This window comes from Urinicoccus timonensis (assembly GCF_900232945.1).
Taxonomy (GTDB): domain Bacteria; phylum Bacillota; class Clostridia; order Tissierellales; family Peptoniphilaceae; genus Urinicoccus; species Urinicoccus timonensis.
The window spans coordinates 1-56847 of sequence record NZ_OCTU01000004.1 but is presented as its reverse complement, the minus strand read 5'-3'; the positions used below and the strand labels follow the sequence as shown (position 1 = coordinate 56847).

General features: G+C 34.1%; 72 protein-coding genes and 2 pseudogenes (1 of these 74 only partly in view). 70 read left to right on the top strand and 4 right to left on the bottom strand.

What is annotated here, in order from left to right:
* The 23 genes from nth to CS898_RS06880 all read left to right on the top strand — a co-directional run.
* Positions 1–462, top strand: the 3' portion of a protein-coding gene (gene nth, locus CS898_RS06985; protein WP_099208634.1) for an endonuclease III. It extends 195 nt beyond the left edge of the window; only the last 462 of its 657 coding nucleotides appear in the window; its start codon lies beyond the left edge, outside the window; the stop codon is at positions 460–462.
* Positions 459–1829 carry a VanW family protein gene (locus CS898_RS06980; RefSeq protein WP_099208633.1) on the top strand — a complete coding sequence of 457 codons (1371 nt, stop codon included), beginning with the start codon at positions 459–461 and terminating at the stop codon, positions 1827–1829. Before nth ends, CS898_RS06980 begins: the two co-directional genes overlap by 4 nt.
* A 10-nt stretch (positions 1830–1839) precedes the next feature.
* Positions 1840–2454 carry a hypothetical protein gene (locus CS898_RS06975; protein WP_099208632.1) on the top strand — a complete coding sequence of 205 codons (615 nt, stop codon included), beginning with the start codon at positions 1840–1842 and terminating at the stop codon, positions 2452–2454.
* Positions 2451–3263, top strand: coding sequence for a S1-like domain-containing RNA-binding protein (locus CS898_RS06970; RefSeq protein ID WP_009431722.1), 813 nt, complete (start codon positions 2451–2453; stop codon positions 3261–3263). The genes CS898_RS06975 and CS898_RS06970 overlap by 4 nt, the downstream gene beginning before the upstream one ends.
* Positions 3264–3270: 7 nt before the next feature.
* Positions 3271–4611: a 23S rRNA (uracil(1939)-C(5))-methyltransferase RlmD gene (rlmD, locus tag CS898_RS06965; protein WP_099208631.1), complete on the top strand. Its 1341-nt coding sequence runs from the start codon at positions 3271–3273 to the stop codon at positions 4609–4611.
* A 250-nt stretch (positions 4612–4861) separates the two neighbouring features.
* Positions 4862–5233 carry a helix-turn-helix domain-containing protein gene (locus CS898_RS06960; protein WP_002834913.1) on the top strand — a complete coding sequence of 124 codons (372 nt, stop codon included), beginning with the start codon at positions 4862–4864 and terminating at the stop codon, positions 5231–5233.
* Positions 5234–5235: 2 nt separating this feature from the next.
* A complete protein-coding gene (locus CS898_RS06955) occupies positions 5236–6021 on the top strand; it encodes an ImmA/IrrE family metallo-endopeptidase (protein ID WP_099208630.1) in 786 nt (261 codons plus the stop codon).
* A 72-nt stretch (positions 6022–6093) separates the two neighbouring features.
* Positions 6094–6258: a hypothetical protein gene (locus CS898_RS09905; RefSeq protein ID WP_019131844.1), complete on the top strand. Its 165-nt coding sequence runs from the start codon at positions 6094–6096 to the stop codon at positions 6256–6258.
* A 334-nt stretch (positions 6259–6592) separates the two neighbouring features.
* Positions 6593–7111, top strand: coding sequence for a sigma-70 family RNA polymerase sigma factor (locus tag CS898_RS06950; RefSeq protein WP_099208629.1), 519 nt, complete (start codon positions 6593–6595; stop codon positions 7109–7111).
* Entirely contained in the window at positions 7099–7470 is a 372-nt protein-coding gene (locus CS898_RS06945; RefSeq protein WP_099208628.1) for a hypothetical protein, read from the top strand. Before CS898_RS06950 ends, CS898_RS06945 begins: the two co-directional genes overlap by 13 nt.
* Positions 7433–7708 carry a hypothetical protein gene (locus CS898_RS06940; protein ID WP_019131842.1) on the top strand — a complete coding sequence of 92 codons (276 nt, stop codon included), beginning with the start codon at positions 7433–7435 and terminating at the stop codon, positions 7706–7708. The genes CS898_RS06945 and CS898_RS06940 overlap by 38 nt, the downstream gene beginning before the upstream one ends.
* On the top strand, positions 7708–8826 hold the full coding sequence (locus CS898_RS06935) for a DUF2800 domain-containing protein (RefSeq protein WP_099208625.1): 1119 nt from the start codon (positions 7708–7710) through the stop codon (positions 8824–8826). Before CS898_RS06940 ends, CS898_RS06935 begins: the two co-directional genes overlap by 1 nt.
* On the top strand, positions 8823–9320 hold the full coding sequence (locus CS898_RS06930) for an HNH endonuclease (RefSeq protein WP_099208623.1): 498 nt from the start codon (positions 8823–8825) through the stop codon (positions 9318–9320). The genes CS898_RS06935 and CS898_RS06930 overlap by 4 nt, the downstream gene beginning before the upstream one ends.
* The gene (locus tag CS898_RS06925; protein WP_044565544.1) at positions 9310–9855 is read left to right on the top strand and encodes a DUF2815 family protein; all 546 of its coding nucleotides are present in this window, start codon (positions 9310–9312) and stop codon (positions 9853–9855) included. Before CS898_RS06930 ends, CS898_RS06925 begins: the two co-directional genes overlap by 11 nt.
* 9 nt (positions 9856–9864) lie before the next feature.
* Positions 9865–10065: a hypothetical protein gene (locus CS898_RS06920; protein ID WP_002834902.1), complete on the top strand. Its 201-nt coding sequence runs from the start codon at positions 9865–9867 to the stop codon at positions 10063–10065.
* Positions 10040–11971, top strand: a complete 1932-nt coding sequence (locus tag CS898_RS06915) for a DNA polymerase (RefSeq protein ID WP_099208622.1) — start codon at positions 10040–10042, stop codon at positions 11969–11971. Before CS898_RS06920 ends, CS898_RS06915 begins: the two co-directional genes overlap by 26 nt.
* Positions 11972–11984: 13 nt before the next feature.
* On the top strand, positions 11985–12185 hold the full coding sequence (locus tag CS898_RS06910) for a hypothetical protein (RefSeq protein ID WP_099208620.1): 201 nt from the start codon (positions 11985–11987) through the stop codon (positions 12183–12185).
* Positions 12178–12564, top strand: a complete 387-nt coding sequence (locus tag CS898_RS06905; RefSeq protein WP_099208618.1) for a DUF7768 domain-containing protein — start codon at positions 12178–12180, stop codon at positions 12562–12564. Before CS898_RS06910 ends, CS898_RS06905 begins: the two co-directional genes overlap by 8 nt.
* Positions 12565–14766, top strand: coding sequence for a phage/plasmid primase, P4 family (locus tag CS898_RS06900; RefSeq protein ID WP_099208616.1), 2202 nt, complete (start codon positions 12565–12567; stop codon positions 14764–14766).
* A 263-nt stretch (positions 14767–15029) separates the two neighbouring features.
* Positions 15030–15287 (top strand): sterile alpha motif-like domain-containing protein, encoded by a 258-nt coding sequence (locus CS898_RS06895; protein WP_099208614.1) that lies wholly within the window; start codon positions 15030–15032, stop codon positions 15285–15287.
* Positions 15245–15526 carry a VRR-NUC domain-containing protein gene (locus CS898_RS06890; RefSeq protein ID WP_099208612.1) on the top strand — a complete coding sequence of 94 codons (282 nt, stop codon included), beginning with the start codon at positions 15245–15247 and terminating at the stop codon, positions 15524–15526. Before CS898_RS06895 ends, CS898_RS06890 begins: the two co-directional genes overlap by 43 nt.
* The gene (locus CS898_RS06885) at positions 15527–16870 is read left to right on the top strand and encodes a DEAD/DEAH box helicase (RefSeq protein WP_099208611.1); all 1344 of its coding nucleotides are present in this window, start codon (positions 15527–15529) and stop codon (positions 16868–16870) included.
* 48 nt (positions 16871–16918) lie between these two features.
* Entirely contained in the window at positions 16919–17320 is a 402-nt protein-coding gene (locus tag CS898_RS06880; RefSeq protein WP_099208609.1) for a DUF1492 domain-containing protein, read from the top strand.
* A gap of 76 nt (positions 17321–17396) precedes the next feature.
* Here CS898_RS06880 and CS898_RS06875 read toward each other — a convergent pair whose 3' ends face one another.
* Positions 17397–17663 carry a type II toxin-antitoxin system RelE/ParE family toxin gene (locus CS898_RS06875; protein WP_002834890.1) on the bottom strand — a complete coding sequence of 89 codons (267 nt, stop codon included), beginning with the start codon at positions 17661–17663 and terminating at the stop codon, positions 17397–17399.
* Positions 17663–17920 (bottom strand): AbrB/MazE/SpoVT family DNA-binding domain-containing protein, encoded by a 258-nt coding sequence (locus CS898_RS06870; protein ID WP_002834889.1) that lies wholly within the window; start codon positions 17918–17920, stop codon positions 17663–17665. The genes CS898_RS06875 and CS898_RS06870 overlap by 1 nt, the downstream gene beginning before the upstream one ends.
* Before the next feature lie 188 nt (positions 17921–18108).
* On the opposite strand from CS898_RS06870, the gene CS898_RS10255 reads away from it, so the two are divergent.
* The 47 genes and pseudogenes from CS898_RS10255 to CS898_RS06640 all read left to right on the top strand — a co-directional run bounded on the left by CS898_RS10255 (position 18109) and on the right by CS898_RS06640 (position 54904).
* On the top strand, positions 18109–18465 hold the full coding sequence (locus tag CS898_RS10255) for an HNH endonuclease (RefSeq protein WP_035109043.1): 357 nt from the start codon (positions 18109–18111) through the stop codon (positions 18463–18465).
* A 234-nt stretch (positions 18466–18699) separates the two neighbouring features.
* Positions 18700–19167 carry a P27 family phage terminase small subunit gene (locus tag CS898_RS06860; protein ID WP_442478227.1) on the top strand — a complete coding sequence of 156 codons (468 nt, stop codon included), beginning with the start codon at positions 18700–18702 and terminating at the stop codon, positions 19165–19167.
* A gap of 104 nt (positions 19168–19271) precedes the next feature.
* Positions 19272–20054 (top strand): S-adenosylmethionine synthetase N-terminal domain-containing protein, encoded by a 783-nt coding sequence (locus CS898_RS06855; protein ID WP_099208605.1) that lies wholly within the window; start codon positions 19272–19274, stop codon positions 20052–20054.
* The gene (locus tag CS898_RS06850) at positions 20051–21286 is read left to right on the top strand and encodes a site-specific DNA-methyltransferase (RefSeq protein ID WP_099208604.1); all 1236 of its coding nucleotides are present in this window, start codon (positions 20051–20053) and stop codon (positions 21284–21286) included. Before CS898_RS06855 ends, CS898_RS06850 begins: the two co-directional genes overlap by 4 nt.
* Complete coding sequence (locus tag CS898_RS06845; protein ID WP_099208602.1) at positions 21279–22616, top strand: DNA cytosine methyltransferase; 1338 nt, start codon at positions 21279–21281, stop codon at positions 22614–22616. Before CS898_RS06850 ends, CS898_RS06845 begins: the two co-directional genes overlap by 8 nt.
* 45 nt (positions 22617–22661) lie before the next feature.
* The gene (locus tag CS898_RS06840) at positions 22662–22886 is read left to right on the top strand and encodes a DUF4314 domain-containing protein (RefSeq protein ID WP_099208600.1); all 225 of its coding nucleotides are present in this window, start codon (positions 22662–22664) and stop codon (positions 22884–22886) included.
* 92 nt (positions 22887–22978) lie between these two features.
* A complete protein-coding gene (locus tag CS898_RS06835; protein WP_099208599.1) occupies positions 22979–23353 on the top strand; it encodes a DUF7698 family protein in 375 nt (124 codons plus the stop codon).
* A 12-nt stretch (positions 23354–23365) separates the two neighbouring features.
* Positions 23366–23653: a transcriptional regulator gene (locus CS898_RS06830; RefSeq protein WP_099208598.1), complete on the top strand. Its 288-nt coding sequence runs from the start codon at positions 23366–23368 to the stop codon at positions 23651–23653.
* 91 nt (positions 23654–23744) lie between these two features.
* Positions 23745–25334 carry a terminase large subunit gene (locus tag CS898_RS06825; RefSeq protein ID WP_099208596.1) on the top strand — a complete coding sequence of 530 codons (1590 nt, stop codon included), beginning with the start codon at positions 23745–23747 and terminating at the stop codon, positions 25332–25334.
* Between the two features lie 29 nt (positions 25335–25363).
* Positions 25364–25876: a hypothetical protein gene (locus tag CS898_RS06820; RefSeq protein ID WP_099208594.1), complete on the top strand. Its 513-nt coding sequence runs from the start codon at positions 25364–25366 to the stop codon at positions 25874–25876.
* A gap of 182 nt (positions 25877–26058) precedes the next feature.
* Complete coding sequence (locus CS898_RS06815) at positions 26059–27177, top strand: phage portal protein (protein ID WP_200807620.1); 1119 nt, start codon at positions 26059–26061, stop codon at positions 27175–27177.
* Entirely contained in the window at positions 27164–27850 is a 687-nt protein-coding gene (locus tag CS898_RS06810) for a head maturation protease, ClpP-related (protein WP_099208591.1), read from the top strand. Before CS898_RS06815 ends, CS898_RS06810 begins: the two co-directional genes overlap by 14 nt.
* 4 nt (positions 27851–27854) lie before the next feature.
* On the top strand, positions 27855–29045 hold the full coding sequence (locus CS898_RS06805) for a phage major capsid protein (protein WP_099208590.1): 1191 nt from the start codon (positions 27855–27857) through the stop codon (positions 29043–29045).
* 10 nt (positions 29046–29055) lie between these two features.
* Positions 29056–29328 (top strand): head-tail connector protein, encoded by a 273-nt coding sequence (locus CS898_RS06800; protein ID WP_099208588.1) that lies wholly within the window; start codon positions 29056–29058, stop codon positions 29326–29328.
* Positions 29328–29660 carry a phage head closure protein gene (locus CS898_RS06795; protein ID WP_099208587.1) on the top strand — a complete coding sequence of 111 codons (333 nt, stop codon included), beginning with the start codon at positions 29328–29330 and terminating at the stop codon, positions 29658–29660. The genes CS898_RS06800 and CS898_RS06795 overlap by 1 nt, the downstream gene beginning before the upstream one ends.
* Entirely contained in the window at positions 29657–30034 is a 378-nt protein-coding gene (locus CS898_RS06790) for an HK97 gp10 family phage protein (RefSeq protein ID WP_099208585.1), read from the top strand. Before CS898_RS06795 ends, CS898_RS06790 begins: the two co-directional genes overlap by 4 nt.
* Positions 30031–30372, top strand: a complete 342-nt coding sequence (locus CS898_RS06785) for a hypothetical protein (protein ID WP_099208584.1) — start codon at positions 30031–30033, stop codon at positions 30370–30372. Before CS898_RS06790 ends, CS898_RS06785 begins: the two co-directional genes overlap by 4 nt.
* Positions 30365–30961, top strand: a complete 597-nt coding sequence (locus CS898_RS06780) for a major tail protein (RefSeq protein ID WP_099208582.1) — start codon at positions 30365–30367, stop codon at positions 30959–30961. The genes CS898_RS06785 and CS898_RS06780 overlap by 8 nt, the downstream gene beginning before the upstream one ends.
* Complete coding sequence (locus CS898_RS06775; protein ID WP_099208581.1) at positions 30961–31317, top strand: hypothetical protein; 357 nt, start codon at positions 30961–30963, stop codon at positions 31315–31317. Before CS898_RS06780 ends, CS898_RS06775 begins: the two co-directional genes overlap by 1 nt.
* 17 nt (positions 31318–31334) lie before the next feature.
* Entirely contained in the window at positions 31335–31499 is a 165-nt protein-coding gene (locus CS898_RS09900) for a hypothetical protein (RefSeq protein ID WP_002834868.1), read from the top strand.
* A gap of 78 nt (positions 31500–31577) precedes the next feature.
* Positions 31578–31955 carry a hypothetical protein gene (locus CS898_RS06770; protein WP_060802124.1) on the top strand — a complete coding sequence of 126 codons (378 nt, stop codon included), beginning with the start codon at positions 31578–31580 and terminating at the stop codon, positions 31953–31955.
* Positions 31955–32308 (top strand): hypothetical protein, encoded by a 354-nt coding sequence (locus CS898_RS06765; protein WP_060802125.1) that lies wholly within the window; start codon positions 31955–31957, stop codon positions 32306–32308. The genes CS898_RS06770 and CS898_RS06765 overlap by 1 nt, the downstream gene beginning before the upstream one ends.
* An 82-nt stretch (positions 32309–32390) precedes the next feature.
* On the top strand, positions 32391–35456 hold the full coding sequence (locus tag CS898_RS06760; protein WP_099208579.1) for a phage tail tape measure protein: 3066 nt from the start codon (positions 32391–32393) through the stop codon (positions 35454–35456).
* The gene (locus CS898_RS06755) at positions 35456–35818 is read left to right on the top strand and encodes a hypothetical protein (RefSeq protein WP_099208578.1); all 363 of its coding nucleotides are present in this window, start codon (positions 35456–35458) and stop codon (positions 35816–35818) included. The genes CS898_RS06760 and CS898_RS06755 overlap by 1 nt, the downstream gene beginning before the upstream one ends.
* On the top strand, positions 35818–37689 hold the full coding sequence (locus CS898_RS06750) for a hypothetical protein (protein WP_099208576.1): 1872 nt from the start codon (positions 35818–35820) through the stop codon (positions 37687–37689). Before CS898_RS06755 ends, CS898_RS06750 begins: the two co-directional genes overlap by 1 nt.
* Positions 37676–39055 carry a hypothetical protein gene (locus CS898_RS06745; RefSeq protein ID WP_099208574.1) on the top strand — a complete coding sequence of 460 codons (1380 nt, stop codon included), beginning with the start codon at positions 37676–37678 and terminating at the stop codon, positions 39053–39055. Before CS898_RS06750 ends, CS898_RS06745 begins: the two co-directional genes overlap by 14 nt.
* Before the next feature lies 1 nt (position 39056).
* Entirely contained in the window at positions 39057–39458 is a 402-nt protein-coding gene (locus tag CS898_RS06740) for a phage holin family protein (protein ID WP_019125117.1), read from the top strand.
* On the top strand, positions 39459–40268 hold the full coding sequence (locus tag CS898_RS06735; protein ID WP_065735308.1) for an N-acetylmuramoyl-L-alanine amidase: 810 nt from the start codon (positions 39459–39461) through the stop codon (positions 40266–40268).
* 185 nt (positions 40269–40453) lie between these two features.
* The gene (locus CS898_RS06730) at positions 40454–41431 is read left to right on the top strand and encodes a C45 family autoproteolytic acyltransferase/hydrolase (RefSeq protein WP_099208572.1); all 978 of its coding nucleotides are present in this window, start codon (positions 40454–40456) and stop codon (positions 41429–41431) included.
* Positions 41425–41598: a hypothetical protein gene (locus CS898_RS10180; protein ID WP_442478226.1), complete on the top strand. Its 174-nt coding sequence runs from the start codon at positions 41425–41427 to the stop codon at positions 41596–41598. Before CS898_RS06730 ends, CS898_RS10180 begins: the two co-directional genes overlap by 7 nt.
* A 208-nt stretch (positions 41599–41806) precedes the next feature.
* Positions 41807–42016: an SHOCT domain-containing protein gene (locus CS898_RS06720; protein ID WP_077074768.1), complete on the top strand. Its 210-nt coding sequence runs from the start codon at positions 41807–41809 to the stop codon at positions 42014–42016.
* 59 nt (positions 42017–42075) lie between these two features.
* Positions 42076–43638 carry a recombinase family protein gene (locus CS898_RS06715; RefSeq protein ID WP_099208570.1) on the top strand — a complete coding sequence of 521 codons (1563 nt, stop codon included), beginning with the start codon at positions 42076–42078 and terminating at the stop codon, positions 43636–43638.
* On the top strand, positions 43631–44047 hold the full coding sequence (locus CS898_RS06710) for a recombinase family protein (RefSeq protein WP_019125156.1): 417 nt from the start codon (positions 43631–43633) through the stop codon (positions 44045–44047). The genes CS898_RS06715 and CS898_RS06710 overlap by 8 nt, the downstream gene beginning before the upstream one ends.
* The gene (locus tag CS898_RS06705; protein ID WP_099208569.1) at positions 44040–45611 is read left to right on the top strand and encodes a recombinase family protein; all 1572 of its coding nucleotides are present in this window, start codon (positions 44040–44042) and stop codon (positions 45609–45611) included. Before CS898_RS06710 ends, CS898_RS06705 begins: the two co-directional genes overlap by 8 nt.
* A gap of 325 nt (positions 45612–45936) precedes the next feature.
* Complete coding sequence (locus CS898_RS10175; RefSeq protein ID WP_135100604.1) at positions 45937–46062, top strand: erythromycin resistance leader peptide; 126 nt, start codon at positions 45937–45939, stop codon at positions 46060–46062.
* Between the two features lie 57 nt (positions 46063–46119).
* Positions 46120–46851, top strand: coding sequence for a 23S rRNA (adenine(2058)-N(6))-methyltransferase Erm(A) (erm(A), locus tag CS898_RS06700; RefSeq protein ID WP_019108019.1), 732 nt, complete (start codon positions 46120–46122; stop codon positions 46849–46851).
* A gap of 216 nt (positions 46852–47067) precedes the next feature.
* Positions 47068–47592 (top strand): phosphotransferase, encoded by a 525-nt coding sequence (locus CS898_RS06695; RefSeq protein ID WP_001176020.1) that lies wholly within the window; start codon positions 47068–47070, stop codon positions 47590–47592.
* A 45-nt stretch (positions 47593–47637) separates the two neighbouring features.
* Positions 47638–48027 carry a cytidine deaminase family protein gene (locus tag CS898_RS06690; RefSeq protein WP_001041171.1) on the top strand — a complete coding sequence of 130 codons (390 nt, stop codon included), beginning with the start codon at positions 47638–47640 and terminating at the stop codon, positions 48025–48027.
* Positions 48018–48710 (top strand): MBL fold metallo-hydrolase, encoded by a 693-nt coding sequence (locus tag CS898_RS06685; protein ID WP_019108018.1) that lies wholly within the window; start codon positions 48018–48020, stop codon positions 48708–48710. Before CS898_RS06690 ends, CS898_RS06685 begins: the two co-directional genes overlap by 10 nt.
* A gap of 468 nt (positions 48711–49178) precedes the next feature.
* A complete protein-coding gene (locus CS898_RS06675) occupies positions 49179–49766 on the top strand; it encodes a type IV toxin-antitoxin system AbiEi family antitoxin domain-containing protein (protein ID WP_002836884.1) in 588 nt (195 codons plus the stop codon).
* Entirely contained in the window at positions 49763–50605 is an 843-nt protein-coding gene (locus CS898_RS06670; protein ID WP_002837062.1) for a nucleotidyl transferase AbiEii/AbiGii toxin family protein, read from the top strand. The genes CS898_RS06675 and CS898_RS06670 overlap by 4 nt, the downstream gene beginning before the upstream one ends.
* 172 nt (positions 50606–50777) lie before the next feature.
* The gene (locus tag CS898_RS10060) at positions 50778–51959 is read left to right on the top strand and encodes an FRG domain-containing protein (RefSeq protein WP_002837016.1); all 1182 of its coding nucleotides are present in this window, start codon (positions 50778–50780) and stop codon (positions 51957–51959) included.
* 85 nt (positions 51960–52044) lie between these two features.
* Positions 52045–52384, top strand: a pseudogene (locus tag CS898_RS10120) (single stranded DNA-binding domain-containing protein); the annotation flags it as partial.
* A 145-nt stretch (positions 52385–52529) separates the two neighbouring features.
* Positions 52530–52746 (top strand): annotated as a pseudogene (locus CS898_RS06655) (helix-turn-helix domain-containing protein).
* A 79-nt stretch (positions 52747–52825) separates the two neighbouring features.
* A complete protein-coding gene (locus CS898_RS06650) occupies positions 52826–53281 on the top strand; it encodes a hypothetical protein (protein ID WP_002836919.1) in 456 nt (151 codons plus the stop codon).
* On the top strand, positions 53271–54074 hold the full coding sequence (locus tag CS898_RS06645) for a hypothetical protein (protein ID WP_002837011.1): 804 nt from the start codon (positions 53271–53273) through the stop codon (positions 54072–54074). The genes CS898_RS06650 and CS898_RS06645 overlap by 11 nt, the downstream gene beginning before the upstream one ends.
* Positions 54075–54082: 8 nt before the next feature.
* On the top strand, positions 54083–54904 hold the full coding sequence (locus CS898_RS06640; RefSeq protein ID WP_002836907.1) for an abortive infection family protein: 822 nt from the start codon (positions 54083–54085) through the stop codon (positions 54902–54904).
* Between the two features lie 18 nt (positions 54905–54922).
* Here the strand turns inward: CS898_RS06640 and CS898_RS06635 are convergent, their stop codons facing one another.
* Complete coding sequence (locus CS898_RS06635) at positions 54923–56242, bottom strand: relaxase/mobilization nuclease domain-containing protein (protein ID WP_099208567.1); 1320 nt, start codon at positions 56240–56242, stop codon at positions 54923–54925.
* Position 56243: 1 nt separating this feature from the next.
* Complete coding sequence (locus CS898_RS06630) at positions 56244–56600, bottom strand: plasmid mobilization protein (protein ID WP_099208565.1); 357 nt, start codon at positions 56598–56600, stop codon at positions 56244–56246.
* Positions 56601–56847 lie beyond the last annotated feature (247 nt).

Below are 56847 nucleotides of genomic sequence, written 5' to 3'. Positions count from 1 at the left end.
CAAGACTTTGTAGACCTGGGAGTCCAGGGCCTGGAACCCCTAATCCGGTCTTGTGGATTTTATAAAAATAAGGCCAAGAATATTGTAGCTACAGCAAAAATTTTAGTGGAAGACTACCAGTCCCAAGTGCCGGAGACCATTGAAGAATTGGTCAAGCTCCCAGGAGTGGGACAAAAAACAGCCAATGTCGTGGCCTCCACCTGTTTTGGAGTGGATGCCATTGCCGTAGATACCCATGTCTTTCGGACCAGCAACCGGATTGGCCTGGCCAAGGCCAAGACAGTAGAGGAAACAGAAGTCCAGCTACAAAAGGCCATCCCAAAAGATCGGTGGACCAAGACTCACCACCTTTTAATCTTCTTAGGCCGTAGGATTTGTGCCTCTAGAAGTCCCAAGTGTGAGATTTGTTCCCTGACAGAAGTTTGTTACTATTACCATAAAAACCAGGAGTCGAAAAAATGAAATGGATAAAAGACCAGCTACTAGGAAGCCTGTGGGGAAAGATTATCTTAACCCTTTTAGCCCTCCTAGTTCTAGCCTTAGGCTACGGCCTAATCGTTCATCAATCCGATAAAATCTATCCCGGAGTCCGGGTTGGGAAGCTAGGCCTTGGCTCTATGACCAAGGCAGAAGCCAAACAGAAATTGGAAGAAGACTTGGATGCCAACCTAGACAAGACCCTTGATTTAGAATACCAAGACAAACACTACCGCACCAGCCTAAGAGACTTGGGCTATAGCTATGAAATTGATGCCATGGTGGACCAGGCCTATAGAATTGGCCGGTCAGGCAACAAGGGAGCTGACTTTTTGGATGCCTTTTATAGCCTCTTTCGCCAACCCCTTCCCATCCAGGGAGCTTTTAAGGGGGACAAGCTAGATGACTATCTTCATGGCCTGGCAGATGACCTTTTCATCCTGGCAAAAGATGCTCAACTCTCTATAGAAGATGGTCAAGTCCATCTAGTCCAAGACCAGGATGGTCGTTACCTGGATACCAACCTAACCAGGGAAGCCTTGGAAAATTGGGATGGGAGTCAAGCCATTGTCCTTCCCGTCTTTGATCGGCCAGCAGATGTCCAAGCCAAGATGTTGGAAAAAATGGATTCTGTTTTGGGAGAATTTACCAGCAATTATGCAAGCAGTGAAAAAAATAGGAAATACAACATTGCCCTAGGGGCAGAAAAATTAAACCATACCATCCTAAAGCCTGGAGAACAAGTTTCCTTTAATGACAAGATGGACCAAATCACCAAAGAAGCCGGCTTTAAGGTGGCTGGGGTTATTCGAAATGGCGAATTTGACCGAGGAGTAGGCGGTGGGATCTGTCAAGTATCCACCACCCTATACAATGCCCTAATTCGGGCGGATGCCAACATTATCGAAAGACACAACCACTCCAGGCCCATTGGCTATGTAAAAAATGGAACTGATGCGGCCGTAGCTACCGGCTATAAAAACCTAGTCTTTCAAAATGACTTTAGCCACCCCATCTATATAGGGGCCCAGGCTGATGGCAGAGAACTGACCTTTCAAATCTTTGGCTCCAAGGAAGACAAGGATTATGAAGTTAAAATTATCCCACAACTCGTTTCTACCAATAAACCCAGGACAAAAACCATCTACACAGATTCCCTGGCCAAGGGGGAAACAGAGGTCAAAGAAAGCGGCCACAATGGCTATAGCTATAGGACCTATAAAGAAATTATCAAGGATGGACAAGTCCTTGAAAAGAAACAAATATCCACCTCCACCTACATTGGCCGAGACCGGGTCCTTTTAGTAGGAACAAGAAGCAGTGGGGGAGATTCAAAGCAAAACGACGAATAGGGGGCAAAAAATGAAATGGCCATGGTCAAAAAAGAAAAAAGCCACCATATATAAAAAAATGACCGATTGGGAAAAACGACCCGTCCAATTAGAACAATACGTTCCCATGAGGGAACTCTACCATTCCGACCCAGGTGAGTTGGAATATCGGGTTATGAAGGGGGAAAAAGTCCCTCCCAGCAAGGATACAGATGGGCTGGATGCAGCAATCCTGTCCTATTTTTACAAAGAAACCACCAGTCCAAGTCAAATCAATGACTTTTTTAAAAATCACAAGACCCTGGAAGTCCTGGACCACTACCACCAATGGATGTACCGGGAAGAAGATGCAGGAGACCTGCCCTACCTGGGCTTGAGTCTGTACCTGATGCGGTATTCAGAAGAAATTGAAGCCGTAAAATTTGGCATGATCCTGGCCAGGTACTACGACCTGATGGAGGCCAAGGGAGCCTTGGAAACCATCACCCTCCTGGGCCAATGGCCTGATTTCACCTACTACGCCATCCAGGTGTTGAAAGACCTACCCAAGGGCAGTCTTTATATCGGACAGATGAACCAAGCCACCTTTGGCTATGGAAAAATGTGTATTGCCCAATATTTAAAAGAAAAAGGAGTCCTAAAATGAATGCATTAGGAAAGCAAATTGAAGTAGAAGTAAAAAAAGAAGGAAAAAACTTTTATTGTGACCTAGAAGGTCAAAGGATTCCTTTTCGTGAAAATGACTTGAAAGAAAATGACAAAGTTCTAGCCTTTATCTATAAAGACCACGACAAGAAACTTCAAGCCACCATCCAAGAACCCAAGATTACCCTGGGGCAAATCCGCCCCTTAAGAGTGGTGAGTGCTACGAAAATTGGAGCCTTTGTAGATATTGGCATCGACCGGGATGTCCTATGTCCCTTTACAGAGCAAGTCTACCCCCTAAAAGAAGGGTCAGTCCAGCTCTTCTACCTCTATATAGACAAATCCAACCGTCTGGCCTTGACCAGCAAGATTAAAGACCACTTAAAGGGCAACAAGACCTTCCATCCCGGAGACCAAGTCAAGGGCGTTGTCTACCACCACAAGGCCAAACTAGGCTACTTTGTGGCCATTGACTACCAATACGATGGCTTGATTCCGGAAAAAGAAGCCACAGGAATCTACATTACAGGAGAAGAAGTCCAAGGACGGGTAATTTTCGCCCATGAAGACGGAAAAATTACCATGACAACCAAGGCCTCCGTGTCCACTCGTTTGGAAAAAGATGCCCAAACCCTCCTAACCATTTTAAAACGCAACAAGGGCCACCTGGACCTGGGAGACAAGTCCTCGCCGGAAAAGATCTACCAGGCCACCAAACTATCCAAAAAAGCCTTTAAACGTGCAGCTGGTCGCCTCTATAAAAACCGTCTAGCCACCATTAAAGACTATAGTATCGACCTGATTAAGTAGGACCAGCATGAAAGAATACCTAGAAGGACAAGTAGAAAACATGACCCATGATGGGCGGGGAGTCGTAAAAGAAGGACGGTTTCCCATCTTTATTCCCGGGGCCCTAGCGGGAGAAAGAATCCTCTACCAAGTCACGAAAAAAGGAAAAAAATTCGCCTCAGGAAACCTAGTAGAAATTCTGCAAGCAAGTCCCCAAAGACAAGAGGCCAAAGATCCCACCCTCATGCCCATTATGCCCCTACAAATCCTCAATGCCCAGGGGCAAAAAGCCTTTAAAGAAAATGTCGTCAAGCAAGCCTTGGAAAGAATTGCCGGGCAAAGAAACATTAAGATCAAGCCCCTTAAAACCATGGACCATCCATGGTTTTATCGCAATAAAATGACCCTAGCTGTAAAAGACATCCAGGGCCGGTTGGAATTTGGCATCTTTGGCCGTAAAAGCCACGACTTCATCCCCGTAGACCAGACCTACCTGGCGGAAAAGCCCCTGGAAGAAAGCATCTTTAAGGCTCGAGACATCTTGAGAAAACATAAGATCCAAGCCTATGACCCCATAAGCAAACAGGGTAACCTCCACCATATTATCCTAAAAAGAGGCCACTATAGCGGGGAGATTATGATTCTCTTTGTCTGTAAAAATGAAACCCCTCTAGGGGACCAAGCCCTCTACCAAGACCTGAAGGACCAAATACCCCAGCTGGTTTCCATAGCCCAAAATAAACAAGAAAAAGACCACCAGGAAATATTGGGGAGAAAAACCAAGATCCTTTGGGGCGACAAGTACTTAAAAGACCAGCTCTTGGACTTAAGCTTTTATCAAAGCCCCCAAGCCTTTTACCAAGTCAATACCCCTCAAACAGAAGTCCTCTACCAGCTGGCCCTGGACTATGCCCAACTCCAAGGGACAGAAAGAGTTTTGGATGCCTATTGCGGTCTAGGGACCATTAGCCTCCACTTGGCCAAAAAAGCCAGACTAGTCCATGCTATGGAAATCGTAAAGGAAGCCATCCAAACAGCAGAAGAAAATAAAAAAATAAACCAAATTACCAATGTCTATTTCCAAGCTGGTAAGGCGGAAAAAATCCTTCCTCAATGGCAAAAACAAGGCTTGGAATTTGACCTAGCCCTTGTGGATCCACCACGAAAGGGCCTAGACCCCAGCTTCATCCAAAGTCTGGGCCAATTAGCCCCAGGAAAGATCATCTACATTTCCTGCAATCCCGCCACCCTGGCTCGAGACTGCAAAGAATTCGTAGATCTGGGCTATCAAATCCAAGAAGTTCAACCTGTGGATCTATTTCCTCAAACGCCGCATGTGGAGACTATAGTATTGATGTCAAGAAAATAGAATAACAAGATATAAAACTGTTGAAATCAATGGCTTTTAGGATTTTTTAAGAAATCTTAAAAGCCATTTTTTTATTTTAAAAATACCTCGTGGTAACATATCAATAGTAAAAATCATAGGGGTGTATAGACAGGATAGATATTTATAGGGAGAGTGAACAGAATAGATATTTGGACTTGACAAGCGAATTAATAAGTTGTAGAATATAAACAAGTTAGCAGATTAGCTAATAATGTAATAGGAGGTAATCATGAACAATCACGAACTGACTTTTGGGGATTTTATTTCTCAGAAGAGAAAGGATTTAAGAATCACCTTAAAAGATATGGCGGACAGGCTTAATATTTCCTCACCGTATCTAAGCGATGTAGAGAAAGGAAAAAGAGACTCTTTTGACTTAGATAGGTTGAACCAAATTGCTAAAATATTAAATTTGGATGAAGAAGAATCATCCATTATGATGGATTTAGCTGGAAAGCAAAGAAATACGGTGGCACCTGATTTGCCAGAGTATATTTTAAAGACTAAAGGCTTAAGCGTAGCTTTGAGAAAGGCTAGAGACTTAGATGTTAAAGAAGAAGAGTGGATAAAATTCATTGAAGAAATTGAAAAAGAGAGGTAGGCATGTATCAATATAACTTCAACAAATCAAGTACAGGTGCTCCATTTATCACTTTAGATCAAATTGAATCACTGACCGAGAATATTCTCAATAAATATTGTCCTTCTGCAATCGAGAATTTTGAAGCAGTAGATATTGAAGGACTGGCAGAATTTGATTTAGGGTTTAGTGTTGAGTATGCCTACTTATCTCATAACGGATGCTATGCAGGAATGATGGTCTTTAATGATGACCAAGTAATAAGAACAATGAAAAGCCTAATGCCAAATGTTGAAACGGGACAATGGGAACTAGAATATCTTACAGATAGAGCCAATACTATTCTAATAGATAAACAATTAGACAATCCAAGAGATAAAGGATTTAGAAGGTTTACCCTAGCTCATGAATGTGGACATGGTGTAATTCATCCGTGTGTATTCTATAGAGATCCAAACCAAATATCTTTTTTTAATGAAGAAGAAAAGCCTGCTTCGCTAGCTTGTCGAACTGGCGATGTTAATAAGAAGAAAAATAAACGCTGGGGATTTATGGATACAATAGAATGGCAGGCGAATACATTTGCTTCTTGTCTTTTGATGAATAAAAAAGCGATCAGAAAGTATTTATACTATCTAGGTTATGATAAGCATATCAAGGATGAAACTTATCTATTTGATTTCATCATGAAAGTATCAGAGCAATTCCAAGTATCAAAAACAGCAGCATTAGTTCGATTAAAAGTATTAGGCTATGCACCTAATGATTTTGAATTAACAAAAGAACTATATAACGAATTTAGTTTTTAAAATATAGCTTAGCTATATTTTTTTAAGAAAGAAATTAGCAAAGAAGCTAACAAGGAAAGATAAGGAGGTATTATGGAACAAATGGCATGTCCAGTCTGTAAAAAGAGATTTTTTGATGTATCAAGAATTCCTTTAGAGAAAATAAAGATAGCAGCAAAATGTCCACACTGTGGGAAAATCTCAACACTGGAAATATCAAACAAAAATAAGAAAAAACCATACCGAGCAAAGAAGTAAATGTAACTATCAAATAGCCGGATGAGTATTCAAAAAGAAACTCATCTGGCTATTTTTATATTAAGGAGGTGATCCTATAGAAATAAGAAACAAAGAAGGAAAAAGAGTCTGTGATATTAGTGAAGACAAGAAAAAGCTAACTATCAGGCGAGGTAAAAGTACAACCATAGCCTATGTAGTTAAAGGCGAAATTAAAATTTTAAATAAGTAAAAGATATCCGCAAGAACGCTAGACGGCAGTCGGAAAACCAAACCATGGTTTTCTATTGCCGTCTTTTTTTGTTTTTACGGATGGCCTTCTTGCGGATCTAGAGATTTTGCAAGGAGGCAAAAGATGGCAAAGAAAAGATATTTAGAAATAAATGGCAAAGAAATCGAAGTTAGTGAAGAAGTCTACAAAGAATATATGAAACCAATCTGGAGAGAAAAAAAGAGAATCCAAAGAGCCTACAAGAATTTAGAAGAACTACAGGATAAAGACAGAATTAAAACAGTGGCTGAGAAAAATGGAAACTATGTCCAAGCAGGAAGTTTAGAAACAGGCTTTGTCGAAACAAAAGAATATGGTCTTCCCTTATCCCTTGATGTTGCTGAAGAAGAATACGACTTTGAAGTAACTAGCGTTAAAAATACTGAGGACATAGTAACGTACAAACTTCTAGAAGAAGCATTCTTAGAAGTCATTAGTGAATTTTCTGAAAGAGATAAAGAAGTTCTAAAACTACTTTTTATCTACGAAATGAAAGAAAGAGAAGTCGCAGAAGTAGTAGGAATATCCCAAAAAACAGTTAATAACATCAAAAATAAGCATTTACCAAAGATTCAAGAGAAATTGAGACCTTGGAAAAAATAATTACTCAAAAACTTACTAGATGTCCTAAGGAATATGAGGGAAGAAGTCTTACTCAAATACAAACAGGATGTCCTAAGAAGTATGAGGAGATACAACTTACTCAAAATGAAGGCAAATGTCCTAAGGAGTATGAGAGGAGAAATCTTACTCAAAAATTTAATGAATGTCCCAAGGAGTATGAAAGGAGGAACAAAGTGGACTTAGTAAAAAACGAACAGATGGCAGAAAGTTTAATAGCCATCTCAATTGTTGCCAAGAAGATAGCTATGGAATTAATGCAACCAGAGAAAGGAGAAAAAAGTGTCAAGAATAAAGCTACTAATGGAAATCAAAGAAGATGCAGAGAATCTTGCATCTAGTATAGGTGTCTTTCTCACAGCACTAGAAAGTGATGAGGAACTGCCTAAAGAAGAAAAGGTAAAACAAGAAGAAAAGACCTATGAGATTGAAGATGTTAGAAAAATACTAGCCGACAAATCAAGATTAGGCCATACAGCTAAGATAAGAGAACTCTTAGAAAAGTATGGAGCTAAAAAGTTATCTGACATTGAACCAAGTAACTATAAAGACTTGATAGCAGATGTGGAGAAACTCTGATGGGCGATCACGCAATATTATCTGCATCAAGTAGTTCACGCTGGATTCACTGTCCACCAAGTGTTAGGCTCTCTCAAAAATATGAAGATGAGGTTAGTCCTTATGCGCTTGAAGGCACATCAGCTCATGCCTTAGCAGAGTATAAACTTAAAAAGTTATTAGGTTTAGATGTAAAAGATCCTACTGACGATTTGGATTTTTATGATGAGGAAATGGATGAACTAACTGAAGGATATGCCTCATATGTAACGGAAGTTATAAGTAGGTACGAAAGCCCAGCCGTCTTTGTGGAAGAAAGACTTGACCTATCAGACTATGTTAAGGAGTCCTTTGGAACTGCTGACTGTGTAGTTGTTGGAGGAAAAGAACTTCATGTAATAGATCTAAAGTATGGTCAAGGAGTTTTAGTAGACGCTAAAGAGAATTCACAACTCATGTTATACGGACTTGGTGCATTGACTCTCTTTGATGGAATTTATGATATCGAGAAAGTAGTTCTTCACATCTATCAACCAAGAAGATGCAATATCTCAACTTATGAAATTAAAAAGATAGAACTTTATAAGTGGGGAGAATCTGTACGAGAGATTGCAGAGAAAGCTTACAAAGGAGAAGGGGAATTCTCTTGTGGAGAATGGTGCATCTTCTGCAAAGCTAAGAATAAATGCAGGAAAAGGGCAGAAGAGAATCTGAAACTAGCACAAGATGAATTTACCCTACCACCAGAACTATCTGACGATGAAATTGAAAAGATTTTACCAAGACTAGACGAAATGGAACAATGGGTCAAAGATATCAAGGCCTATGCTTTAGAAAAAGCAATGAGGGGCCATAGATGGAAGGACCTAAAACTCGTTGAGGGCAGGTCTAATCGAAGATACAGAGATGAAGATGAAGTTATAAACAAAGTAAAAGAACTGGGATTCAATCCCTTTGAAGAAAAGATACTTGGCATCACAGCTATGACTAAGTTACTAGGTAAGAAGGTCTTTGATGAAAATATCAGCGACTTATTAGAAAAACCAAAAGGAAAGTTAACCTTAGTAAGCATTGATGACAAGCGAGAAGAAGTAAAAATTGACAATGTTAAAGAAGAATTTGGAGTGGTTAAGGAATGAAAAAAATACCACTTACAAAAGGACTTTATGCATTAGTTGACGATGAAGATTACAAAGAACTATCAAAATATAAGTGGTTTGCCAGCGGTCATCCAGGTCAGTTATATGCCTGTAGACACAATCCAGAGAATAAATCTCGCCATATTAGAATGCATAGACAGATTCTAAATGCACCAGAAAATATGGAAGTAGATCATATAAATCTCAATAGATTAGATAATAGACGATCTAATTTAAGATTAGCAACTCGACAAGAAAATTCTTTTAATAGAAACAAGTTTAACAAGAATTCTCACTCTAAATATAAGGGAGTTACTTTTCATGTTAGAGATAGATGTTGGCAAGCGTGCATCAGAGTAAATGGCAAACACATTTATTTAGGTAGTTTTGATAAAGAAGTAGACGCTGCAATGGCGTACAACAAAGCAGCTAAAAAGTATCATGGTAAATTTGCGAATATAAATATAATTCAGGAGGAAAATTATGCAAAATAAAACAAAAGTAATTACAGGTGAAGTTAGATTATCATATTTTAACGGATGGGAACCAAAGTCAATCAATGGTGGTAAAGAAAGATACTCAGTATCTGTCATTATTCCAAAGAGCGACCAAAAGACAATTGAGAAAATTGAAAAGGCAGTAGATGCTGCTATTGATGAAGGACTTTCTAAATTCAATGGAAAGAAACCAAATAAGAAAGCTATCAAACTACCATTAAGAGATGGCGATACAGAAAAAGATGATGAAGCATATGCAGATGCATATTTCTTAAATGCCAACTCTATGACAGCACCTCAAATTGTAGATAGAAATGTAGAACCTATTCTTGATAGAAGTGAAGTCTACTCAGGGGTTTATGCAAGGGTATCCCTTAATTTCTATGCCTACAATGTAAATGGCAATAAGGGCGTAGCGGTTGGGCTAGGGAATATTCAAAAACTAAGAGATGGTCAACCTCTAGGAAATAGGTCTAATGCAGCAGATGACTTTGATGCCATGGACGATGATGACGAAGATTTCTTAGCATAGGAGGCAGAAATGGACTATTTAATTACAGCAATAGTTTTAGCTATTTGGTCCTTTTTATGGTATAAGCTTGGATTTTTACAAGCTCAACTAAAAGAACTAGATAGAGATATCAGAAAAATAGAAAAACAAATAAAAGAAGATAGAAAAAATAATTTAGCAGAATTAACAAAGCTTAGTGATAGCTATGAAGAGATTGTCCATAGATCTTGAAACATTCTCTTCAATTGATTTAGGCAAAAGTGGTGTATACAAATATGCCGAGAGTGAGGATTTTGAAATCCTCCTCTTTGCATATTCATTAAATGATCAGAAAGTACAAGTCATAGATTTGGTAAATGGAGAGCTTATTCCTAAAGAAATATTATCAGCACTTAGTGATGAAAGCATAGAAAAGTGGGCTTTTAACGCGAATTTTGAAAGGGTGTGTCTATCTAGGTTTTTAGGTAAGAGACTAAAACCTCAAGGTTGGTACTGCACTATGATTTGGTCAGCCTATCTTGGTCTACCTCTATCGCTTGAGAAAGTCGGGGAGGTTTTGAAACTAGATAAGCAAAAGATGAATGAAGGCAAGGCTCTTATTAAATATTTTTCTATTCCATGTAAACCTACTAAAATCAATGGTATGAGAACAAGAAATCTACCACATCACGATTTAAAAAAGTGGTTTACCTTTAAGGAATACAACCAAAGGGATGTGGAAACAGAAATGGCTATAAAGAAAAAATTATCAGCCTTTCCTATGCCTTATTCAGAATGGGAAAACTACTGGGTAGACCAAAACATAAATGACAGAGGAATTTTGATTGATGAAGCTTTAGTTGAATCAGCTATTAAATTCGATGAAATTTTACGAGAAGAAAATATGGATAGAGCCATAGGATTAACTGGTCTTGAGAATCCAAACTCTCCCTTACAACTAAAAGATTGGCTTAATAAAAAAGGCTTAGAGATAGATTCCTTAGCTAAAAAAGATGTAGAGTCTGCTCTTAAAAATGCTGAAGGAGATATAAAAGAAGTCTTGGAACTTAGACAAGAGTTATCTAAGTCTTCAGTTAGGAAATATGATGCTATGAAAAATGTAAAAGGAAAAGACAATCGAGCAAGAGGTCTGATTCAATTCTATGGAGCAAATAGAACTGGAAGGTACTCAGGAAGGCTTATTCAAGTTCAAAACTTAAGAAGAAACAATCTAAAAGATTTAGACATAGCTAGGAATCTTGTAAAAAATAGAGATTATGAAACTATGGAAATTTTATATAAATCACCCTCTGATATTTTATCCCAACTAATAAGGACGGCCTTTATAGCAAAAGAAGGCACCAGGTTTATTATTTCAGATTTTTCAGCAATAGAGGCTCGTGTTCTTGCTTGGCTTGCAGGAGAACAGTGGGTATTGGATGCATTTGAAAATGGAGAAGACATCTATTGTAGAACGGCATCTAGGATGTTTGGAGTGCCAGTTGAAAAGCATGGAGTAAACGGACATCTTAGACAAAAAGGGAAGATTGCTACTTTAGCCTGTGGTTATCAAGGGGCCTTAGGTGCTCTTAAGGCAATGGGTGGAATTGATATGGGTTTATCTGAAGATGAACTTCAATCAATAGTCGATTCCTGGCGAGAGGCAAATCCAAATATAGTAAGTCTTTGGTGGGATATTGATTCTGTAGTAAAAAGAGTTGTAAAGACTAGAACTAAAGAAGAATATAAGAGCCTAGTTATTAGCTATGAAAAAGGCATTCTTTTCATAGAGCTACCTTCAAAAAGAAGGCTTGCTTATCCAAAGGCAAAAATCGGGACGAATCGATTTGGTGGAGAGTCAATTGTCTATGAAGGAATCGTAGTAGGAAATAAATGGGACAAGATAGAATCCTATGGTGGTAAATTTGTAGAGAATATAGTTCAAGCAATAGCCAGAGATATCCTAGCTGAGGCTATGATGAGACTTGAGAAAAAAGGATTTAATATCGTCATGCATATTCATGATGAAGTTGTTATAGAAAGTGATTCATCTAGTATCGAGGAAGTAAATCAAATTATGTCCGTTGTTCCTATTTGGGCACCTGGACTTATCTTAGATGCAGATGGATTTGAAAGCGAATTTTATAAGAAAGATTAGAGGAGGTTTATTTATGTTTTATGTTAAAGAAAAAATCAATGATGCCATGGAAATAAGTATTGAAATAAATGATGAGAATGTCTTTTGCACCTGTCCAAAGTGTGGAAAAGAAGTTCGAGTAGACTTAAATGAAGTATTAGAAGATGGAGATTTATTTTCTACTCAAGTTTACTGTAATACTTGTAGTGAAACAATGAGGGATATTTATGAATAAAGAATTATACAACAGGAGTGGGTGCAAGGACCCCACTCCTTATCAAGCAATTAAAAATACAGAGAAAAGGTACTATCCCTTGGTATATATCTGCAGTCCATTTTCTGGAGATGTTGAAAATAATGTAATTAAGGCAAGAACTTATTCTCGCTATGCCTTGGATAGAGGAAATATTCCCATAGCACCACATCTTTTATTTCCTCAGTTTATGAGTGATGAAAGTGAGAGAAGACTTGCTATGCATTTTAATTATGTCCTTCTTGGAAAATGTGAAGAAGTCTGGGTCTTTGGTGACAACATAAGTCCTGGAATGGCAGAAGAAATAAGAGTTGCTGAGAAGAGAAAAATGAAGATTCAATATATAAGGGAGGTAGCCTAATTGAAAATATATACCTCAAACTTAATGGGAGTGGAGTCAAACTGTGTTTATCCAAATGAAGTTAATGCAGTAGATGTTAGGTCATTTGAGAAAGCCGCAAGTTTTGATCATGTAATGGCTAAGTATAAAAACTCCTACAGGTCCAATGATAATTTTATAGAGTCGGAATGTGTTCCCATGGATATAGACAACGATCATTCAGAAAATCCAGATGACTGGATTTCAGCTAATGATTTAAAAAGAATCTTTGACGGAGTTAAATTTGCCATAGTTTACAGCAGAAACCATAGAAAAGAAAAAAATGGAAAAGCTGCAAGACCAAGAATGCACATATATTTCCCAATTCCTAAGATCACAAATTTAGCTGAATATGTAGGAATAAAAGAAAGCTTGGCGGAAACCTATACTTTCTTTGATGGCAATGCCCTAGATGGAGCGAGGTTTTTCTTTGGAGTAAAGAACCCTGCTGTTGAAATAGTTAGGGGAAGGAAATATATAACTGATATTCTAAAAGATGACTTTGAAGACTTCGATAACTCTCAAGACTTAATTCAACAAGGCTCTAGAAATTCAACTATGAACCATTTTGCTGGTAGGGTTCTAATTCGATATGGAAAGACAGATGATGCAAGAGAATTATTTAATAAAAAAGCTAGTCTTTGCTCACCACCACTCCCAGATGATGAATTGGAACAAATCTGGAGGTCAGCTTGTAAGTTTTATAAAAAAGTAGCAGCAAGTGAAGATTATGTTCCACCTGAAGAATACAACGAAAGATATGAGGAATATAAGCCAGAGAAACTTACAGATATAGCAATGGCTGAAATCTTTACTAAGCACAACAAAAATAAAGCTATCTACACGATATCTCAAGGCTGGCTTTATTGGACGGGCAGGAAGTGGGAAGATTCTGAACTAAAAGTAATGAGTCTTTATATGGGGACTGCTAAAAAAGTTCTAGAAAATGCAAGCATTGAATTTAAAGAGGTCTATCAAGAATTAGCAGATGCAGAAATGATGGGAAGTAAGGAAGAAAAGGCACAAGCAAAGTTAAAAGCAAATAGTGCAAAAGCTTATCTCAATTTTGCTAAAAAAATGAACGATCATGGAAAAGTATCTGGAATATTAAAACTAGCTAAGTCCTTGTTAGAAGTTAAAAATGAGAAACTAGATGCAGATGCTTTTATTTTAAATACACCTGCTGGAGTTATTGATTTGAAAACAAGTGAAATAAAAGAGCATGACCCGTCTTACTACTGCACGAAGATGACTGCCCTAGCTCCAAGTAAGGATAATATGGATATGTGGCTATCTACTTTAAGAGATGTAACTGGTGGAGATAATGAGTTTATTAATTTCTTAAAGTATCATGCAGGGTCGACTTTAATAGGTCATGTTTATGAAGAAGCTCTCCTTATAGCTTATGGAGATGGAGGAAATGGGAAGTCTACAGTATTTAATTCAGAGGCTCATGTTCTTGGAGACTATGCAGGTAAAATCCCAGCTGAGTCTTTAACAACAAGAGCAAAGAATGTGAAGGTTGATCTTGCTGAGTTATGTGGTAAGAGATTTATTCTAGCCTCTGAAACAGAAGAGGGTCAAAGATTATCAAGCTCTATGCTAAAGCAGATAGCAAGTGTTGATGATATTTCAGCAGAAAGAAAATACTATGCACCCTTTTCATTTACGCCAACGCATTCTACTATCCTCTATACAAACCATCTACCAAAGGTGGGCTCTAATGATCGAGGAACCTGGAGAAGAATTGTGGTGGCTCCATTTTCTGTTGCCATTAAAAATCCTAAGACAGACTATATAGATAAGCTTCTAGAAAAAGCAGGTGGGGCAATTCTACAGTGGATGATTGAAGGGGCAAAAGAATATATAGATGCAGGCTTTAAATATCCAAAGTGTAGTGTTGTAGATGATGCTAAAAGCTCATATAAGGAAGAGAATGATTGGATAAACCATTTTATTTCAGATAAATGCATAAAAGGTACAAATTATAAAGAGATGAGTGCAAGGTTATACCAAGTTTATCGTGAGTGGGCTGGTTCAAATGGAGAATACATTAGGAATAATAGAGATTTTTCACGAGCCCTTATAGCAGAAGGTTATGAAAAGAAAAGGACAAATAGGGGCATTGAATGGAGCGGTATAAGCATCAATGATTTAATGGAGTCAGTAGACGACTTTTTATAAATGTATCTTAGTGTAGCATTTATAGGCTAAATAAAGATGACTATATAGAAAAAAGTTTTTCTTAATTAGTGAAAAATATATACACTAAACTACAAAAAGACATGACTATTTACACTTGATTTAACAGTAAAATGGCTTAATATAGGCGTTTTGTATGGTGTGAATGGTTATAGCCTACTTTCTTTTATATATTATTTTTATTCTCTCGTGTAAAAGGTTTATATAAAGCTACACTATACAACACTTAAAAAAATGGAGGATTTATGAATTTCTATAACTACATGATGAAAAATCACTTAAATGAAAAGTCTCCAAGAGGAGATTTAGTAAGAAATATGAAGGAAGATAGAGACTTTCCTAAAAATAAAACGGGGAAATTTAAGGGCTGGAAAAGACTGATTAAAAATTATTTAGAAAGCCAGGGTGCTTGTTATGATTGTATGATGACTTTTGAGAACGCATGGAGGGAGTATGAAAATTGCGAGAGAAAGAGATTGAATCTGCCCTTGTTAAAAGAGTAAAAGAGAATAAGGGTCTTTGTCTTAAGTTTACATCTCCTTCAATGACGGGAATACCAGACAGGATAATACTCCTACCTAAAGGTAAGATAGGATTTGTAGAAACAAAAAGACCTGGAGGAGAACCAAGACCAATCCAGAAAAAGAGAATAAGGCAATTTAAAGATTTAGGTTTTAAGGTTTATGTTCTTGATTTAAAAGAAAACATTGATGAAATAATAAAGAGGATTGGAGGTGACTAATTGGAGTACACTCCACATAAATATCAAAAATATGCTACTGAGTTTATAAAAGAAAATAAGGAATCAGCACTACTGCTGGATATGGGTCTCGGCAAGACGGTCATAAGCCTAACAGCTATAAAAGATTTACTCTTTGATTCTTTTGAAATTTCTAAAGTTCTAATAATAGCACCATTAAGAGTTGCCAGGGACACTTGGAAGGAAGAGATAGAAAAGTGGTCCCACCTTGATATCTTAAAATATTCAGTAGTCATAGGAAGTGAAAAAGAAAGAATAAAAGCATTAGAAGAACAAGCGGACATTTATCTGATAAATAGGGAAAATGTAGACTGGCTAATAAATAAAAGCGAATTACCATTTAACTACGACATGATCGTAATTGATGAACTATCATCTTTTAAATCTCATAGATCAAAGAGGTTTAAAGCCTTGATGAAAGTAAGGCCAAAGGTAAAAAGAATAGTTGGTCTTACTGGAACTCCATCATCTAACGGTCTAATGGATTTGTGGGCTGAGTTTAGACTGCTTGATATGGGAGAGAGACTTGGAAGGTTTATTGGTCAGTATAGGGAAATCTACTTCAAACCAGATAAGAGAAATGGACCAATCATATATTCCTATAAACCACTACCTTTTGCTGAAGATGCAATCTATGAAAAGATATCTGATATCACAGTTTCTATGAAAGCTGAAGATTACCTAAAAATGCCAGAGAAGATAAACAATGAAGTCTTTGTAAATCTATCATATAAAGAAAGAGATATCTACGAGACCTTAAAAAAAGACTTGGTCGTTAGTATTAAGGATAAAGATATAGATGCAGTCAATGCTGCAGCCCTTTCTAATAAGCTACTGCAAATGGCATCAGGCTCTGTTTATGATGAAGATAAAAATATGATTCATATCCACGATAGAAAGCTTGATGCTTTAGAAGATTTAATAGAGGGTGCAAATGGTAAACCTGTTCTAATAGCTTATTGGTATAAGTCAGATTTAAAAAGAATCAAAGAAAGATTTGATGTAAGAGAACTTAAAACAAGTAAGGACTTTAAAGAATGGAATCAAGGTAAGATTCCAGTTGCCATTATCCATCCAGCATCTGCTGGCCATGGACTTAACCTACAAGCTGGAGGTTCAACACTTATTTGGTTTTCTCTTACTTGGTCCTTAGAACTTTATGAGCAAACCAATGCCAGACTTTATAGGCAGGGTCAGAAAGAAACAGTTGTTATTCATCATATCTTAGCAAAAGGAACTATTGATGAAGATGTGATGAAGGCATTAGAAAATAAGAATAAAACACAAGCTGCACTTATAGATGCAGTAAAAGCAAATCTAAAATGAGTAGAAGTTATATGGATAACTTACCTCAAAAACCTATGGAGGTAAGAAATGAATGCAAAAGAATATTTAAAACAAGCTTTTTATTTAGACAAGAGAATAAACTCAAAGCTGGAGCAAGTTGAATCACTCAATGCTCTAGCAACAAAAGCTACATCGACCCTATCAGATATGCCGAGGAGTCCTAATCGAGGCTCATCTAAACTTGAAGATACCATCGTAAAGATTATAGACTTACAAGAAGAAATTAATAGGGATATAGATAAGTTGGTAGACTTGAAAAAAGAAATCGTAAGAACAATAAAAAAGATTGAAGATAAAGAACTTCAAGTGGTTTTAGAAAAAAGATATCTTTGTTTTGAATCTTGGGAGAAGATAGCAGTTGAAATGAATTACTCAATTCAACATATCTTTAGACTTCATAGTAAGGCTTTGAAAAATATAGAGATATAAAAAAATCGGGTGACGCATCAATGCATCACCCGCAAAACTTTCGTTTTCAATTCGTGTTTTTATTATAGTACTAATTTTAAAACTTATCCAGGATATCATGGTGTCCAATATCTAAAAGGAATATCAGCTCATTGTTTTCATAGAACCAAATAATGCGAATATCCATGTTAACAGAGGACTCCCATATTCCATCTGTACCTTGTATTTTCTTAGTTCTTAAAGATGGATGGGTAGGATTTTCTACGAAAAATTTAAGTTTCTTTTTCGTTTGTTTCTTTTCAGTATCAGATAGTTTTTTGTAATGTTTTTTAAAGGCTTTCGAATAAGTAATTTTATAGGACATTACTTGTCTAACTCCTCGAATAGAGAGTCGATAGAATCAAAAACAGGTTGAGTCCCATTTTTTATAGATTCTTTAATTTCTTTTACTTCAGCTTTTAAATTTTTTATGACGTGTTCTGGATAGATTGCAACTGGAACAAGTACAATTTTTCCGTTATCTTCTATGACTTCAAATTGGTCGCCTTGATTTAATTCCATAGAGTTTACTATGTCTTTTGGGATAGTAACTTGTGATTTAGCTTTTAGTTCAACTAACATAAAAAACCTCCTTAGTTAGAAATTCATACTTTCTAACTAAATTATATTTTCTTCTGAGAAAAAAGTCAAGTGGAGAGTAAAGTTGATAGAATGAGAGTAAGTAGTTGTAGTATAGTTAGAATAGCAAAAGAATAATAAAACGAGCCTTGGAGATAAAATCTTCAGGGCTTTCTTTATGGAGTGATAAAGTGCCAAGAAAACCTAAGAGACCATGTTCACATCCAGGTTGTCCTGAATTAGTTGATGGACGATTCTGTAAGAAACATGAGAAAGAATACAACAGAAACTATGAAAAATATAAACGAGATCCTAAAACTCATAAGCGTTATGGAAAAACGTGGAGAATTATTAGAAAAAGATATGTAGCAGAGCATCCACTTTGTGAGATGTGTTTAAAAGAGAATAGAATGACAAAGGTAGAGGAAGTACATCACATACTTCCTCTTTCTCGTGGTGGAACTAATAACGAAGACAATCTTATGAGTCTTTGTAAATCTTGTCACTCAAAGATTCATGCAAAGAGTGGAGATAGGTTTGGAGGATAGTTTTACGTGGGGAGGGGGAGTCGTTACCTTAAAAGCTGATTTCCATACCAACGGTGCCGCCCTCTCACGCACAAAAAAACGGGTTCAAAGGCCCTATTAAAGAAAATAATAAACATAGGAGGTGATACTATCGCTAAAGACGGAACATACAGAGGTGGAAGAAGAGTAAAAGCAGGGGGTAAACCACAGTCTGCTGCTGAAAAAATAGAAAAAGGTAAAAAAGTAGAAATACTAATGAATGATATTCCAACATTTACTCCAGAAGAAATAGATGCAGTTGATTTACCAGATGGTGCAGTTCTTGATGGAACAGATATGCCAGCACCTAGTGAATATCTATCTGCAAAGCAAAAGAATGGAATACCACTTGGTGCTGATGAAATATATAAAGAGACATGGTCTTGGTTAAAACAGAGAAACTGTGAGAACTTAGTTAATCCAAGATTATTAGAATCCTATTCTCAGGCTTTTGCAAGATACATTCAATGTGAAGAAGCAATAAGTCAATTTGGACTATTAGGCAAGCATCCTACTACTGGAGGAGTTATTGCATCTCCGTTTGTACAGATGTCTAGTCAGTTTCAAAAGACAGCAAATCTTTTATGGTATGAGATTTATGACATTGTAAAAGAAAACTGCACGGAAGTTTATGAGGACTATGGAGAGGATATGATGGAAAAATTACTAAGGCAAAGGAGGTAATAAATTTGTACCCTTCCGATGAAACAAGACGAAATCATAGATTTCTTTGTTTCTATCGTTGGGCACGAGTACATTTTCATTATTTAAAGAAAGAGAGGAAGAAAATGTTTGAAAAAGTAAATCCAAAGCATCCAGATAAAATAGCTGATTGTATAGCTGGTGCAATTGTAGATTTAGCATATAAAGAAAATGAAAATCCTAAAATAGCAGTCGAAGTTTTGCTGGGGCATGGAAATTGTCATGTAATTATTGAAACGGACTGTAACTTAAATAAAAAAGAAATTGAAACAGCAATTAATAGGATAGCTGGAGATGTAATAGCAGATATTAAATTAGTAGAACAGGATATCCACTTATCAAAGAATCAAAAAGAAAAAATAAGATGCGGAGACAATGGAATTTTTAAGGGAGTACCTACTTCAGATGAAGAAAAGGAACTATCTTTAATTGCTCGTGAAATTTATTCTAATTATTCTTATGATGGGAAATATATTCTTGATGGAGATAAACTCATCATCTGCCAGTCAAATGTATCTACAGAAATTTTAAAATCAATTTATCCCAATGCTTTCATAAATCCTCTTGGAGATTGGACTGGAGGGCTTAATGTCGATACTGGAGCTACAAATAGAAAACTCGGTTCTGACATGGGAAGAGCAGTAACGGGTGGAGGTCTTCATGGCAAAGACCTATCTAAGGCTGATGTATCAGTCAATATTTATGCTCACCTAAAGGCACAAGAGGGAAATAGAGAGATTGAATTATCCTGTGCAATCGGAGATGAAACTGTTGATGGTAGGCCATATTCTGAAATTGTAGAAATTGCTAGAAACTACATTAATTCTATTGGTGGTTTTGAGGAATTTGCAAAGTGGGGGTTAATATGATAACAACAAAGGAAATGAAATTAGTCGATATTGAAAAACTTGTGCCCTATGTAAACAATGCAAGAACTCATTCAGCAGACCAGATTAATAAACTACGATCATCAATTAGAGAGTTTGGTTTCATTAATCCTGTAATTATTGATAAAGACTATGGAGTTATTGCAGGTCACGGAAGAATTATGGCAGCGAAGGAAGAAGGTATAAAAGAAGTTCCATGTGTCTTTGCAGACCATCTAAATGAGGCACAGAAGAAAGCATATATTTTAGCTGATAATAGAATGGCTCTTGATGCTGGATGGGATGAAGAACTACTAAGAGTAGAAATTGAATCTCTGGAAGATTATGGTTTTAATGTAGAACTTACTGGTTTTTCACCAGATGAACTATCTAATATTTTTGACTTAGGAAATGATACAGAAGATGACGGTTTTGATGTAGATAAAGAATTGGAAAAACCTACTTTTTCAAAAGCTGGAGATATATGGACATTAGGTAAGCACAAACTTGTTTGTGGAGATTCTACAGATGAGACAACCTACGAGAAATTAATGGGAGAATCAAAAGCAAATCTTATCATCACAGATCCTCCATACAATGTAAACTATGAAGGAACAGCTGGAAAAATTAAAAATGACAATATGGAGCAAGGTAAATTCTATGAATTTTTACTAAGCTCCTTTTTAAATATGGAAAAGTTCCTTGTAGGTGATGGTTCGATATATGTTTTCCATGCTGATACAGAAGGACTTAACTTCAGAAAGGCATTTCAAGATGCTGGATTTTATTTATCTGGTACTTGTATTTGGAAAAAACAGTCCCTTGTACTTGGAAGAAGTCCATATCAATGGCAACATGAGCCAATTCTTTATGGTTGGAAGAAAAAGGGAAAACACAACTGGTACACAGGAAGAAAAGAGTCTACCATTTGGGAATTTGATAAACCAAGAAAAAATGGCGACCACCCTACTATGAAACCTATTCCACTTTTATCTTATCCAATTAAAAATTCATCAATGACAAACTCCATTGTACTCGATCCATTTGGTGGAAGTGGAAGCACACTAATAGCTTGTGAACAAACGGATAGGATTTGTAGGATGATAGAACTTGATGAAAAATTTGTAGATGTCATTGTAAATAGATTTATTGAATTAGTTGGCAGTGATAAAGATGTAAGACTTTTAAGAAATGGAAAAGAATACAAATACTCCGAGGTAGTAAAAGATGAATAAAGAACTAAGATTAGGTTCACTATTTGACGGCAGTGGAGGATTCCCCTTGGCTGCTATTTTTTGTGGAATAGAACCTATATGGTCATCTGAAGTTGAGCCTTTTCCAATAAGAGTTACCCAGAAAAACCTACCTCAAGTTAAACATTTAGGAGATATCAAAGATATTGACGGGACTGAAATCGAACCTGTCGATATCATTTCATTCGGTAGTCCTTGCCAAGATTTATCTATTGCTGGTAAAAGGGCAGGACTTGAAGGAGAAAAATCTAACCTTTTTTATGAGGCAATAAGAGTTATAAAAGAAATGAGGTGTAAAAGTAATGGTAAGTATCCTAGATACCTACTATGGGAAAATGTGCCAGGAGCCTTCTCATCAAACAAAGGAGAAGACTTTAGATGCGTCCTTGAAGAAATTACAAGAATTAAAAATTCCGCAGTTAAACTTTCTCGACCATCGAAATGGCAAAGTGCAGGAGAAATCCTGGGAGACGATTTTTCCCTTGCATGGAGAGTCCTTGATGCTAAATATTTCGGAGTGCCCCAACGAAGAAGACGAATCTTCCTTGTCGCAGATCTTGATGGAGGAAGTTCCAGAGAAATATTATTTGAGCAAAAAAGCTTGTCAGGGGATACTTCAGAGGGCTGCGAGAAAGGAAAAAGAAATACCAGAGCCATTAAAGAAAGCTTTAATAAAACAATCTGTTTAAATGACCAAGGTGGAGAAAGAATGGATATATCTGAGGATTTATCTGGAACACTAAGAGCAAAGGCAGGTAATCCTCCTCTTTTATATGATATAAGACAAACTTCTGAAAATACAAAAAATGAAAGACATAATATTTATGAGTGTGACGTTTCAAGAACTATAGATACATCTGGAAATACTCCTACTAGAAATCAAGGTGGAGTTGCAATAGTAGAAGACATCTACACCATGAGCAAGAATTCTCATTTTACAAAAGCAGACAAGAATATATCGCCTTCTTTAGTTGCTACTGATTATAAAGATCCACCTCTTGTTAATCAGAAACTTGTAAGAAGATTAACACCAAAAGAATGTGGAAGATTACAAGGATTTCCAGATTACTGGTGTGATGACTTAGGAATAGAAAATTCAACGGATGAAGATGTATCCTTTTGGAGAGAGGTTTTTGATAAGGATGCTGAAATAAAAGGTCTTAAAAAGAAGAAAACAGATAAGCAAATATTAAAATGGCTTAAAAATCCTCATACAGATTCAGCAGAATATAAAATGTGGGGCAATGGGATTGCTCTTCCATGCGCAATATATATCTTTAAAAGCCTTGTAAATACAGCAAATAAGACTTGATATAAATCAGCATTTGAGCAATATATGTATGTAAGAGGTGATTAGATGATTTCAAAGGAAATGATTAAAACTTTAAAAGAAGTATATCCAGATGGAACAAGAATTAAATTAATTAAGATGGATGATATACAAGCACCACCAAAAGGAACTCTAGGTACAGTTTATGGAGTGGATTCTATTGGATCAATCCTAGTAAAATGGGATAATGGTTCAACATTAAATGTGATTTTCAAGGAAGATATTATAGAAAAAATATCGGATAAAGATTGAAAAATAGCTGTTATTTAAGCGAAAATTACTTGACTTATCTTCGATAGTACGGGAATATGTACATAACAAAAAGAGATAAGGAGATAAAGAAAATGAAAAAAATAGACATTTTAGAAAACCTTGAAACAAACGAAGATTTCCAAGAAAACAAAATCAACTACAGCTTTTATTGGGCCTACGAAAAAGCTAAAAGAGCAGGACTTGAAAGACTAGACTTTGAAGAATTAGGATTTGAAAAAGACTACCTAGAAATTATAGAAAACCTTGAGAGATTTGAAATTAAAGAATTTACAATTTCAGACCAATCCACAGCACTTATGAATGAATTACAAGCACTCAAAAATAAAGGATATTTCATAGTCGACTTAATCGAACAAGAAACAGGAAGAACAAACTGGAATTTTGAAACAAAAGAAGACGAAAAAGAAATAAAGCCAGCTTTACTTCTAAGAAAGATTCAAAAATAAAAGAGAGTTACCATGAAAAAAGATATCCTAGAAAGATTAGAAACAGAAGTCAAAGCCTGCAAAAGATACGCTGAAAATTCAATAAAAAAATCAAGAGAAGGAAATATTGGATCAGCAATTAACCTTTTAGACATAGCAGGAGCAGCAAAGAAATGTGCAGACCAACTTCATGAAGAACTTTGGAAAGAGTCACAAGGAAACCTAAACGAAGAAGAATTTGAACTTTTTGCAGAATCAGAAACATTAGATAGAGAACTTAAGAAAGCTTACAAAGAATTAAACATAGCAAGACAAAGATAAAAATAAAGGAAATGAGCCAAGGCTCTTTTTCTCGTAGTGAACTAGCTAAGACTAGTATTTTTTATGCTCATTTTTAGAGGAAGGAGGTCAAATGAAATATAAACCAAGTAAATTTATGATAGAAACTTCTCATTATGATAAAAACAAGGCAGATTATGCTGTTACATTTATAGAATGTCTTAAACACACAAAAGGTAGATGGGCAGGAAAAGACTTCAAGCTTATTGAATGGCAAGAAGAAATCATCAGAGACTTATTTGGTATTGTAAAAGATACGGGGTATAGACAATTCAATACAGCCTATATTGAAATTCCAAAGAAGATGGGTAAATCTGAACTTGCAGCTGCTGTAGCACTCCTCCTTACTTGTGGTGATGGGGAAGAAAGAGCAGAAGTTTATGGATGTGCTGCTGATAGACAGCAAGCAACTATAGTTTTTGATGTTGCAGCTGATATGGTAAGAATGTCTCCAGCCCTTTCTAAAAGAGTAAAGATTCTAGCATCTCAAAAGAGAATGATATATAAGCCTACGAATTCTTTTTACCAAGTCCTATCTGCAGAGGCTTATTCTAAACACGGATTTAATATTCATGGTGTGGTCTTTGACGAACTTCATACCCAACCTAATAGAAAGTTATTTGATGTCATGACCAAAGGGTCTGGCGATGCGAGAACTCAGCCTTTATATTTTCTTATAACAACTGCAGGAACAGATACGAAATCAATCTGCTACGAAACACATCAAAAGGCAGTGGACATACTTGAAGGCAGAAAAACTGATCCAACTTTTTATCCTGTAATTTATGGAGCAGGTAGAGAAGATGATTGGACAGATGAAAAAGTATGGCATAAGGCAAATCCGTCTCTTGGAATTACAGTTCCAATAGAAAAAGTAAGACAAGCCTGTGAATCAGCTAAGCAAAATCCAACTGAAGAGAACGCCTTTAGACAGTTAAGATTAAATCAGTGGGTCAAACAAGCAATTAGGTGGATGCCTATGGAAAAATGGGACTTATGTAATTTTGCTGTTAATGAAGATGAACTAAAGGGCAGAGTTTGTTATGGAGGTCTTGACCTATCATCGACAACAGATATTACAGCCTTTGTTTTAGTCTTTCCTCCATTAGATGAAGAAGATAAATATCAGATATTACCCTACTTTTGGTTGCCAGAAGATAATCTTGACCTTAGAGTAAAAAGAGACCATGTAAACTATGACCTATGGAAAAAACAAGGCTACATTCAGACAACAGAAGGAAATGTAGTACACTATGGTTTCATAGAAAAATTTATCGAAAACTTAGGTGAGATATATAACATTAGAGAAATTGCCTTTGATAGATGGGGAGCAGTTCAGATGGTTCAAAACTTAGAATGGATGGGTTTTACAGTAGTTCCCTTTGGTCAAGGATTTAAAGATATGTCTCCACCAACAAAAGAATTAATGAAACTAACACTCGAAAGAAAAATAGCCCATGGAGGTAATCAAGTTCTAAGATGGATGATGGATAATATCTTTATACGAACAGACCCTGCTGGAAACATTAAGGCAGATAAGGAAAAATCTACAGAAAAGATAGATGGAGTAATTGCTACAATCATGGCACTTGATAGGGCTATAAGATGTGGCAATGATACAAGTGAATCTGTTTATGATGATAGGGGGTTAATAGTATTCTGAATTTGGTATAATAACAATAGGAGGATTTTATGAAAAGGCTAAATACTCCTTTTGGAGAAGTATCTATAAAAATCAACAACAAAGAAATAAGCTACGAATATAAAAAGTGTGCTAATGATAGGACTTGTCCTAATTTATTAGGTAGGTACTTAATAGAAATAATATCTAAACCAACATGTGAAGAATATAGCATTTCCTGTGAAATTACAAAAAATCAATCCTTAAAATCTGAAATAGAAACTGGGGAGATGCTAGAATGTATAAGTTTTTATGGGGAAGAAAGGATAAAGCTATCCATTGGAGCCTATGGGGAAAGTTGGGGATATATAGGAAGTAGGCTAATGGAAACAAGTAATGATTACGATATAGAGTATAAACTTAATGGTCTATCTTATTTGGTATTAAAAGAAACTAAAACAGATAAATATTACTTTGCAATCTCATGGATTGATGATGTAGGGTACGAGGATCCTACAAATAATGATGACCATGATAGGGATGTAGAGACTTGGTATGGCTCAGATCCTATTTTGTTAATATGAATTACCAGCATCTACAAAAGTAGGTGCTTTTTTAATGACTAAATTAAGGAGGTGGTAATATAAACATTTTAAATTTAATATTCAAGTCGAGAGACAAGCCTAAAGACGGGGAGAGGATATCTTCATCGTCTTTTTTAATTGGGAGAACAACAGCAGGTAGGAATGTCAACGAATTTACTGCTATGCAGATGACGGCAGTTTATTCATGTGTGAGAGTTCTTGCTGAAACCTTAGCTGGACTTCCTCTTCATTTATATAAAAGGGGAGATTCAAACTCAAAAGAAAAAGCTAAAGACCACGTCATATATTTTCTTTTACACGATGAGCCAAATACTGAAATGACTTCATTTGTATTTAGAGAAACACTAATGACACATCTTTTATTGTGGGGTAATGCCTATGCTCAGATAATTCGTAATGGAAGAAATGAGGTTATTGGACTTTATCCCTTAATGCCAAACAAGATGACTGTAATGAGAAGTGAAGATGGAGAAATCTTTTATAAATACAATCATAAATCAGAAGAAGTTTATCTTTTAAAAGAAGATGTCCTTCATATTCCAGGACTTGGTTTTGATGGACTTATTGGCTACTCACCAATTACCATGGCTAAAAATGCTATAGGCATGGCTTTGGCTTGTGAAGATTATGGTGCATCTTTCTTCCAAAATGGAGCACAACCAGGTGGAGTTTTAGAACATCCAGGAATTATTAAAGACCCAGAAAGAGTTAGAGCGTCATGGAATGCTGCCTTTCAAGGCCCTAAAAACGCCAACAAAGTGGCTGTACTTGAAGAAGGAATGAAATATCAACCCATAGCTATAGCACCAAGTGAGGCCCAGTTTTTGGAAACAAGAAAGTTTCAGTTAAATGAGATAGCAAGAATTTTTAGAATACCACCTCATATGATTGGAGACTTGGAGAGGTCGTCATTTTCAAATATAGAACAGCAGTCACTTGAATTTGTTAAATACACTCTTGATCCTTGGATTGTTCGTTGGGAGCAATCACTAGAAAGAGCGCTACTAACTAAGAAAGAAAAAGAGTCCTACTTTATTAAATTCAACCTTGATGGACTTCTAAGAGGAGACTATGAATCAAGGATGAATGGATATGCTGTAGGAAGACAGAATGGGTGGATGAGTGCAAATGACATAAGAGAGTTAGAAAACCTAGATAGGATATCAGCTGAAGAAGGTGGAGACCTATATCTTGTAAATGGAAATATGCTACCACTTGATAAGGCAGGTAGTTTTTATCAGCAGAAAGGAGAAGAGATAAGTCCTAATGAAGAACAATAAAATATTTTGGAACTGGAAAAAGGATTCAAATGAACTTTATATAGATGGAGTTATTGCAGAAGAGTCTTGGTTTGATGATGAAATCACACCAAGGCTCTTTTTTGAGGAATTAAAAAACAAAAGTGGAGATATAACTGTGTGGATTAACTCCCCTGGTGGTGATTGCATAGCTGCATCAAGAATTTACACCATGCTTTTAGAGCACAAGGGAAATGTGACCATTAAGATTGATGGACTTGCAGCATCAGCAGCATCGGTTATTGCCATGGCAGGAACTGAAGTTTTGATGAGTCCTACTTCATTAATGATGATTCATAACCCCTTAACTGTAGCCATTGGTGACTCAAAAGAAATGCAAAAAGCCATAGATATGTTAAAGGAAGTCAAGGAATCAATCATCAATGCCTATGAGATTAAGACAGGTTTATCCAGAGAAGAAATTTCTAATCTAATGGATGGAGAGACTTGGTTTGATGAGAATAAGGCCATCGAGATGGGTTTTTGTGATGGAACTCTCACTGACAAAAGAAAAGATGAAAAAGCTATAAACATGGTCTTTTCAAGGCGAGCAGTTACAAATTCGCTCTTAACAAAGATAAATAAAGAAGTGAAAACTCACTCAATGAGTGAGGTCGAAGGCAGATTAAACAAAATTAAAAATACTTGGAGGTAAAGATATGAACTTAAAAGAACTAATGGAAAAGAGAACTAGAGCTTGGGATGAGGCAAAAGCATTTGCTGAATCTAAGAAAGATGAAAATGGTCTAATGTCTGATGAAGACTTTAAAACATATGAAAAGATGGAAAAAACTATCGAGAATTACACTCGTGAAATTGAAAGAAAGAAGAGGGAAGAAGAAATGGATAAATCCTTAGAAAAACCTACTACTCAAGCACTAACAAATGAACCTGCTACATTTAATGAAGAAGAAAAGCCAATGAGAGCAAGAAATGTCTATAAGAAATCTATGATGAAGGCATTAAGAACTAACTTTAGAGATATTTCCAATGAATTAAAAGTAGGCACAGATGAAAGTGGTGGATATTTAGTTCCAGAAGAAATGGAAACAGATATCGTAAATGGTCTTGAAGATGAAAATATTGTAAGAAAATTAGCTACAAAAGTTCAAACTTCCGGACTTCATAAAATCAATATTGCAGCTACAAAGCCAGCAGCCCTATGGGTTGAAGAGGGTGGCCAACTTACCTTTGGCGATGGCAAATTCGATCAAGTATCTCTTGATGCGCATAAACTCCATGTTGGTATTAAGGTTACTGAAGAACTACTCTATGATGCAGCCTTTAATTTAGGAAAATACATCACTGAAGAATTTACTAGAGCACTAGCAAATGCTGAAGAGGATGCTTTCTTAAATGGTGATGGAGTAAATAAGCCTACAGGAATTTTTGACTCTAAAAAGGGTGGAGAACTTGGTGTGACAACAAAGGCCCAAACAATTACTGCAGATGAACTAATTGATTTAGTTTACTCTCTAGATAGACCATATAGAAAGAAAGCAGCGTTCATTTTAAATGATGCAACAGTTGCTCAGATTAGAAAACTTAAAGATGTTAATGGTGCATATATTTGGCAACCTTCAATTAAAGATGGAGAACCAGATAGACTTTTAGGATATCCTGCCTACACATCAGCTTTTGCTCCAAAAGCTGAGAAAGGAAAACTCGCAGTTGCCTTTGGTGATTTTTCTTATTACAAGATTGGAGATAGAGGAAATAGGTCTTTCCAAGACTTAAAGGAACTGTTTGCAGGCAATGGCATGGTTGGTTTCTTAGGTAAAGAGAGAGTAGATGGAATCTTAGTTTTAAGAGATGCAGTTAAACTTTTAAAAATCGGTGCTACTGCCTAAGGAGTAAATTATGATTACTCTTGAGGAGGCAAAGTCCTATTTAAGGGTGGATTTTGATGATGAGGATGAGATGATTGAATCTCTCATCCAATCATCAATCAAGCACTCCATGGATGTGGCTAGAGTTGACAGTGAAGAGGAACTTTCTAAAAATTCAAATGGAAAGATAGCAGTGCTATATATGACTGCTTATCTTTATGAACATCGAGAAGAGGCAGATTATTCTGAATTAAACTTAACCCTAAGGGCTTTATTATTTGGAATGAGAAAGGCTGAATTCTAATGAGGGTATCTGATTTAAATAGAAAAATAATCTTTCAAAATAAAAATGTTGAGGTAGATGAAATTGGTAACCATAAATCAGTATGGACATACTATCTAGAAACTTCAGCCTATATATCTTTTCAAGGAAAAGGAGAAGAAGTTTTTCTTGGAATGGAAGTAGATAGGTCAGATATTTCTTTTACTGTAAGATTTCAAAATAGGTTGAAGAATATTAATACTTCAGAGTACAGAATTCTATTTGATGATGAAAAATACAATATCATCTCAATTGACTTTATGAACTACAAAAATAGACTTATAAAGTTTAGGTGTAGGAAGGTGAGTAGGTGAATGTAAAAATTGAAAACTTAGCCAGTGAAATTATGAAAGGCTTAGAAGAATATTCTGATATGGCAACAGATGAAGTCAAAAAGGAAGTTAAAAAAACTGGTAGTAATATTAGAAAAGACATACAAGAAAATGCACCTGTAGGAGAAACAAAGAAATATTCTAAATCTTGGTCAGTAAAAACTATGAAAGAAACTTCAAACTCAATAGAGCTCGTAGTTCACTCAAGGAATAGATATCAACTGGCTCATTTACTAGAGAAAGGTCACGTCCTTAGACAGGGTGGAAGAGTGTCTGCTAAGCCACACATTGGACCAGCTGAAGAGAAAGGGGCCAGAGAATTGGAAGAAAATATAATGAGGAAGTTAATAGAATGAATAAGTTAATGGAAATAATTAATGAGATAGGACTTCCATTTGCCTATTCACACTTTGCTGAGGGAGAAAGTCCAAATCCACCATTTATGGTTTATCTATTTTCCAAGAATAAACACTTTGGTGCAGATGGAGTAGTTTTCTATAAAAATACTCAGATAGACTTAGAACTTTATACTGATAAGAAAGATTTAAAACTAGAAGAAAAGATAGAAGAGATACTTGATAGAGAAAAAATCTATTATGAAAAATCTGAAGTTTGGATTGAATCAGAAAGACTCTATGAAGTTTTATATGAATTCACACTTAATTTAAAAATTACGGAGGTAAATAATGGCTAATAAAGTTAAATTTAATATTTGTAACGTACACTACGCTCTCTTTGATAAAGCCGAAGAGGGCGTGATTAAATATAAGACACCAGTACCAATGCCTGGTGCTGTTTCAATTTCACTAGATCCAAATGGAGAGCCAGAAAGCTTTTATGCTGATGGAATTGAATACTACACTATTTCAAACAACATGGGATATGACGGAGATTTAGAAATCGCTCTTATTCCAGAATCTTTTAGGACTGATGTTTTGATGGAAAAATCAGATTCAAATAAAGTTTTAATTGAGTCCTCAAATTCTGAAACTGCAAATTTTGCACTTCTATTTGAGTTTGATGGTGACCAAAAGAAAATCCGTCACGTAATGTATAACTGCTCGGCAGCAAGACCTACTCTCGAAGGAGAAACTAATGAGGAATCAAGAGAAGTTCAACCAGAAACCTTATCTATCCAAGCAAGACCACTTCCAAATGGAAATGTAAAGGCTAGGACAAGTGATGAGACAACTAAGGAAATTTATGATGGTTGGTATAAATCAGTTTATCTACCAATAGAAACATCATCTTCTACAACAAGGACAACAGGAGGTAATAGATAATGGCATTAACAAAAACTATAAAAATAGATGGAAAAGATGTTATATTTCGTGCATCGGCAGCTATTCCAAGAATATATAGATTAAAGTTTGGTCGAGATATCTTTAAAGACTTGGTGGAACTAGAAAAGTCCATGAAGAAAAATGATAAAGATAAATCCAATCTTGATATAGGCTCTCTTGAGTTATTTGAAAATATAGCCTATGTAATGGCTAAGCATGGAGATAAAACTGTGCCAGATAGCCCAGAAGAATGGTTGGATAATTTCTCAACCTTTTCAATTTATCAAATTCTACCTCAGCTAATTGAGTTGTGGGGACTTAATATAAAATCGGAAGAAGTTCCTAAAAAAAAGTAAGACAAACAGAACGACCAATGACTACACCCTTGTTTCTATTAAGGGCTGTTGAATTAGGTCTTTCTGTTTCTGATTTATCCCTATTAACAATTGGACTTGTAAATGATATGTTCACAGAAAAGAATAACGATGAATATAAGTACAAAGAAGTAGCCACACAAGAAGACTTTGATAAGTTCTAATTTAAAACCTTGAGTAGACATGGTATAATAAGGGTAATATATAAAATATAAATTTGAATTTCTATAGGAGCAAGGTTCATGGATAAAATTGTTTCAAAAATTGTTGCTTTGGGAGTTCCTGGATTAGTGCTATTGTTAGCTATAGGAGCAACTGGATATGTGGGAGCGGCATCAATCACAACAGCCCTGTGCGCAATTGGCCCTTTTGGTATGATAGGAGGAATAGCAACATTAGGATTAATTGGACTAATATCTCAAGCTATTTCTGAATATGGATTTGAAAAGATATTTGTTCAAGTAGTTAAAGAATTAGTAAAAAAAGGTGAAACTAAGGAATCTATATTGTTAAAAATAAATTCGTATAAGATTTCTAAATCTTTAAAACTGAAATTAAAAGATATACTTGAGGAAAATTGGAACGATGAATTAAATTTTCGTGAGGGAGGTACTTTGTAATGGATAAGAAAGAAAAAAAGTCAAGAAAAGAGAAGTTAAGCGAATATGTTAATTTAGGTAATGGTAGATTTAAGGACCATGAAATTGAAAATTTAGAGTATCTGGTTAAAAATAGAGAAAAGCTTGATGGAACGACTAAGACATATAGATCATCTTATAAATCCTTTGATTCGGAAGACACATATCGTGTGAATGAAGAAGATACATATACTTTTCATTCTGATGAGAATGGTATTCGTATTGATAGAGACTTCCAAAGACATTGGGATGACGGTCAAAATGATACTGAGAAAAATAGTTTTGAAACAGCAAGAGACATACTAACTTTTGCATCAAAATTATTCAGAAAATAAAATAGTTTAAAGAAAATTCAAAAAGCACTTACAAAATAGTAGGTGCTTTTTTCATGTCCATTTTTAGGAAGGAGGCGGTCAAGTGGCAAATAGAATAAAAGGAATAACTGTTGAGATTGGTGGAGATACTACCAAACTTCAAACTGCATTAAAACAAGTTAATACGGAGATTAAACATACTCAGTCTGAACTTCGTGATGTCAATAAACTTCTAAAACTTGACCCCGGAAATACTGAACTTATCTCACAAAAGCATAAGCTATTAGGACAGACCTTAGAAGAAACAAAGAACAAATTAACCTCTTTAAAAGATGCACAGAAACAAGTTGAACAGGCTCTTGCAGAAGGTAAGATCTCCCAAGAACAATATGATGCCCTTAAACGTGAGATTATTGAAACAGAACAAGCCCTTAAATCTCTAGAAAGGCAAGGGGCAACAACTAATCAGACCCTACAAAATATTGCAGCTACTGGAGAAAAGTGGCAAAATACTGGCCAGAACATTGAAAATGTCGGTAAAAATATTATGCCAGTATCTCTTGCAGTAGCAGGCCTTGGGGTAGCGGCAGTAAAGACTGCATCGGATTTTGACTCTGGTATGGCAAAGGTAAAAGCAGTGTCTGGTGCAACAGGATCCGACTTTGATGCCCTAAGGGAAAAGGCTCGTGAAATGGGAGCCAAGACAAAGTTCTCAGCATCTGAAGCGGCAGAGGCTATGAATTACATGGCCATGGCTGGCTGGAAAAGTAAGGACATGATTGGTGGTATTGAAGGAATTATGAATCTTGCTGCGGCAAGTGGTGAGGATTTAGCAACCACTTCAGATATTGTTACAGATGCCCTTACGGCCTTTGGTTTAAAAGCTGAAGACTCTTCTCACTTTGCTGATGTTCTTGCAGCTGCATCATCCAACGCCAATACCAATGTTTCATTAATGGGTGAGACCTTTAAATATGCTGCACCTATTGCTGCCGCTCTTGGATATTCAGTTGAAGATACTGCAGTAGCTATAGGTTTAATGGCAAACTCAGGAATAAAGGGTTCACAAGCAGGTACAGCTTTAAGGGCTGGACTAACTAGACTCGCATCACCAACTAAAGAAGTTATGAATGGAATGTCCATGCTAGGCTTATCAATTGAGGATGTACAGGGTCTTTCTCTTGATGAAACTCTAAGAATATTTAGAGACTCTTTTGCTAATTTAGATGGAACTCAACAGGCACAGGCAGCATCGATGATATTTGGTAAAAATGCCATGTCTGGAATGTTGGCAATTATAAATGCCAGTGAGAAAGACTATAACAGTTTGAGTGATGCCATATATAAGGCAGATGGAACAGCAGAAAAAATGGCAACTACTATGCAGGATAACCTAGGAGGTCAATTAAAGATTCTACAATCTGCCTTAGAAGAATTAGCTATATCCTTTGGAGAACTATTGATGCCTACTGTAAGAAAAGTAGTAGATATATTAACAAAACTGGTAAATGGACTTAATACACTTCCTGGTCCAGTAAAAGGTATTATTGCAGGTATTGGTCTTTTTATAGCTGCTCTTGGTCCTGTACTTATGATTGTAGGAAAACTTATCTGGTCAATAGGAACTATTATGACTAAAGGACCTCTAATTGTTGGAGGAATAACTAAGATAGTTGGAATCTTTACAGGTACACTTATTCCAGCAATCACTGCAGTAGTATCAACCATAGGTATTGTTCCTATTGCTATTGGTGCAGTAATAGCTGGACTTGTTCTTTTATGGAAGAAGTGTGACTGGTTTAGAGAAGGTGTCATCTCCATATGGGAAACTATTAAGGAATCAACTGTTGCTATTTGGAATGGAATAAAAGAATTCTTCGTAAACCTTTGGCAAGGAATATCAGAATCTTGGACAAAATCGTGGACTGAGATTACTACTTTCTTATCAGAATTCTGGTCTGGATTTATTGAAGGAGTTAAGACAACTTGGAAAGGAATCATGGACTTCTTTGCCAATCTATGGAATGGACTTGTTGAAGGATGGAACAGTACATGGACAGCTATAACAACTTTTCTAACTGAATCTTGGAATACCTTTATTGAGGGAGCCAAGAGTCTATGGCAAAGTTTGGGAGAATTTTTTACAAGCCTATGGACAGGAATTCAAACTACATTTACCAATATATGGACAGCTATCTCAACTAAAACCACAGAAGTATTTACAGCAATTGGAGAATTTATAAAAACTACTTGGGAAGGTATAAAGACTTTAATTTCAACTGTTCTTGATGCTATTAAGGTAAAAGCAGAGACCATTTGGAATGGGATAAAAGGTTTCTTAACCACTGTAATTACAGCTATTGGAACATTTATGTCCACATCCTGGAACAATATAAAAGTAGTAATTCAAACCGTTTTAAATGCTATTAAATCTATAGTGATGAATGTTTGGAATGCTATCAAGTCCTTCATATCTGGAGTTTTAAATGGAATTAGGTCATTAGTATCTAATATTTGGAATGGCATCAAATCTACTATTTCATCAACAGTGAATTCTGCAAAATCAGCAGTCACATCTGCCTTTAATTCGATGAAGTCAGCTATTTCTTCTAGTATGTCGAATATTTTATCTAGCATTAGAAATGGATTTAATAATGCAGTTAACTTTATTAGAAATCTAGCATCACAAGCCTACACATGGGGAGCCGATATGATTAATGGAATTGCTAGAGGGATTTCAAATGCAATAGGTAATGTAATATCTGCTGTATCTAATGTTGCATCAACCATTAGGTCTTACTTGCATTTCTCTGTACCAGATGTTGGTCCACTTACTGACTACGAATCATGGATGCCAGACTTTATGGAAGGATTATCTAATGGAATTGAAAAGAGTAGGAGATTAGTTCAATCTTCTATGAAGAATGTAGCAAGCGATATGGTTTTAAATCCAAATATATCAACTGTTAGTATGGGTGGATATGATAAAGAATCTGCTGTAAATGGAGTTGATATAGGAAGACAAATATCTGATGCACTTGCAAACATCAATTTAAAATCAGAAAATACTGGAGATATAGTTATACCAGTCTATCTTGGAGGCACACTCCTTGATGAAGTTATTGTTAATGCATCTATGCGCAAGAATTTAAGAAGTGGAGGTAGGTAATGAAATATCAATCATATTTAATTATTGAAGGAGTAGACCTGCCACTACCAAATACTTATGATTTGGAGTTTAGAGATATAGAGGCAGATACTGGAGGAGAGACAGAGGCAGGGACTATTCAGAGAGATATAGTTAGAAATAAAGTAGCGAGTATATCTGTAAGTTTTTCATGTAGTCCTAAGCTTGTAAAGACATTGAGTGGTCTTGCTAATAAGTCTAATCTTAAAGTTAAATACTTAGATACAGAAACACTAGAACTAAAAGAGTCACAAATGTATATAGACAAGTTTCAAGTCAAACTAATAAAAGATACTTCTTATAAGGGATTGTGGGAAGTATCTTTTTCATTGGAGGAATACTAATGTATCCAACAAGTAATGAATATAAGATAGTCATAAAAAAGAACTCTCGTAAATTTTACTGGACGGGAAATATCATCTTAAAAGATGAAACAATCATTCCATTTACCAATAAAGATATTCTTAAAGGGTCTGGATACATTCATCGTTCATGCTCTGGATCTTCTGAACTTGAAATAGGTACAGTTTATGCTGGAGAGTTTGGAATTAGCCTTTTTTCAAATATAGATAGGTATTCTTTAGAGGATTCAAAGCTAGAACTTTTTTACCATCAAGAATTAGAAAGCAAAAAGATAGAAACCATACCAATGGGAATCTTTGATGTCACTGAGGCAAATAGGTCTAAGAAAATTTTAGAACTAAAAGGCTATGATTATATGCTTAGATTTGATAAGAATTTCCCAGTAACAGATACCTTTGGTACAGCTTTTGAATTACTTACATTATCTTGTGAGAAGTGCAAGGTAGAACTAGGTATGACAGAAGATGAGGTAAAAGCTTTTGTAAATGGAGAGGAAGTTCTGGCAATTTATCAAGACCATGATATAGAAACTTATAGGGATTTTATTCACTATATAGCATCGACTCTTGGTGCTTTTGCTGGTGTGTCTCGTGATGGTAAGTTGGTTTTAAAGAAGTATGCAGAAAGCATATCAACTGAAATTAAAACAAGAGAAAGATTTTCTTCATCAATATCAGATTTTAAGACAAGATATACAGCCATCAACTCAACAAATGCAAAGTCTAAAATTGCTGAATACTACTCTTTAGAAAATGATGATGGATTAACTATGAACCTTGGAATAAATCCTTTAATGCAATTAGGACTTCCAGAAAAAAGAAAAAGAATGTGTGAGGCTCTTCTTACTGAAATTTGCAAAATTCATCACACACCTTTTGATATGGTAACAATAGGGGACCCAAGTCTTGATGTAGGAGACAGAATAGCTATTTCTTACGAAGAAGAAAAGATTGAAGGACTTATTACTGACATTGAATACAAGATAAATGGTAAGCACAGAATTCTAGGAGTTGGAAAGAATCCATACTTATCTAAGGCTAAAAGTAAGAATGATAAGAATATAGTAGGACTGTTAAACCAGATTGAATCTGAAAAATTAGTAGTTCATGCCTATTCTAATTACTCTGCCTTTAGTCTTTCTACAACAGATACACCAATAATTCGTATAGAATTTGCCTCCAATAAAGAAACGGAGGCAATTTTTAATGCCTCCATCTTGTTAAATATAATTTGTGATACTGAAGAAAAAACGAGAAAGATATCCAGAAAGTTCAAGAAACAAGTAGAGGTTTTAAATAATGATGGAAAATCCTATGATCCTCCAAAGTATGAAGAAAAAGAAGAAGTAGAGGAACTAGACTTTCTTGAAAACATAGAAATACCAACAAGGCTAATTGTTACTTATGTTTTTAATGATACGAAAATAGAACACCACATTCCAAAAGAAACTTACCTAAGTGGTGACCACATTCTAAATCTTTTCTATCCACTAACTAAACTACAGGAAAAGACTATGAACAATTTCTCGGTATTAATTAGGCTTGAATCAGGTAAGGCTATGATTGGAAAAGATAACGCTTTAGCAGCCATCTCTGGTCAGTCGCTTGGTTCTACAGCATCATGGGATGGAAAGATAAAGATTGATGAATCTTGGAAGAGAATAGAACTTAGTCATTCATTCTTGCTTAGGAAACTTAAAGCAGACTACAAAGTAGAAAGACAAATACCAACACCGATTATATTTAATGAAAAGGTAGGAAGATTTAAATATCAAGGATTGATGCTTGGAAAATATAAAGAAGAAATTACTACAGAATTTAAAGATAAGGAGGAAGAAAATGCTCAAGGGTAAATCAGTCATTGAACTAACTGATGTGAGGACAAATAGGAAGGAGATATATGAAGATGAAAACTTAATAACGAATGCAGTTCCAGATTTATTAAGACTCAATCCTATGGGGTTAATGTACCCTATGGGTGATTCGAGAATTACTCAATATGAAAAAGAAATATTTCCTATAGCAACTAAATGTTATGGTGGAATCCTTTTATTTGAGGATAAACTAGAGGAAGATCCAAATAAAATATTTGCTCCTTCTGATAATCAAATCATAGGCTATGCATCCAATGATGTAAATTCAACAGATGCACCAAGAAGAGGTTCAGCTAATCTTAATGAATCAACCCCTCTTGAAAATGGATACAAGTTTGTCTGGGACTTTTCTACATCACAGGCAAACGGAAGAATCTCTTCATTGGCATTAACACATTATAGAGGAGGGAAACATTTTTATGGAGACACTCATGGTAAAGATCCCTTCTTATTATTAAATAAAATTAGCTTATGGAAAAACAGAGAAGTCTCGGACGCATATAACGGATGTGTTGAAATAGATGTTGAAAACAACACCTTGGTTTCAATATGGCCTTTAGACAACAAATCAATAGAATTAGTAAAACTTAAGGAACCATTTACGAGTATAGGTTTAAATGATCCAATTTACACTAAAGGATATAAAAATGAGGAAAGGATAACAATTGATGTATCAGAGTTTTTTAGTAAACTGAGTACTTGGAACGAATGTTGTTTTTATGACGGAGAAGATGGAAATTGGTATGGCTTTGGAACTTACAGAGATAAGCTAATAAGAATAAAAATAAATAAAAATGATTACTCAACGAAAATAGATGAGTGGGCATTAAATGAAATAAGATTAGGTAAATTAGGAAGTTACTATGAAAAAAATAGAAGTTACTGTCATAGATGTGTATATAGCTGTATTAAAGATGGTTACCTATATTCGATAAATTCATATAGTGCGGATAAAATCTATAAAATTAATATCAATAATCCTGTAGATATTTCTGTTATAGAATTAGGTAAAGAAGTTAGGACTTCGAAATATGGGGGAGAATACTGTTACCTATATAAGTGGGGAGACTATATATTAGGTTATGAATTTGCAATTGATAAAAAAGACCAAGTCATAGTAAACAGTGTTTCTGATTATAACGGTGAGGGAATACCAAACTTAATGATGGATCCAAAGACAATCGGACCATTGGTCATTGGTTTTGGAGGTTATGAGGAGAGGTTTTATAAACTTTTATTTCTTCATACCCCATACCTTGGAACAATTAATAACCTATCAAGTCCAATATTAAAAACGGCAGATAAGACAATGAAAATAACATATACCTTAACAGAGGAGGAATAAAATGAATAAGTTTTTAGAAATACTAAAAGTATGTTTTACAGCTATCGGAGGATGGTTGGGATTTTATCTTGGAAGTGTAGATGCATTTATTTACACATTACTTGCTTTTGTAATAGCCGACTATTTGACGGGAGTTTTAAGAGCAGGGGTTGAAAGAAAGCTATCCTCATCCATAGGATTTAAAGGGATAGCAAAAAAGATTATGATTTTTATAGTTGTAGGAATAGCAAACCTATGTGATGTAAATTTAATTAAAGGTGATGGAACTATGATAAGAACAGCCATCATCTTTTTTTATATAGCAAATGAAGGGCTCTCTATTTTGGAAAACTCTGTAGCACTAGGCTTGCCAGTACCAGAAAAATTAAAAAGAGTATTAGAACAATTCAAGGAGGAAAAATAAATGAGTAATAGTCCATTAGTACAAGCAAGAATTCTTTCACCTAACCATAGTGGAAGAAGAAATCAAAAAATTACTAAAATAGCAATCCACCATGCGGCAGGAGTTATAAATGGTAGAAATCTTGCTGGAGTATTTGTGCCAAGGTCAAGACGAGCATCAGCTAACTACAATTTAGGGTCAGATGGAGTCATTGTTTTAGGAGTAGATGAATCTAACAGAGCCTGGACAACCTCGTCTTCTTGGTGTGACAATCGAGCAGTCACAATTGAAGTAGGGAACTCTACGAGGGGACCTCAGTGGTTAGTTTCTGATTATGTTTTAAATAGACTAATTGATTTAGTTACAGACATCTGCAGAAGAAATGGAATCTATCCTTGCACCTACACTGGAGGTAAGGATGGTGTCCTTCAAAAACACGAATGGTATAAAAGCACTAACTGTCCTGGTCCATATCTTGGCAGCAAGTTTCCATATATAGCAAATGAAGTAAATAAAAGACTAAGAGGCAATAATACTATTAGTAAACCGACAGGTGGACTATATAGAGTTAGAAAATCTTGGTCTGATGTAAAAAGCCAGAAAGGTGCATTTAAGAATTTAGATAATGCCAAAAGATGTGCCGATAGATTTGGTTTAAAAGTATTCGATGCAAATGGCAAGATAGTATATCCAGTTGGAAAGACAACCGATGAGTTAGCAAGAGAGGTTATAAGTGGAAAATGGGGTAATGGAGAAGAGAGAAAAAGAAGGTTAACTAATGCTGGATATGATTATTATGTTATTCAGAGAAGAGTAAACCAACTATTATAATATGTGAGTAAGAAGCCTGTGCCGATTTTGTTGCAGGCTATTTTTTATTTTGAAACATTTTAACTAATTTTAAATATCGGTGTTCAAACTTTAATTAATAAATCAAAGTATTGTATGAAATTTACAAGATTAAAATCATTGACAAAAAATTTTTATTAGAAGATACTTATCCTAAGGAGGGGAAAATGTATCATTCAAGATGGAAAGGCAGTCATTATGAAGCTGGATTTAAGTATGGAACTCTACTTTTTAAAAATAGTAAAACACCAAATTTTAGAAAACTAATAAATTCAGAAAAATTAGAATATTCAAAAAAAGCATATCAAATCTACAATAAATTTTATCCAGAGATTTTGGATGAAATACAAGGTTTTGGGGATGGATTAAAGATAGATTTTGATATAGTATTTGCGTTTTTATCATCTATGTATGTATTTACAGAAGATGCATTTTGTTCGTGTATAGGTATTTCTAATTCAAGAGGGATATTTCTTGCTAGAAATAGTGACTTTGACAAGAGCATAAAAAGCTTAACTGATAGTGCCTTTTATAGAATCGATAGTAGTTATTCTTTTATTGGTAACACAACAGCTATGATCCAAATGGAAGATGGAGTGAATGAGAAAGGCTTGGCATGTGGTTTAACTTTTGTCTACCCAACTGTTAGAGGGGTAGGATTTAATGCAGGCTTTTTAATTAGATATATTTTGGAGAAGTGTTCAACAGTTAATCAAGCTAGAAATTTTTTAGAAAATGTAGATATTGGGTCATCTCAGAATATAATAGTTATTGATAAAAGTGGGGAAATTTTACTTGCAGAATTGAATTCAAACGATAGATATTTTGAACAAATAAATGACGGATGTATATATAGAACAAACCACTTTATATCTAATAAGATGAACAAGTATAAAACCAACATCAAAGACGATATACATTCTCATGAGAGATATAAGACAATAGAAAATGCAAACTCTGATTTATTATACAAAGATGATATAAAATCACTTTTAAGTGGAGAGTTTGGTTTTATGTGTCAATATGATAAAAGTCAGAAATTTGATACCATTTGGTCATCTATATATGACTTAAAAGAAAATAAAATATATCGCTGTGAGGGAAATCCAAGTAGGAAAAAATATTCTATAGATCGTAGATGGTAAGAATCATTCATAAGGAAAGATATCCCATTATAAGAAAATCAATCGACAAATTAGCAAGAGAGGTTATAAGTGAGAAATGGGGGAATGGAGCAGAAAGAAAAAGAAGGTTAACTCAAGCTGGATATGATTATAAAGCGGTTCAGAAGAGAGTAAATCAGCTAATTTAATAAAACGATTAAGGCTTAATGGATTTTTAAATTAGAAATCCATTAAGCCTTTTTTTATTTTACCATCCTATTTCAGTATTTCTTATGGCATATATTAAGACCTTAATATTACTCAAAAACACACTCTATGTCCTAAGGAATATAGAGGAAAGAAAATTAGGGTTAAAAATAGACCTGATTTCTTTGCCTGTGATATAGGAGGTGGAGTATGAGAGTAGAAAAGTTTGAAGGTAGACAAGAAATTATAAAGACTGAATATACAGAAAGGGATTTAAAGGCAGAGCTTAATTTCTATCTATCAGATAAGTTCATCCAGGATCTCTTTCTTTTAGATGAAATTAGCCTTGAAGAATATAGAAAAATTAGGAGAGAAAACATTAAAAAATTCAGACCTATTCTTTCAGAATTATTACTATAAGACTTGATAAATACTCACTTGTACGGGAATATAGCACTAGCAGAAAGGAGGTTGAATGGATGAAAAAGATAACAATAATAGAAGCGAATCAAAAAGAAGAATCTACATTAAGAGTTGCTGCTTATGCAAGAGTATCGACAGATGAGGAAGCTCAGCTTGTGAGTCTTAAAACGCAAAAGGCACACTACGAAAAGATGATAGCAGAGAACAATTCATATACTTTTGCAGGTTTATACTTTGATGAAGGCATCACTGGAACCAAGAAAGAATGTAGAGATGGTCTTCTAAAAATGCTAAAAGACTGTGAAGACGGAAAAATAGATTTTATCCTAACCAAATCCATCTCAAGGCTTGCAAGAAACACGACAGATTGTTTGGAAATCGTAAGAAGACTCCTTGATTTAAACATTGGTATCTATTTTGAAAAAGAAAACATTGATACAAGAACTATGGAAAGTGAGTTGATGCTATCCATACTTTCATCCCTTGCAGAAAGTGAATCCAGGTCTATTTCAGAAAATAACAAATGGTCCATAAAGAAAAGATTTCAAAATGGAACTTTTATTATATCAAGCCCACCCTATGGCTATGAGAATATAGACGGAAAGATGGTAGTGAATGAAGAAGAAGGAAAAATCATAAAAGAAATATTTGAACAGTATCTTTCAGGTAAGGGAACGCACAAAATAGCAGAAGACTTAAATAAAAGAAAGATTAAAGGACAAAAAGGAGCAAAATGGCATGGGTCGACTATAAACGGAATCTTAAAAAATGAAAAATATATAGGCGATGTCATCTACCAAAAAACTTATACAGATGAAAATTATAAGAGACACAAGAATAAGGGAGAAGAAGACCAGTATAAGATAATAGACAACCATGAAGCCATAGTAAGTAGAGAGGACTTTCAGAAAGTTCAAGGCCTAATAAAGATAAGGGCTATAGCAAAAGAAAATGGGAAAAACACCAAAAGATATCAAAATAGATATAGCCTATCGGGGAAAATAAAGTGTGGCGAGTGTGGTTCAAGCTTTAAAAGAAGACATCACTATAATGGCAAAGAAAAATATATAGCTTGGACTTGCAGTGAACACCTAATAGATATCAACAAGTGCTCCATGAAGTTTATAAAAGACAAGGACATAAAAGTGGCTTTTATAACTTTAGTAAACAAGCTAGTCTTTGGAAAAGATAGAATTCTAATGCCACTCTTAGAATCTTTAAAGAGAGTGGACAGCAAGAAAGAAGTTGCGAAGATAAATAAAACAGAAGAAAGCTTAGAAAAACTAAGGGAAAGAAAAGAGGTTCTAAACAAACTTATAACTTCGGGAGTTTTAGATGCAAGTATTTACGCAAAAGAAAGCAGTGAAATTTCAAGTGAAGAAAGTCATCTACTCAGGGAAAAGGAAAGAATTAAAAAAGCCATCCTTGGAAATGATGAAGAAATAAGAGAACTTGAAAAATTAATAGAAATCTTAGGAAAAAGTGAAATGATAGATCACTTTGAAGATGACTTGTTTGAAGTAATCATTGCACACATACAGGTTGTCAATAGAGAGACTCTTGATTTTCATTTAAAGTGTGGACTTGTATTAAGAGAGGAAGTGAAAGAAGATGTCTAGACTATGCTATGGCTATACCATAAGAGACGGAAGATTAGAAATTGAAGAAAAAGAAGCAGAGAATATAAGAAAAATCTTTAAAAATTATCTTGCTGGAAATGCCCTTATAAAGTGTGCAGACCTTGCAGGCTTAAAGAAAAACAGTTCCAGTGTAAAAAGAATCCTAACCAATAAAAAGTATTTAGGAAATGATATCTATCCCAAGATAATAGATAGAGAAAGCTTTGAAAAGGCAGGTCAAATGTTAAAAGAAAGGGCAGTGGCCATGGGACGAGTTTGGGAAAAGGAAGAAGAGATTATTAAAGTTCCATGCAAGTTTAGGTATAAAGAGGAAGGAATTCTACCACTAGATCCTTTTGAACGAGCAAGCCACCAGTACAATTTAATCGAGGTGATAGATGATGAGTAGCAAGGTTATAGTTATACCAGCGAAGAAGAAAAAAGGAAATTCCATCAAGGAATCAGAAAAGAAGAAACTAAGGGTGGCAGCTTATGCAAGGGTATCAACGGACAGCGATGAACAGGCAACTTCTTATGACACTCAAATAGACCATTACACAAACTATATTAAGAAAAATCCAGATTGGGAATTTGCGGGAGTTTTTTCTGATGAAGGAATCAGTGGAACTTATACCAAGAAAAGAGCTGGCTTTAATAAAATGATTGAAGAAGCCATGGAAGGAAACATAGACTACATCATTACAAAGTCCATATCGAGGTTTGCTAGAAATACACTAGACTGCTTAAAGTATATTAGAAAACTAAAAGAGAATAACATCCCAGTTTACTTTGAAAAAGAAAACATCAACACTATGGATGCCAAGGGAGAAGTCCTCCTTACCATTATGGCATCTCTTGCTCAACAGGAAAGTCAGTCCTTATCTCAAAACGTAAAGTTAGGCTTTCAATATAGATTTCAACAAGGGCAAGTCCAAGTAAATCATAATAGGTTTTTAGGCTATACAAAAGACGAAGAGGGAAAACTTGTCATCGTTCCTGAAGAAGCAAAAATAGTAAAAAGGATCTACAGAGAATACTTGGAAGGAGCAAGCCTAAGAGATATAAAGGTGGGACTTGAAAAAGATAAGATAGTAAATGGAGCAGGAAATAAGAAGTGGCATGTATCAAACCTCAATCAAATATTAACTAATGAGAAATATATGGGGGATGCCCTCTTACAAAAAACATACACTGTAGATTTCCTGAATAAGAAGAGAGTAAAGAATGATGGAATAGCACCTCAATATTATGTAGAAAATAGCCATGAAGCCATTATACCTAAAGAAATCTTCATGCGAGTCCAAGAAGAAATTGATAGACGAGCTAATATGGTAAGTGGTAAAGGGAAAAGAAGAATTTATTCGAGTAAATATGCCCTTTCAAGTATTGTCTATTGTTCTAAATGCGGAGATATTTACAGGCGAATAGCATGGAATAACAGAGGAAAAAAATACACTGTTTGGAGGTGTTGTACAAGAGTAACCCATGGACCAGATGCCTGCCATGCAAGAACAATAAAAGAAGAAGACCTACAAGAGGCAGTTGTAGAAGCCATCAATCAACTTATATCTGAAAGCAGTGAATTAAAAGAAACAATAAAAGAAAATATAGAAAAAGCCATCACAGGTGATGGAAGTGGCCAGATAGAAGAAATAGATAAAGAAATGTTGAAAGTGCAAGAAGAGCTTTTAAAAGTAGCTAATGCCAAGAAAGATTACACAGACCTTGTAGAAAGGGTGGAAGAGTTAAGAAATGAAAAAGAAAAGATACTCCTTGAAATGGCGGAAGAGAAGAATGAACAAAGCAGGCTAAAGGAATTAGAAGAGTTTTTAGACAATCAAGAATTAGAAATAGAAAGTTATGATGAAGAATTGGTGAGGAAACTTATAGATAAGATAGTAATTTATGAAGAAAATTTAAAAGTAGTGTTTAAATCTGGACTTGAGGTTGAAATTGACAAGGATAAAAAGTAAATATACAATATAACTAACAGCACCCGACACGCCTCTTAACAATGCGAACCACGTTGAAGCAGCAATTCTGATGACGTATTGTGGTTTGGACAAGGAATAATAGGAGTCAACCACAACATGTAGTGGTTTGAGTACGAAAATTGGGTCAAAAACAGGCTAAAAAATACCGTTTTTTGACCCTTTTAAATAGGGCATTTGACAGATGACATTTGATGTTTCGGTATTAAAAATCCATAGGGTGAGGTAGATTAGCACAGAACTTTATTGAATAGAGAAATTAAAAGTGATATAATCAGTTGCATAAGGAGGAGTTAAATATGTGTACATGTATTGCAGTAGTAGATATTACTTTATCTCATTTATAATGAAAAAAATTAAAGGAGGTAAAGGTATGGGTATGTTTTCTATATTTGTTATTGAGAGATTTAATTATCAACCAAACCAAAAATAATTGGTTATAATGAGCTCTTAAGATTAGTTCATTATAACCGGCAAGGAGAAGGTTATAATGAAACAGAAAAACCCGAAAAATACGCAAAATTTCATTACATCTAAAAAGCATGTAAAGGAAATATTAAAATATACGAATATCAATAAACAAGATAAAATAATAGAAATTGGGTCAGGAAAAGGACATTTTACCAAGGAACTTGTGGAAATGAGTCAACGGGTGAATGCTATAGAGATTGATGAAGGTTTATGTCATGCCACGAAAAAAGCAGTTGAACCTTTTCAGAATATAAAAGTTATTCATGAGGATATTTTGAAGTTTAGCTTTCCTAAAAATACAGACTATAAAATATTTGGTAATATTCCCTACAATATTAGTACTGATATTGTAAAAAAGATTGCTTTTGATAGTCAAGCGAAATATAGCTACCTTATTGTAGAGAGGGGATTTGCTAAAAGGTTGCAAAATACCCAACGAGCTTTAGGTTTGCTGTTAATGGTGGAAATGGATATAAAAATTCTTAAAAAAGTGCCACGAGCATATTTTCACCCTAAGCCTAATGTAGATTCTGTATTGATTGTACTTGAAAGGCATAAACCATTTATTTTAAAGAAGGACTACAAAAAGTATAGATTTTTCGTTTATAAATGGGTAAACAGGGAATATCATGTTCTTTTTACTAAAAATCAATTAAGACAGGTGCTGAAGCATGCGAATATTACTGATCTTGATAAATTATCCAATGAACAATTTTTGTCTGTTTTCAATAGTTACAAATTATTTCAATAAATTAAAAATAATTAAGCGTTCTCTAACTTTAAGAGAACGCTTAATCTTATTACATTGAAAAATGCATTCTATTATTTTCAATTATTATGATATAACATAACTATCATTTTACTTATTTGCATATTTGCACGAAAATATAGTTATCGACGACTATTCTGATAATAGCAACTAATATAGTCAATGATAACTCAAAATTTATTGATATAGTAGGTATATGTGCAACTAATTAGGGAAGATTTTAGTTTGCCATTTCTGAAACAGCTAAAACAAGTATTGCGTAAAGAATGCGCCAGTCTTCCCATGGACTTAAAATGCTTGCTTGGGGCACACATAAAACCCCTTGAACAATCTATTGACAGAGTTGAAGGACTGTCGGAGATTCTAAGACGAAGTAATCCTAAAATGGCCCTATGCCATACAGATATTCATAATTGGAACTTGATGCAACGGGATGAGCAGTTAGTTCTAATTGACTGGGAAGGCTTGAAATTGGCTCCAGTAAAAGCTGATCTCATGTTTTTTGTTGATAAGCCATATTATGATGTATTTATGAACATATACCTGAAATTACACAAAGATTTTTTAATCAATACGGATGCTTTGTTATTCTATCATATTAGACGTAAACTAGAAGATATATGGGAGTTTATTGAACAACTTTTATATGACAATCAAGAGGATAAGGAAAGAAATGAAACTATAAAAGTTCTTGATGGTGAACTGAATAACTTAGTGTTTTGAAAAAAGAATAACGTATTATTAAGCTAAATAATATTGGAGAAGAAAATGAATAAACAAGAATTATATCAAATTGCTTTCAGTATAATTAATCATAAAAAGTTACGGAACTTTGGAACTTCAGGGCATGTTGCGTGCGCGTTGGAGACAAATAGCGGTAACATCTTTACAGGAATATGCATTGACTTGCCCTGTTCTATTGGCTTATGCGCTGAACAGTCAGCTATTGCTGAAATGGTAAAGAACAATGAAACTGCAATCAAAAGGATTATCGCTGTATTTGAAGATGGGAGTATACTTCCACCATGTGGAAGGTGCAGAGAGTTTATTGCACAGATAGATAATCAAAATATAGAGACCCAAATTGTATTACCTGAAATGGAAGAAGTGTTGCTGAAAGATTTATTACCAGAAAGGTGGGATGGCAAATGGAACTGAAAAAGATAACTAGCAGGGTCTTTTATTATCCACATCAACCAGAAACTGATAGGCCTATGTTGGCATACTTAAATGGAGATAAAATTGCACTTGCCATTGATGCAGGAAATTCAGCAGACCATGTTGATGAATTTTATAAATCCCTAGAAATCGAGGACCTAAAGAAGCCAGATTTTACTGTCATCACTCATTGGCACTGGGACCATACCTTTGGAATGCATAAAATTCACGGATTGTCCATTGCACACCATAAAACCAACGAGTTTTTGAAACAGGAAAGAGCCAAACTATCTGACAGTGCATATATAAAATTTTTGATAAATGATGATGAGTGCCTAGCTAGAGAATATGTAGATAATAAAAGAATTATTGCCGTTCTATCGGATATCCAATTTGAAAAAGAGCTTACCCTTAATCTCGGTGGAATAACCGCAATGATTTTTCATACGGTTTCACCCCATTCGGAAGATACGGTGCTTATCTATATTCCTGAGGAAAAAATATTGTTCTTGGGAGATTCAACAAGCGAGGATTTCTACAATGATGGGTATATGGATAAAGAAAAATTAATGTCATTAACAAATTTGATAGAAAGTTTCGACTGTAAGTATTGTATTTTAAGTCATGCAGAGCCTCTAACTAAATCAGATTTATTAGATTACTTAAAATCCATTCTAAAATAATAATCCATGAGGTGTATTGATATGTTCCCGTCTACCGATAGCTCCAAAAACGCAGTGGATATGTTCCCGAGAACGGACACACTCAAATGACATTCATTCTATCCTCTCAAGCCATGTGGAGACTATAGCGTTGATACAAAAGATATAAATTTAGAAATCCTGCATTTTAAGCAGTTTTATAAGCATTTTGTCTTCGATAAAGATGAAGAAGGATACGTCAAAAAGACCCAAAAAAACTGCATGGACGTAAGAGTAGTTTTGCAACTGGTATGAGGAGACACAAAGAAAAATATAATAAGATAAACTCATTTTGTACTTTCTACAAGAGTAGCTTAAAAGGCTGCTCTTTTTTATTAAAGGTAGTAATATTTCGTTACATCCTTTTTCAAAAAATGGAAAACTCATAAGCAACTTTACATATTCGCTTTTATAACATATAATAAAAGCGTAAACGAGAGGAGGTGGACTATGAATACACTTAAAGAATATATACAAGAAAATTTAGTAATAACCAACAAAGAAGCAGAAGACCTTGGATATACTAGGCATAATCTATCAGAATTAACAAAAATCGGACAATTAGAAAGATTAAGACCAGGACTATATCAATTAAAAGGAAAAGTAATAGACGATTTTGTTTTAATATCATCAAATAGCAATCGAATTATATTTTCCCATCAAACAGCCCTATATCTACATGACCTATCAGATAGGACCCCAAATGTATTTCATATATCTGTACCCCAAGGCTACAATGCCAGCCATATCAAAAAGAGGTACGAAGATCTACAAGTTCATTATGTAAAAAGAGATTTATACGAACTAGGAAAGACAGAAATAAAATCACCACAAGACAACCTTATTCCAGTTTACGATATAGATCGAACGATTTGTGACATCATAATCGACAGAGGAAAAATAGATAAGCAAATTTTCACAGAAGCCATAAAAAGATACTTTAAATCACCAAATAAAAATCTAAGACGACTCATAAAATACAGTAGACTATTTAAAATAGAAGATGAAATTAGAAAATATATGGAGGTATTATCGTGATTAATATCGAGAGTATAAAGGGCAAGATAAGAAGTCTGGCAGAGAAGAAAAATCTAAAGTCTCAAGAAGTTCTGCAAATATATTTCTTTGAAAGATTTTTAGAAAGACTATCTAAATCACCATACAAAAACAATTTTGTAATAAAGGGAGGATTCCTTATATCATCATTAATTGGCATTGAAAATAGAACAACTATGGACATGGACACAACCATAAAAGGCATAGCTCTAAAAGAAGAAAAAATAAAAGAAATCGTAGAAGAAATCATAAATATCAATGTAGACGATGGAATAAAATTTGAAATAAAAGACATCTCTTATATTAGAGAAGAAGACGAGTACGAAAACTTTAGAATTTCACTAATAGCAAATGTTAGGAAAACTAAAAACCCAATGAAACTAGACTTAACAACAGGAGATGCAATAACACCAAGGGAAATAGAATATACCTATCCCTGTATCTTTAGCAAAGAAGATATAAAAATAATGGCATATCCATTAGAAACAATATTAGCAGAAAAATACGAAACCATAATCAGAAGAAATATAACAACAACACGAATGAGAGACTTTTACGACTTATACACCCTCTACAAACTAAAAAAAGATGAGATAGATTATGAAATTTTAAAAGAAGCAATAGAGAGAACCTCAAACAAAAGAGGAAGTCAGGAGATAATTAAAGACTATGAGGAAATAATCGAGGACATAAAAGAAGATTCATACCTGAGATCCTTGTGGGAAGTATATCTCATTGAAAATAAATACATTGGAGATTTGATCTTTGATAAGGTAGTTGATGTAGTGACAATTCTATCAGATAGGATTAATGAGCTGTAATTTAACAGACACTGTCTGGCAAATCATAGGCAAGAAAATATTAAAGACTAAAGAAGTGGAATTAATCTAATTCTTTTTTACCTTTTGATCAGAGTATTTAAAACTAAGAAATTGTATGTCAATTGTTCAGCCTAAGTAGATAATAAAAAAGTGTAAACAATAAGGAGGTAGTATGGAAGTATTAAGAGCTCGCAGTTTATATGATTATATTAAAATTCTTAAAGAAAAAAATTTATTGGATGCATATTTTAGGGGAGAATCTAGGAAATATACAAATATTGCAGCATCATGTTATAGAGATAATTTTAATGACTCAGATAGATCTATAATTGATGAGATGATAGATGAATATTTCTATGAGGTTAGTGCACAATTAAGTGATATTGAAAAGTCAAATTTTATATCTTATTCACAACACCATGGATTGCCTACAAATTTAATAGATATTACAAGTTCAGCTTTAGTAGCTTTATACTTTTCATGTTGTGATAACTTTGAATACACAGGATATATCCATGTATTTAAGAAAAATAATTTCATAAAATTTAGTGATGAAATTTCAGGAAGAAAAATACAATACTTTTATAATGATTTAATCGAACAAAATGAAACAAAAGTTATGTTTTATAATAAATTATTAAAATTTTATAAGAATAATAGAAAAGGATTCATAATTTCATTATCTAATAATTTAAATATGATCAAAGTTTTATTAAAAAAAAGTAAACACAATGCATATACGTCTGAAATAATAAAAGCTGTAGATTGGTATGATAAGGGAATTAAAGAAGGATACATTATGGATAGGCCAAATGAATTAAATCAAAGGCTACTTCAAGTATTTCTTAAAAACAAAAATGAAGAGTTGGATATGTGGAGGGATATTTTTTTCCAATTATCAAAATTAAAAAATTATTCATTTGAACTAAAAATACAGAAATTAGAAGATTATGTAATAATATATTTAACAACTTTTATATATTTGTTAATTAAAAAGTATGGTAATAATATTTATGAAGTACCTGATTTTCCAATGATATTATATTACCCTAATATTAATTTTGATAGAATGACATTACAATCTGGTAGATTTATTTATCAAAATATTTTATATTCACCATTTAATATTTTGAATAAACAAGAAAAGAGGGATTATATACAGAAAATAGTTCCTGATATTTCCATAGAAATTGAAAATAAAATAGAAATTGTAAAAGATTTAGATTTATTAGGGATAAATAGAAAAAAATTATTTAACGATCCTGATAACATAGCTAAATATGTGTATAAAAAGAGTAAAGTAAGAAAATCAAAATTTGAATTACTAGAAGATTTTTATATAGAAGAGGTATAAGAAATTATCCTTTTATTTAAATTCTACATTAAACAAAGAAGATATTTAAAATTGAATCAGTGTTGGAGTCAAATACGATACTATAGAAAACTTTAAAGTAAGTAATTTTCAATTATTTATAAAGATGACGATGGAAATAAAGCTTATACCAATTGTTCAGCCTATGGAGATAAGACAAAAGATTTAGAGAATCTTAAACAAGGCGATTTTGTTAAAATCTTCGGACAAGTAAAAACAAGTATTGATAACAACGGGAAAGAACATAAAAATGTTCGTATTTTGTCTTCTAAGCTATTAAAAACAAAAGAACAAGTAAAGAGTCAAGAAAAGATAAAAAGTCCATATTAGGGTAAATAAAGAGCTTTAAGACAGATGACAAAGCTAGGTCAAATAAGAAAGACCATAGCAAAGGTGCAGAAAGATAAATAACGGCGGTCTTCGGACTGTCTTTATTTTTTTGCTCGTTTTAACGCAGTGAATCATATAATTGAAAGGAATCAGTGTTATATGCTATAATTAAATAATTAATCCATACGTTTAGAAAGGTAAAATATAGTATTGGAGAATGATATGGGATTTTCATATAATAAATTAAGGAAGTTATTAATAGATAAAAATATGAAAAAAAGACTTACAATGTGCAATAGCAACAACTCCCAAGACAATAGCCAAGATGGGAAAAGATGAAAATGTAAGTTTAGAAACATTAGGGAAGATTTGTGAGTATTTTCAATGTTATATTGGAGATATTATTGAATATAGGAGAAATGATAGAGATATATCTTAATATAAATCTTGAATATGATTTAGATTGTGCTTTTGATAATAGAAAGTTGTTAAAATTTAATTAGTAGAGGTAGTTAATGATGAAAGATTTTGAAACGCTAGAAATAAGTATTCCAGCGGATTCTGATGGTTATGTTTTATTAAAGTGCCCATCTTGTGGAGAGAGATTTATGCTTCTTGTAGATGATATAGAAGATGACACAAATTTAGATATTTGGTGTCCGAACTGTGGTTTAAAACACCAAGACTATTTAGATGATGAAACAATAAATCTAGCGGAGAGGATGATAGAGAACAAAGTAGCTGATATATTAAATGAATTTTCAGCCACTATGAAAAAAAGTTTCAAAAACTCAGAAATTAGAATTAAAACCGAGAAAATTAAAAAGCAGCCAGAGATACCCATAGGACGAAAAACTGGAGATTTTGAAGAAAAATATTATGAGTGTTGCAAGAAAAAAGCAAAAATTAGTAGCATAAAAAATCTTGAGGGTGGATATTGTCCTTTTTGTGGGGAGATTGTAGATGGAGATTAATAAGAAAGAACTAAGAAAAATCAGTAGAAAATTTAGAGGATTGGGTTCAGATGTAATTAATGCAGATTATAGGGAACAAATCGACCTCCTAAGAGAATTTATAGATTATGTAGATAAGACATCTTTGATAAAAAATTATATTGAAAGTTTCAAATATGATATAGGTGATTTAGAGGAAAGTATAAATAATGTATATTCATCTTATGGTAGACAATGTTTAGATTTGGGAAGTAATACTGGAAAAAGATTGTATCTTTTATACTCTACTTTTAAATACATTTTAGAAAATAATTTAAACACCATTAACTTTGGGTGGTTTTACGCTAATAGCAACAAGTATCAAGATATGGCACAAAGCTTTGGGAATAGAATGGTTTATCCATTTATTTCAGGGATTGAAGAATATATTAAAGATATAGCAACTGATATGGGTTACGATGACAATAATAAATATGAAATTAACATAAATAGTTCTGGTGTTCAGGTAAATTTAGCTAGTGATAATTCATCTATAGATGCAATACAAAATAATTACTTAAATAAGAATGAAATTGATGAAGAAATATCAAAATTGGAAATCCTATTGGAAAATATAGATGACGAAGATAAACGAAGTATTTTAATGGGAAATATGGAGTTGATAAAAGGAGAAGTAGTCAAAGCAAATCCTAACAAAAATCTATTAAAAACGAGCTTTAATTCGTTAAAATTTATGATCGGCTCCATAGCAACACTTCCAGATTTTATTGAAGGTATAAACAAATTAGGTTCATTACTAGGAATTATAAAGTAGGTTTAACTATGCTTAGTTATATAGAAAAAGGATATCTTGATGAATTATTTAATAGAGGTGGCTATGTTCTAGATTTTTCTACGAATGATTTTGATGAGTTTACATTTCAAAGTATAGGGATAAGATTATGTGAAAAATATCATTTGTCAAAAGGAAAGTCACTTAGAGAATTTACAAACGAGGGTGATTCTTATAAAATTGCTAAACTATATAAAGATCTTTTAGAGTTTTACTCTGTTTATTTTAGTGATGAGATAGAAGAAAATAAAAAAAATAATAGAGGAACTTCATTCAAATCTCTATACATTAAGTGTAAAGATATTATTAATCGAGAATTATCAAATAGCTCAAATCTTATGTCAGAAGCAGAAGTTTTGAAAATTAAATTCTCATCTGAATATATTAATTCTCAAATTGATTTAATGCTAGAAATGGTGGATAGAAATCCCACAGAAGCAATAGGAAAGTCAAAGGAACTACTTGAAAGTTGTTGCAAGGAAATTTGCAATAATTTAGGAGAGAATAAAAAAGATAACTTAAAATTAACACAATTAGTTAAAGAAACCTTTAAGTGTTTAAAAATTCCAAATGAAAGCATGATAATTGATGAAACTGAAGACAAAATAGTAAAGCAAATTACAGGGAGTTTAAATGGACTTGCTTCAGGAATTAACGATCTTAGAAATCATTATGGAAGTGGACATGGAAGAGAAAGGAATTTTAAAGCTTTGAGTAAAAAACATGCAGAACTTTCTGTGGGTGCGAGCATAACATTGACTAGATATCTTTGGGATTCTTTTAGAGAAATCGAAAATAGTAAAAATTTATAAGAGAAAGAAGTGAAGATGTTACCTCTCCACCTCTTTTCCATAATAATTTTCATAGTTTTTCCTATAATGAACAAGGTCAGAAAATTGTTCTTTATTCAAAGAATACTCTTGCATAAGGGTGTTCTTTTTTTCTTGCAGTTTATCGAGAGTGGATAGTATTTCTTTTGTGTTTTGTAGTTTTTTATAGTTAACTAAAATTTCTTTAGCTGCTATTTTATAAACAGAAAGTTCACTATAATACTCTTCTGCAAATTGCTTATCTTGAGGATTTTTCTTGTGGTATTTGTAGATTTCACGATACTTATTTATAGTATTTATATTTTCCATATCCTGGGATAAACTCTTCATTTCAGTTTCAATTTTCTTTATTTTATCTAATAAGTCTTGTCTATCATCAGCAGATTTTTTGATTAGATCATCGAGTTGGGTAATTGAATTAATGCCTTGCTCTCGAAGTTTAATTATTAAATCAGCCATTGTTTTGATATTATGTTTTCTTGCCCAAACTTCATAGCCTTTAGAGGATTGAGCTTTTTCATTAGTAGATATATCAATAACATTTCCTACTCGTTTTTTAGTAGGATTAGCTTTAATTTTAATTGCTAAATCTATTCTTTCTTTGATTTTTTCTTCAGTATAATCTTCTCCGATAGTCTTTGCCCTTGTAAATCTTTGCTTATCTTTATGGCGAAAAGCAATGTGTTTACCAAATTTAATTTCATAATCAAGAGATTTCATATTTTCTAAAAATTCTTCCCAAGATTTAGATTTATTAATCATTCTATCTATATCAAATTGTAGTTTTGACTTCCAAGAATTTCCTTTCTTACTTTGGTCAAACTCATACCAAGATTTACCAGAAGTTTTATATTTTCTTTTGTAAGCTTCATAATATTTATCAATGACTGAAAGCTTATTTTCTTTACATAATTCGTCACTTTGAAACCTGATTTTATGATAAGATTTTTTATTAGATTGGTAGCATTTGCCAGTCTTGTAATTAACATTATTAAAAATAATATGGTTATGGATATGCCCTCTATCTATATGAGTTGCAAGAACAAATTCATAATCTTCTTTTAAAATTTTCTTACATAATTCCATTCCAATTTCGTGAGCTTTTATAGGATTAACCTCTCCTGGTAGAAAAGATTGGATTAAATGTCTAGCCAAAACTGTACCTTTAGTATCATTGTCTTCTCGTGTTTTTATAAATTGAATATGAGCAGTAGATGGATGACATTTAAATGAAGATACTAAGATTTTTTCACTCTTAGTAATGTAGTCTATTGCCGAATTTAGAGTTGATTTTATAGGATGTATCTTTGTAATTGCCATACTAATCACCAGAACTTTCTTTTGATTTACTAAGAAGTAGGGAATGGATCTGCCATATTTCTCTTGATAATTTTTCTATCTGCTTATTCATAGATTCAATTTCATTCTTGTAAATAACACCAGTTGTATTAGTAGCTTTTGCAATCTGGTTTATATTATTTGTTGCATTTGAAAGTAGCCATTGTAGGTTTCTGAATGGTTCTAAATCTACAACATAAATTTCTTTTTCTAAGACACATTTTCTAAGAAAGTGGGACATAGTTTTGCAATTAGCAAGTTTCATTTTTTTTTCAAAAACTTCTTTTTCTTCTTTGGTTAGTTTTATTTCTATTCTTTCATTTCTAAATCTATTTGCCATTTTATTCTCCTTTATAAAATATATTTCGGGGTCTTAGGGCTCTCCCTAACAAGGTAAAAATTAAAAAAATGGAGCATTCCGTAAAGGTTTGCTCCATTAATTTTTTCGTAAGTGTCCGTACACTTACTGTGCTTGCTCATATACTAATAGTATAAGAACAGCTTTAAGCATAGTTCTTAAAAATGAACCTAATCATCTATGATAAAATTATAGATATTAGGGATGAAATGGGATTGTTTTATGTGCT

Excerpts from the sequence above, each read along its gene's own strand:
- CS898_RS06735 (WP_065735308.1), top strand. The coding sequence starts at position 39,459 with ATGAGTAATAGTCCATTAGTACAAGCAAGAATTCTTTCACCTAACCAT.
- CS898_RS06745 (WP_099208574.1), top strand. The coding sequence starts at position 37,676 with ATGCTCAAGGGTAAATCAGTCATTGAACTAACTGATGTGAGGACAAAT.
- CS898_RS06920 (WP_002834902.1), top strand. The coding sequence starts at position 9,865 with ATGGACTATTTAATTACAGCAATAGTTTTAGCTATTTGGTCCTTTTTA.
- CS898_RS06785 (WP_099208584.1), top strand. The coding sequence starts at position 30,031 with ATGAATAAGTTAATGGAAATAATTAATGAGATAGGACTTCCATTTGCC.
- CS898_RS06740 (WP_019125117.1), top strand. The coding sequence starts at position 39,057 with ATGAATAAGTTTTTAGAAATACTAAAAGTATGTTTTACAGCTATCGGA.
- CS898_RS06840 (WP_099208600.1), top strand. The coding sequence starts at position 22,662 with ATGATTTCAAAGGAAATGATTAAAACTTTAAAAGAAGTATATCCAGAT.
- CS898_RS06835 (WP_099208599.1), top strand. The coding sequence starts at position 22,979 with ATGAAAAAAATAGACATTTTAGAAAACCTTGAAACAAACGAAGATTTC.
- CS898_RS06880 (WP_099208609.1), top strand. The coding sequence starts at position 16,919 with ATGAATGCAAAAGAATATTTAAAACAAGCTTTTTATTTAGACAAGAGA.
- CS898_RS06855 (WP_099208605.1), top strand. The coding sequence starts at position 19,272 with ATGTTTGAAAAAGTAAATCCAAAGCATCCAGATAAAATAGCTGATTGT.
- CS898_RS06815 (WP_200807620.1), top strand. The coding sequence starts at position 26,059 with ATGCAGATGACGGCAGTTTATTCATGTGTGAGAGTTCTTGCTGAAACC.
- CS898_RS06805 (WP_099208590.1), top strand. The coding sequence starts at position 27,855 with ATGAACTTAAAAGAACTAATGGAAAAGAGAACTAGAGCTTGGGATGAG.
- CS898_RS06630 (WP_099208565.1), bottom strand. The coding sequence starts at position 56,600 with ATGGCAAATAGATTTAGAAATGAAAGAATAGAAATAAAACTAACCAAA.
- CS898_RS06810 (WP_099208591.1), top strand. The coding sequence starts at position 27,164 with ATGAAGAACAATAAAATATTTTGGAACTGGAAAAAGGATTCAAATGAA.
- CS898_RS06970 (WP_009431722.1), top strand. The coding sequence starts at position 2,451 with ATGAATGCATTAGGAAAGCAAATTGAAGTAGAAGTAAAAAAAGAAGGA.
- CS898_RS06935 (WP_099208625.1), top strand. The coding sequence starts at position 7,708 with ATGGGCGATCACGCAATATTATCTGCATCAAGTAGTTCACGCTGGATT.
- CS898_RS06675 (WP_002836884.1), top strand. The coding sequence starts at position 49,179 with ATGAATACACTTAAAGAATATATACAAGAAAATTTAGTAATAACCAAC.
- CS898_RS06770 (WP_060802124.1), top strand. The coding sequence starts at position 31,578 with ATGGATAAAATTGTTTCAAAAATTGTTGCTTTGGGAGTTCCTGGATTA.
- CS898_RS06780 (WP_099208582.1), top strand. The coding sequence starts at position 30,365 with ATGGCTAATAAAGTTAAATTTAATATTTGTAACGTACACTACGCTCTC.
- CS898_RS06895 (WP_099208614.1), top strand. The coding sequence starts at position 15,030 with ATGAATTTCTATAACTACATGATGAAAAATCACTTAAATGAAAAGTCT.
- CS898_RS06980 (WP_099208633.1), top strand. The coding sequence starts at position 459 with ATGAAATGGATAAAAGACCAGCTACTAGGAAGCCTGTGGGGAAAGATT.
- CS898_RS09905 (WP_019131844.1), top strand. The coding sequence starts at position 6,094 with ATGGAACAAATGGCATGTCCAGTCTGTAAAAAGAGATTTTTTGATGTA.
- CS898_RS06875 (WP_002834890.1), bottom strand. The coding sequence starts at position 17,663 with ATGTCCTATAAAATTACTTATTCGAAAGCCTTTAAAAAACATTACAAA.
- CS898_RS06635 (WP_099208567.1), bottom strand. The coding sequence starts at position 56,242 with ATGGCAATTACAAAGATACATCCTATAAAATCAACTCTAAATTCGGCA.
- CS898_RS06850 (WP_099208604.1), top strand. The coding sequence starts at position 20,051 with ATGATAACAACAAAGGAAATGAAATTAGTCGATATTGAAAAACTTGTG.
- CS898_RS06775 (WP_099208581.1), top strand. The coding sequence starts at position 30,961 with ATGGCATTAACAAAAACTATAAAAATAGATGGAAAAGATGTTATATTT.
- CS898_RS06800 (WP_099208588.1), top strand. The coding sequence starts at position 29,056 with ATGATTACTCTTGAGGAGGCAAAGTCCTATTTAAGGGTGGATTTTGAT.
- CS898_RS06640 (WP_002836907.1), top strand. The coding sequence starts at position 54,083 with ATGCTTAGTTATATAGAAAAAGGATATCTTGATGAATTATTTAATAGA.
- CS898_RS06975 (WP_099208632.1), top strand. The coding sequence starts at position 1,840 with ATGAAATGGCCATGGTCAAAAAAGAAAAAAGCCACCATATATAAAAAA.
- CS898_RS06750 (WP_099208576.1), top strand. The coding sequence starts at position 35,818 with ATGTATCCAACAAGTAATGAATATAAGATAGTCATAAAAAAGAACTCT.
- CS898_RS06710 (WP_019125156.1), top strand. The coding sequence starts at position 43,631 with ATGTCTAGACTATGCTATGGCTATACCATAAGAGACGGAAGATTAGAA.
- CS898_RS06685 (WP_019108018.1), top strand. The coding sequence starts at position 48,018 with ATGGAACTGAAAAAGATAACTAGCAGGGTCTTTTATTATCCACATCAA.
- CS898_RS10180 (WP_442478226.1), top strand. The coding sequence starts at position 41,425 with ATGGTAAGAATCATTCATAAGGAAAGATATCCCATTATAAGAAAATCA.
- CS898_RS10175 (WP_135100604.1), top strand. The coding sequence starts at position 45,937 with ATGTATTGCAGTAGTAGATATTACTTTATCTCATTTATAATGAAAAAA.
- CS898_RS06820 (WP_099208594.1), top strand. The coding sequence starts at position 25,364 with ATGAAAAGGCTAAATACTCCTTTTGGAGAAGTATCTATAAAAATCAAC.
- CS898_RS06905 (WP_099208618.1), top strand. The coding sequence starts at position 12,178 with ATGAATAAAGAATTATACAACAGGAGTGGGTGCAAGGACCCCACTCCT.
- CS898_RS10060 (WP_002837016.1), top strand. The coding sequence starts at position 50,778 with ATGGAAGTATTAAGAGCTCGCAGTTTATATGATTATATTAAAATTCTT.
- CS898_RS06960 (WP_002834913.1), top strand. The coding sequence starts at position 4,862 with ATGAACAATCACGAACTGACTTTTGGGGATTTTATTTCTCAGAAGAGA.
- rlmD (WP_099208631.1), top strand. The coding sequence starts at position 3,271 with ATGAAAGAATACCTAGAAGGACAAGTAGAAAACATGACCCATGATGGG.
- CS898_RS06730 (WP_099208572.1), top strand. The coding sequence starts at position 40,454 with ATGTATCATTCAAGATGGAAAGGCAGTCATTATGAAGCTGGATTTAAG.
- CS898_RS06650 (WP_002836919.1), top strand. The coding sequence starts at position 52,826 with ATGAAAGATTTTGAAACGCTAGAAATAAGTATTCCAGCGGATTCTGAT.
- CS898_RS06930 (WP_099208623.1), top strand. The coding sequence starts at position 8,823 with ATGAAAAAAATACCACTTACAAAAGGACTTTATGCATTAGTTGACGAT.
- CS898_RS06720 (WP_077074768.1), top strand. The coding sequence starts at position 41,807 with ATGAGAGTAGAAAAGTTTGAAGGTAGACAAGAAATTATAAAGACTGAA.
- CS898_RS06955 (WP_099208630.1), top strand. The coding sequence starts at position 5,236 with ATGTATCAATATAACTTCAACAAATCAAGTACAGGTGCTCCATTTATC.
- CS898_RS06705 (WP_099208569.1), top strand. The coding sequence starts at position 44,040 with ATGAGTAGCAAGGTTATAGTTATACCAGCGAAGAAGAAAAAAGGAAAT.
- CS898_RS06950 (WP_099208629.1), top strand. The coding sequence starts at position 6,593 with ATGGCAAAGAAAAGATATTTAGAAATAAATGGCAAAGAAATCGAAGTT.
- CS898_RS06860 (WP_442478227.1), top strand. The coding sequence starts at position 18,700 with ATGAATGATATTCCAACATTTACTCCAGAAGAAATAGATGCAGTTGAT.
- CS898_RS06825 (WP_099208596.1), top strand. The coding sequence starts at position 23,745 with ATGAAATATAAACCAAGTAAATTTATGATAGAAACTTCTCATTATGAT.
- CS898_RS06830 (WP_099208598.1), top strand. The coding sequence starts at position 23,366 with ATGAAAAAAGATATCCTAGAAAGATTAGAAACAGAAGTCAAAGCCTGC.
- CS898_RS06870 (WP_002834889.1), bottom strand. The coding sequence starts at position 17,920 with ATGTTAGTTGAACTAAAAGCTAAATCACAAGTTACTATCCCAAAAGAC.
- CS898_RS09900 (WP_002834868.1), top strand. The coding sequence starts at position 31,335 with ATGACTACACCCTTGTTTCTATTAAGGGCTGTTGAATTAGGTCTTTCT.
- CS898_RS06795 (WP_099208587.1), top strand. The coding sequence starts at position 29,328 with ATGAGGGTATCTGATTTAAATAGAAAAATAATCTTTCAAAATAAAAAT.
- CS898_RS06645 (WP_002837011.1), top strand. The coding sequence starts at position 53,271 with ATGGAGATTAATAAGAAAGAACTAAGAAAAATCAGTAGAAAATTTAGA.
- CS898_RS06910 (WP_099208620.1), top strand. The coding sequence starts at position 11,985 with ATGTTTTATGTTAAAGAAAAAATCAATGATGCCATGGAAATAAGTATT.
- CS898_RS06915 (WP_099208622.1), top strand. The coding sequence starts at position 10,040 with ATGAAGAGATTGTCCATAGATCTTGAAACATTCTCTTCAATTGATTTA.
- CS898_RS06925 (WP_044565544.1), top strand. The coding sequence starts at position 9,310 with ATGCAAAATAAAACAAAAGTAATTACAGGTGAAGTTAGATTATCATAT.
- CS898_RS06715 (WP_099208570.1), top strand. The coding sequence starts at position 42,076 with ATGAAAAAGATAACAATAATAGAAGCGAATCAAAAAGAAGAATCTACA.
- CS898_RS06940 (WP_019131842.1), top strand. The coding sequence starts at position 7,433 with ATGGAAATCAAAGAAGATGCAGAGAATCTTGCATCTAGTATAGGTGTC.
- CS898_RS06755 (WP_099208578.1), top strand. The coding sequence starts at position 35,456 with ATGAAATATCAATCATATTTAATTATTGAAGGAGTAGACCTGCCACTA.
- CS898_RS06690 (WP_001041171.1), top strand. The coding sequence starts at position 47,638 with ATGAATAAACAAGAATTATATCAAATTGCTTTCAGTATAATTAATCAT.
- CS898_RS06845 (WP_099208602.1), top strand. The coding sequence starts at position 21,279 with ATGAATAAAGAACTAAGATTAGGTTCACTATTTGACGGCAGTGGAGGA.
- CS898_RS06765 (WP_060802125.1), top strand. The coding sequence starts at position 31,955 with ATGGATAAGAAAGAAAAAAAGTCAAGAAAAGAGAAGTTAAGCGAATAT.